Annotated in this window: 48 protein-coding genes and 3 tRNA genes (2 of these 51 only partly in view); 23 read left to right on the forward strand and 28 right to left on the reverse strand. The window is 65.0% G+C overall.

Annotated elements, in window-relative coordinates; translation table 11 throughout:
- Positions 1-702 carry the 5' portion of an HD-GYP domain-containing protein gene (locus ACOCMH_RS25010; protein WP_427309628.1) on the reverse strand. 519 nt of this gene lie to the left of the window's left edge, so 702 of the gene's 1221 nt are visible here — the first part of the coding sequence; it begins with the start codon at positions 700-702; the stop codon falls past the left edge of the window.
- A 226-nt stretch (positions 703-928) separates the two neighbouring features.
- On the opposite strand from ACOCMH_RS25010, the gene ACOCMH_RS25015 reads away from it, so the two are divergent.
- Together ACOCMH_RS25015 and ACOCMH_RS25020 are read left to right on the forward strand one after the other, a co-directional pair.
- Positions 929-1222, forward strand: a complete 294-nt coding sequence (locus tag ACOCMH_RS25015; RefSeq protein WP_092318219.1) for a putative quinol monooxygenase — start codon at positions 929-931, stop codon at positions 1220-1222.
- Positions 1223-1384: 162 nt separating this feature from the next.
- Positions 1385-2386, forward strand: a complete 1002-nt coding sequence (locus tag ACOCMH_RS25020) for a cysteine synthase A (protein WP_427309630.1) — start codon at positions 1385-1387, stop codon at positions 2384-2386.
- Positions 2387-2421: 35 nt separating this feature from the next.
- Here the strand turns inward: ACOCMH_RS25020 and prpR are convergent, their stop codons facing one another.
- Positions 2422-4383: a propionate catabolism operon regulatory protein PrpR gene (gene prpR / locus ACOCMH_RS25025; protein WP_427309632.1), complete on the reverse strand. Its 1962-nt coding sequence runs from the start codon at positions 4381-4383 to the stop codon at positions 2422-2424.
- A 281-nt stretch (positions 4384-4664) separates the two neighbouring features.
- Between prpR and prpB the strand changes: the two genes are divergently transcribed.
- The 6 genes from prpB (at position 4665) to ACOCMH_RS25055 (ending at position 13713) form a co-directional block, all read left to right on the forward strand.
- Complete coding sequence (gene prpB, locus ACOCMH_RS25030; RefSeq protein ID WP_427309633.1) at positions 4665-5573, forward strand: methylisocitrate lyase; 909 nt, start codon at positions 4665-4667, stop codon at positions 5571-5573.
- A 98-nt stretch (positions 5574-5671) separates the two neighbouring features.
- The gene (gene prpC / locus ACOCMH_RS25035) at positions 5672-6829 is read left to right on the forward strand and encodes a bifunctional 2-methylcitrate synthase/citrate synthase (RefSeq protein WP_427309635.1); all 1158 of its coding nucleotides are present in this window, start codon (positions 5672-5674) and stop codon (positions 6827-6829) included.
- 120 nt (positions 6830-6949) lie between these two features.
- Complete coding sequence (gene acnD / locus ACOCMH_RS25040) at positions 6950-9562, forward strand: Fe/S-dependent 2-methylisocitrate dehydratase AcnD (protein WP_427309637.1); 2613 nt, start codon at positions 6950-6952, stop codon at positions 9560-9562.
- A 129-nt stretch (positions 9563-9691) separates the two neighbouring features.
- Positions 9692-10882, forward strand: coding sequence for a 2-methylaconitate cis-trans isomerase PrpF (gene prpF / locus ACOCMH_RS25045; RefSeq protein WP_427309639.1), 1191 nt, complete (start codon positions 9692-9694; stop codon positions 10880-10882).
- 26 nt (positions 10883-10908) lie between these two features.
- A complete protein-coding gene (locus tag ACOCMH_RS25050; RefSeq protein ID WP_427309640.1) occupies positions 10909-12363 on the forward strand; it encodes a bifunctional 2-methylcitrate dehydratase/aconitate hydratase in 1455 nt (484 codons plus the stop codon).
- A 225-nt stretch (positions 12364-12588) separates the two neighbouring features.
- Positions 12589-13713 carry an asparaginase gene (locus tag ACOCMH_RS25055; protein WP_427309642.1) on the forward strand — a complete coding sequence of 375 codons (1125 nt, stop codon included), beginning with the start codon at positions 12589-12591 and terminating at the stop codon, positions 13711-13713.
- A 39-nt stretch (positions 13714-13752) separates the two neighbouring features.
- On the opposite strand, the gene ACOCMH_RS25060 is transcribed toward ACOCMH_RS25055, so the two are convergent.
- The gene (locus ACOCMH_RS25060) at positions 13753-14757 is read right to left on the reverse strand and encodes a cation diffusion facilitator family transporter (RefSeq protein ID WP_427309643.1); all 1005 of its coding nucleotides are present in this window, start codon (positions 14755-14757) and stop codon (positions 13753-13755) included.
- A 141-nt stretch (positions 14758-14898) separates the two neighbouring features.
- Positions 14899-15369 (reverse strand): PaaI family thioesterase, encoded by a 471-nt coding sequence (locus ACOCMH_RS25065; protein ID WP_427309645.1) that lies wholly within the window; start codon positions 15367-15369, stop codon positions 14899-14901.
- A 313-nt stretch (positions 15370-15682) separates the two neighbouring features.
- Here ACOCMH_RS25065 and ACOCMH_RS25070 point away from each other — a divergent pair, with 313 nt between their 5' ends.
- A complete protein-coding gene (locus tag ACOCMH_RS25070) occupies positions 15683-15934 on the forward strand; it encodes a DUF1289 domain-containing protein (RefSeq protein WP_427309647.1) in 252 nt (83 codons plus the stop codon).
- A gap of 17 nt (positions 15935-15951) precedes the next feature.
- Here ACOCMH_RS25070 and ACOCMH_RS25075 read toward each other — a convergent pair whose 3' ends face one another.
- The 4 genes from ACOCMH_RS25075 to ACOCMH_RS25090 all read right to left on the reverse strand — a co-directional run bounded on the left by ACOCMH_RS25075 (position 15952) and on the right by ACOCMH_RS25090 (position 21513).
- The gene (locus tag ACOCMH_RS25075) at positions 15952-16671 is read right to left on the reverse strand and encodes an MOSC domain-containing protein (RefSeq protein WP_427309649.1); all 720 of its coding nucleotides are present in this window, start codon (positions 16669-16671) and stop codon (positions 15952-15954) included.
- The gene (locus ACOCMH_RS25080; protein WP_427309650.1) at positions 16668-17375 is read right to left on the reverse strand and encodes a glutamine amidotransferase; all 708 of its coding nucleotides are present in this window, start codon (positions 17373-17375) and stop codon (positions 16668-16670) included. The genes ACOCMH_RS25075 and ACOCMH_RS25080 overlap by 4 nt, the downstream gene beginning before the upstream one ends.
- Positions 17376-17502: 127 nt before the next feature.
- Positions 17503-19962: a penicillin acylase family protein gene (locus ACOCMH_RS25085; RefSeq protein WP_427309651.1), complete on the reverse strand. Its 2460-nt coding sequence runs from the start codon at positions 19960-19962 to the stop codon at positions 17503-17505.
- Between the two features lie 117 nt (positions 19963-20079).
- Positions 20080-21513 carry an aldehyde dehydrogenase family protein gene (locus tag ACOCMH_RS25090; protein ID WP_427309652.1) on the reverse strand — a complete coding sequence of 478 codons (1434 nt, stop codon included), beginning with the start codon at positions 21511-21513 and terminating at the stop codon, positions 20080-20082.
- A 227-nt stretch (positions 21514-21740) separates the two neighbouring features.
- Here ACOCMH_RS25090 and ACOCMH_RS25095 point away from each other — a divergent pair, with 227 nt between their 5' ends.
- A complete protein-coding gene (locus ACOCMH_RS25095) occupies positions 21741-22349 on the forward strand; it encodes a hypothetical protein (RefSeq protein WP_427309654.1) in 609 nt (202 codons plus the stop codon).
- 65 nt (positions 22350-22414) lie between these two features.
- On the opposite strand, the gene ACOCMH_RS25100 is transcribed toward ACOCMH_RS25095, so the two are convergent.
- From ACOCMH_RS25100 to ACOCMH_RS25125, 6 genes are all read right to left on the reverse strand, one after another.
- Entirely contained in the window at positions 22415-24037 is a 1623-nt protein-coding gene (locus tag ACOCMH_RS25100; protein WP_427309656.1) for an ABC-F family ATPase, read from the reverse strand.
- A gap of 193 nt (positions 24038-24230) precedes the next feature.
- The gene (gene ldcA / locus ACOCMH_RS25105) at positions 24231-25187 is read right to left on the reverse strand and encodes a muramoyltetrapeptide carboxypeptidase (RefSeq protein WP_427309657.1); all 957 of its coding nucleotides are present in this window, start codon (positions 25185-25187) and stop codon (positions 24231-24233) included.
- On the reverse strand, positions 25184-25747 hold the full coding sequence (gene tadA / locus ACOCMH_RS25110; RefSeq protein WP_427309659.1) for a tRNA adenosine(34) deaminase TadA: 564 nt from the start codon (positions 25745-25747) through the stop codon (positions 25184-25186). Before tadA ends, ldcA begins: the two co-directional genes overlap by 4 nt.
- Positions 25748-25757: 10 nt before the next feature.
- Positions 25758-26234 (reverse strand): 6-pyruvoyl trahydropterin synthase family protein, encoded by a 477-nt coding sequence (locus ACOCMH_RS25115; protein WP_012352882.1) that lies wholly within the window; start codon positions 26232-26234, stop codon positions 25758-25760.
- A 134-nt stretch (positions 26235-26368) separates the two neighbouring features.
- The gene (queE, locus tag ACOCMH_RS25120; RefSeq protein WP_427309661.1) at positions 26369-27004 is read right to left on the reverse strand and encodes a 7-carboxy-7-deazaguanine synthase; all 636 of its coding nucleotides are present in this window, start codon (positions 27002-27004) and stop codon (positions 26369-26371) included.
- Between the two features lie 392 nt (positions 27005-27396).
- A complete protein-coding gene (locus tag ACOCMH_RS25125; RefSeq protein WP_427309663.1) occupies positions 27397-27903 on the reverse strand; it encodes a DUF1993 domain-containing protein in 507 nt (168 codons plus the stop codon).
- A gap of 187 nt (positions 27904-28090) precedes the next feature.
- Between ACOCMH_RS25125 and ACOCMH_RS25130 the strand changes: the two genes are divergently transcribed.
- Positions 28091-28492 carry a hypothetical protein gene (locus tag ACOCMH_RS25130; protein WP_427309665.1) on the forward strand — a complete coding sequence of 134 codons (402 nt, stop codon included), beginning with the start codon at positions 28091-28093 and terminating at the stop codon, positions 28490-28492.
- 9 nt (positions 28493-28501) lie between these two features.
- Here the strand turns inward: ACOCMH_RS25130 and ACOCMH_RS25135 are convergent, their stop codons facing one another.
- Complete coding sequence (locus ACOCMH_RS25135) at positions 28502-29122, reverse strand: DUF2239 family protein (RefSeq protein ID WP_427309667.1); 621 nt, start codon at positions 29120-29122, stop codon at positions 28502-28504.
- Between the two features lie 182 nt (positions 29123-29304).
- Here ACOCMH_RS25135 and ACOCMH_RS25140 point away from each other — a divergent pair, with 182 nt between their 5' ends.
- On the forward strand, positions 29305-30834 hold the full coding sequence (locus ACOCMH_RS25140) for an FAD-dependent oxidoreductase (RefSeq protein ID WP_427309669.1): 1530 nt from the start codon (positions 29305-29307) through the stop codon (positions 30832-30834).
- Between the two features lie 105 nt (positions 30835-30939).
- Positions 30940-31380, forward strand: a complete 441-nt coding sequence (locus tag ACOCMH_RS25145; RefSeq protein WP_427309671.1) for a DUF2231 domain-containing protein — start codon at positions 30940-30942, stop codon at positions 31378-31380.
- A gap of 12 nt (positions 31381-31392) precedes the next feature.
- On the opposite strand, the gene ACOCMH_RS25150 is transcribed toward ACOCMH_RS25145, so the two are convergent.
- Together ACOCMH_RS25150 and ACOCMH_RS25155 are read right to left on the reverse strand one after the other, a co-directional pair.
- Positions 31393-32703, reverse strand: coding sequence for an NAD(P)/FAD-dependent oxidoreductase (locus ACOCMH_RS25150; RefSeq protein WP_427309673.1), 1311 nt, complete (start codon positions 32701-32703; stop codon positions 31393-31395).
- Between the two features lie 32 nt (positions 32704-32735).
- A complete protein-coding gene (locus tag ACOCMH_RS25155; RefSeq protein ID WP_427309674.1) occupies positions 32736-34163 on the reverse strand; it encodes a homospermidine synthase in 1428 nt (475 codons plus the stop codon).
- Between the two features lie 251 nt (positions 34164-34414).
- Here ACOCMH_RS25155 and ACOCMH_RS25160 point away from each other — a divergent pair, with 251 nt between their 5' ends.
- The 3 genes from ACOCMH_RS25160 (at position 34415) to ACOCMH_RS25170 (ending at position 36826) form a co-directional block, all read left to right on the forward strand.
- Complete coding sequence (locus ACOCMH_RS25160) at positions 34415-34885, forward strand: hypothetical protein (RefSeq protein ID WP_427309676.1); 471 nt, start codon at positions 34415-34417, stop codon at positions 34883-34885.
- 244 nt (positions 34886-35129) lie between these two features.
- The gene (locus ACOCMH_RS25165; RefSeq protein ID WP_427309678.1) at positions 35130-35462 is read left to right on the forward strand and encodes a helix-turn-helix domain-containing protein; all 333 of its coding nucleotides are present in this window, start codon (positions 35130-35132) and stop codon (positions 35460-35462) included.
- A 2-nt stretch (positions 35463-35464) separates the two neighbouring features.
- Positions 35465-36826 carry a type II toxin-antitoxin system HipA family toxin gene (locus ACOCMH_RS25170; protein WP_427313358.1) on the forward strand — a complete coding sequence of 454 codons (1362 nt, stop codon included), beginning with the start codon at positions 35465-35467 and terminating at the stop codon, positions 36824-36826.
- A gap of 46 nt (positions 36827-36872) precedes the next feature.
- Here ACOCMH_RS25170 and ACOCMH_RS25175 read toward each other — a convergent pair.
- The 8 genes from ACOCMH_RS25175 to ACOCMH_RS25210 form a co-directional block, all read right to left on the reverse strand.
- A tRNA-Thr gene (locus ACOCMH_RS25175) sits at positions 36873-36947 on the reverse strand.
- Positions 36948-36978: 31 nt separating this feature from the next.
- A tRNA-Gly gene (locus tag ACOCMH_RS25180) sits at positions 36979-37054 on the reverse strand.
- 4 nt (positions 37055-37058) lie between these two features.
- A tRNA-Asn gene (locus ACOCMH_RS25185) sits at positions 37059-37134 on the reverse strand.
- A 107-nt stretch (positions 37135-37241) separates the two neighbouring features.
- The gene (locus ACOCMH_RS25190) at positions 37242-38324 is read right to left on the reverse strand and encodes an alpha/beta fold hydrolase (RefSeq protein ID WP_427309680.1); all 1083 of its coding nucleotides are present in this window, start codon (positions 38322-38324) and stop codon (positions 37242-37244) included.
- Between the two features lie 151 nt (positions 38325-38475).
- The gene (locus tag ACOCMH_RS25195) at positions 38476-39399 is read right to left on the reverse strand and encodes a transcriptional regulator (protein WP_427309682.1); all 924 of its coding nucleotides are present in this window, start codon (positions 39397-39399) and stop codon (positions 38476-38478) included.
- A gap of 666 nt (positions 39400-40065) precedes the next feature.
- Positions 40066-41187 (reverse strand): hypothetical protein, encoded by a 1122-nt coding sequence (locus ACOCMH_RS25200; RefSeq protein WP_427309684.1) that lies wholly within the window; start codon positions 41185-41187, stop codon positions 40066-40068.
- 168 nt (positions 41188-41355) lie between these two features.
- Positions 41356-43059, reverse strand: a complete 1704-nt coding sequence (locus ACOCMH_RS25205; protein WP_427309686.1) for a hypothetical protein — start codon at positions 43057-43059, stop codon at positions 41356-41358.
- A 288-nt stretch (positions 43060-43347) separates the two neighbouring features.
- Entirely contained in the window at positions 43348-44169 is an 822-nt protein-coding gene (locus ACOCMH_RS25210) for a transcriptional regulator (RefSeq protein WP_427313359.1), read from the reverse strand.
- A 622-nt stretch (positions 44170-44791) separates the two neighbouring features.
- On the opposite strand from ACOCMH_RS25210, the gene ACOCMH_RS25215 reads away from it, so the two are divergent.
- The 6 genes from ACOCMH_RS25215 (at position 44792) to ACOCMH_RS25240 (ending at position 52041) form a co-directional block, all read left to right on the forward strand.
- Positions 44792-46171, forward strand: a complete 1380-nt coding sequence (locus ACOCMH_RS25215; protein ID WP_427313360.1) for an undecaprenyl-phosphate glucose phosphotransferase — start codon at positions 44792-44794, stop codon at positions 46169-46171.
- A gap of 114 nt (positions 46172-46285) precedes the next feature.
- The gene (locus tag ACOCMH_RS25220) at positions 46286-46999 is read left to right on the forward strand and encodes a WecB/TagA/CpsF family glycosyltransferase (RefSeq protein WP_427309688.1); all 714 of its coding nucleotides are present in this window, start codon (positions 46286-46288) and stop codon (positions 46997-46999) included.
- 122 nt (positions 47000-47121) lie between these two features.
- The gene (locus ACOCMH_RS25225; protein WP_427313361.1) at positions 47122-48105 is read left to right on the forward strand and encodes an endo-1,4-beta-xylanase; all 984 of its coding nucleotides are present in this window, start codon (positions 47122-47124) and stop codon (positions 48103-48105) included.
- 15 nt (positions 48106-48120) lie between these two features.
- Positions 48121-49635, forward strand: a complete 1515-nt coding sequence (locus ACOCMH_RS25230; RefSeq protein ID WP_427309689.1) for a hypothetical protein — start codon at positions 48121-48123, stop codon at positions 49633-49635.
- A complete protein-coding gene (locus tag ACOCMH_RS25235; RefSeq protein WP_427309691.1) occupies positions 49632-50537 on the forward strand; it encodes a polysaccharide pyruvyl transferase family protein in 906 nt (301 codons plus the stop codon). The genes ACOCMH_RS25230 and ACOCMH_RS25235 overlap by 4 nt, the downstream gene beginning before the upstream one ends.
- Before the next feature lie 40 nt (positions 50538-50577).
- Positions 50578-52041: an oligosaccharide flippase family protein gene (locus ACOCMH_RS25240; protein WP_427309693.1), complete on the forward strand. Its 1464-nt coding sequence runs from the start codon at positions 50578-50580 to the stop codon at positions 52039-52041.
- A gap of 604 nt (positions 52042-52645) precedes the next feature.
- Here the strand turns inward: ACOCMH_RS25240 and ACOCMH_RS25245 are convergent.
- Genes ACOCMH_RS25245 through ACOCMH_RS25255 form a run of 3 tightly spaced genes read right to left on the reverse strand, consistent with a single transcriptional unit; the run spans position 52646 to position 56495 of the window.
- Entirely contained in the window at positions 52646-54889 is a 2244-nt protein-coding gene (locus tag ACOCMH_RS25245; RefSeq protein WP_427309695.1) for a polysaccharide biosynthesis tyrosine autokinase, read from the reverse strand.
- A 17-nt stretch (positions 54890-54906) separates the two neighbouring features.
- Positions 54907-55359: a low molecular weight protein-tyrosine-phosphatase gene (locus tag ACOCMH_RS25250; protein WP_427309697.1), complete on the reverse strand. Its 453-nt coding sequence runs from the start codon at positions 55357-55359 to the stop codon at positions 54907-54909.
- Positions 55356-56495, reverse strand: a complete 1140-nt coding sequence (locus ACOCMH_RS25255) for a polysaccharide biosynthesis/export family protein (RefSeq protein WP_427309699.1) — start codon at positions 56493-56495, stop codon at positions 55356-55358. The genes ACOCMH_RS25250 and ACOCMH_RS25255 overlap by 4 nt, the downstream gene beginning before the upstream one ends.
- A 512-nt stretch (positions 56496-57007) precedes the next feature.
- On the opposite strand from ACOCMH_RS25255, the gene galU reads away from it, so the two are divergent.
- On the forward strand, positions 57008-57671 hold the 5' portion of the coding sequence (gene galU / locus ACOCMH_RS25260; RefSeq protein WP_171517145.1) for a UTP--glucose-1-phosphate uridylyltransferase GalU. The gene runs 233 nt beyond the window's last position; only the first 664 of its 897 coding nucleotides appear in the window; the start codon lies at positions 57008-57010; the stop codon falls past the right edge of the window.

The following is a 57671-nucleotide window of genomic DNA, read 5'->3' on the forward strand; positions in this document are numbered from 1 at the left end:
GAGGAGGCGGTAGCCCGCGGAGGGATGGCGGCGGTAGGCCTCGTCCTGCTCGGGGGTGCGCTCGCTGGACCGGTATGCGGCGTCAGGGACGGTCAGCTTGCCGATGTCATGCACCAGGCCGGCCAGGCCCAGCTCGCGCACCTCGTCGTCGGGCAGGCCCAGCGTGCGGCCGACCGCGATCATCAGCGCGCAGACCGCGAAGGCATGCAGGTAGTTGTCGTCGCCACGCGCCTTGAGCCGCGCCAGCGCCAGCAGCGCCTGCCCGTGGCGCGACAGCGAGCGCGAAGCCGAGTCGACCAGCAGCAGCGCGCCGCTGAGCTCCAGCGCCCGCCCCATGCGCACGTCGGCAAACATCGAGCCGATCACGGCCTTGCCGGACTTGAGCAGTTCGCGCGCATGCACGATCTCGGCTTCGAGCGTAACGGGTGACGGCGCATCAGCCGACCCGTCGGCTCCGGGCGCAGGTGGGGATGGGAGGAGGGCCGAAGCTGCGGCGTCTCCCCCTTCCGGCGCCGGCACATTGCGGCCCTTCAGGAGATCGATCCAGACTTCGCGCACGCCCGCTGACTGGATCTGCCGTATCTGCTCCGCGCTGGCGACCAGGAACCGCGCGCGCCAGAAGGGATGGCTGATCCAGGGCCCGCCCAGCCTGGCCACGAACATCCCGACCTGCAATTGCTCCGACCCGATGCGTCTCAGCATGCGCCACCCTCCCGGATGATGGTTTTCTTGTTTTCGTTCCGGATATCGGTACTGACGGGCATAACTTTAGCCCCGCCCCCCGCAGCAGGAACCGTGCCGCGCACCCTTGTCAAGCGCCGCCCGAATGCCCGGACGGCGCCGTCGGGCATTGCCGGCGCCGCCATGGCCACCGCTACAATGGCTGGCCCAGTGCTCACAGACGCCAGCCAGTCGCCCCCGTTCACCCATGTCCGGAACGTACACGCTAGTCGGCATCGCCCGTGCCAAGACCCACCGCCGCGACGCGCTGGTCTCCCAGCTCACTGCGCTGCGCTCGCGCGGGCTGACCGAGCCCGGCTGCCTGGACTACCACGTCGGCCAGGACGCCGAGGACGCGCGGGTGTTCGTGATCTACATGGTGTGGGACTCCAAGCGCGCGCTCGAATCGCACCTGAACCGGCCTTATATGCGCGATTTCCACGCTGCGCGGGCGGACTTCGTCGAAGGCGATTTCAGCTTCCGCTGGCTCAACGCCGCCTGAGCGCAAGGCGCCATCCCGGTCACTTCCCGCTTTCCCGGCTTCCTCGGGCTTCCCCCGCGCCGTTCCCGCGCGCCTGCCGCCGCCCCGCCCCCGCTTGTCATTCCCGCCGCACCGATCTATCACTCAAGGTGACGCCCGCCACGGGCGCGGCAGGAGTGCACCATGGAGATCAGGGATGGATTTGCCGGCACCATCGGCCACACGCCGCTGATCCGGCTGGCCGGCCTGAGCGCCGAAACCGGTTGCGACATCTACGGCAAGGCGGAATTCCTCAATCCCGGCGGCTCGGTCAAGGACCGCGCGGCGCTCTACATCATCCGCGACGCCGAGCGGCGCGGGCTGCTGAAGCCGGGCGGGACAGTCATCGAAGGCACCGCGGGCAATACCGGCATCGGCCTGGCGCACCTGTGCGCGGCGCGCGGCTACCGCTGCATCGTGGTGATTCCCGACACGCAATCGCCGGAAAAGATGGAACGGCTGCGCATGCTAGGCGCCGAGGTGCGCGCGGTACCCGCCAAGCCCTACGCCGATCCCGACAACTACCAGAAGATTGCCGGCCGGCTGGCCGACGAAACCGATAACGCGATCTGGGCCAACCAGTTCGACAACCTCGCCAACCGCCAGGCCCACTACGAGACCACCGGCCCCGAGATCTGGCACGCCACCGGCGGACATATCGACGCCTTCACCTGCGCCACCGGCACCGGCGGCTCGCTGGCGGGCATCGCGCGCTGCCTGAAGGAACACAAGCCGGGCGTGCGCATCGTGCTGGCCGACCCGCACGGCAGCGGCCTGTACCACTTCGTCAAGCATCGCGAGATCAAGTCCGAAGGCAGCTCGATCACCGAAGGCATCGGCTCCAGCCGCGTCACCGCCAACCTGCAGGACACGCCCATCGACGACGCCGTGCGCATCGACGACCAGACCTGCGTCGACATGGTCTACCGGCTGCTGCGCGAGGAAGGATTGTTCGTGGGCGGGTCATCCGGCATCAACGTCGGCGCCGCGGTGGCGCTGGCGCGCGAGATGGGTCCCGGCCACACCATCGTCACGCTGCTGTGCGACCGCGGCGACCTGTATCTGGCGCGGCTGTTCAATGCCGCGTGGCTGCAGGGCAAGGGACTGGAGCCGATCCCGTTCCGCCGGGCCGGCCCGGCCGGGTAACCGACGCGCAACTGCCGGCGCCGCGACCGAATTGGCTAGGCCGCCTTCAGCCGCCGCCACAGCGTGGTCGGGCTGATGCCCAGGACATGGCAGGCGGCGGTCCGGTCGCCGCCGCACTCCTCCAGCACGCGCCGGATATGGTCGACTTCGCTGGATTGCTTGACGCGCGCCAGCGAGCGGCGGGCCCGCGCGGCCGGCGCCGCGGGCGCGGCTTCGGGCCCGGGGGCTGGCGCCGCATCGCCGAACAGCTCCGGCGCCGCGGCCTGCAGTTCGCGCTGCAAGGCCTCGCCATCCAGCCGGCGTCCGGCCACCAGCACCGCGATGCGCTCGGTCACGTTTTCCAGTTCACGGATATTGCCAGGCCAGCGGTAGCGCGCCAGCCGCGCGCGCGCCGCCGCCGGCAGGCGCTGCGGGCGCTCCAGGCCCAGCCGCTCCTGCGCGCGGCGGTACAGCAGCTCGGCCAGCTCGGGCAGGTCTTCGGCGCGTTCGCGCAGCGGCGGCATCGCGATGCGCAGGATGTTGAGGCGGTAGTACAGATCCTGCCGGAAGGTGCCGTCGCTCACCAATGCCGGCAGGTCGCGATGGGTGGCGGCGATCACGCGCACGTTCACCGGCACCGCGTCGAGCCCGCCGATCGGCAGCACCTGCTTTTCCTGCAGCACGCGCAGCAGGCGCGTCTGCAGCGCTGGAGGCATGTCGCCGACCTCGTCGAGAAACAGCGTGCCGTTGTGGGCCGATTCGAACAGGCCGGCCTTGCCGCCGCGGCGCGCGCCGGTGAAGGCGCCCTCTTCATAGCCGAACAGCTCGCTTTCGAGCAGCGCCTCGGGGAATGCGGCGCAGTTGACCGCCACGAACGGGAACGCGCGGCGCGGGCTGGCATCGTGCATGCCTTGCGCCAGCACCTCCTTGCCGGTGCCGCTCTCGCCGCCGATCAGCACGGTGGAATCGACCGCGGCGTAGCGCCGCGCCAGCTCGCGCAAGGCGGTCATGACCGCCGAGGTGCCGGCCAGGTCGTCAAGGCTGTAGCGCACCCCCGCCGGGCGCGCGCGGCTGCGCGAGCGCAGGTTGCGGTCCACGCGCTGGATCGCGCTGGCGTCCTGGATGGTCAGCACCGCGCCGGTGGTGCCGGCCTCGCCGAGGATGGGGATGCGGTTGACCACCACCATCTTGTCGCCCAGCTTGTGGATCGCCTCGAGTTCCTTGTCGCCGCTCTGCATCACCCCTTCCAGCGCCAGGTTGGGCGCGAGCGTCTGCAGCTTGCGCCCCACCGCGGCCGCGGCAGAGGTGCCGAGGAAGCGCTCCATCGCCGGATTGAACGACTGGATGCGCCCCTGCGCGTCAACCGCCGCCACGCCCTCGTTCAGGTGCGCCAGGATGGTGTTGACATAGTCGCGCCGGGTGGCCTCGATGCGGCGCAGGCGCGCGGCCTCGATCGCGTCTTCCAGCGCCATGCGCACCGAGTTGCCGGAATACAGGAACACGCCGGTCAGCCCATAGCGGTCGGCCAGGTCGGTCACCAGGCCAGGCCCCACCACCACCTGGATGCCCTCCTGCTTCAGCGCCTTGACGCGCGCCACGGCATCATCCTCGGTCAGGTAGGTGTAGGCCGGCACCGACAGCGAAAACGCGCGCACGAACTCATCCACCTCGGCGTAGGTGGCGGCATGCGTGACCAGCGCCACCCGCGGCGAAATGCGCCGCGCCGTGGCCAGTGCGCTCATCACGTCGAAGCCGGTGACCTTGACCAGCACCACCGGCACATCGACGTGCTGGCGCAGGTAGGCGCCATTGGACCCGCCCGCGACCACCACATCGAGCCGGCCCTCGCGCACCTCGCGCGCCACCGCGCTGGCGGCCGCTTCGAAACCCTTGCCGACGATGCGGAATTCGGCGCGGTCGGCATACGCCGGGATCAGGTCGGCAAAGGCGCGTGCGAGGCGGCTGATGCCGATCGCCCAGATGCGCGGGCGGCTTTGCGGGGAAACGGGAGGAGCCATGATGCAATGCAGAAGGAAAGCGTGATGAAACGCGCGATGAACAGGCGTACAGTGCTGGCACATTGTCCGCCACCGCGCACCGGATTTCAACTTTGAATTCCAAATGAAGACTTTTGGAATTCAATTGTGCTGAAAACTTGGCATGAAATACCCAGCGGTCCTCGCCGCCTTCCCGCCAGGCCAGTCCCGGCAAGGGATAGCAGGATTTTCGGGCGCGCCCGCGATGCCTGGCACATCCCTTGCAGTATCTGGCTTGTCCTGTTCACCCAAACGCAAACGCCATGACCTACTCCGCTTCCGACCTCGCGCGCTCCGCTGGCGCCCGTTTCCGCCAGGCGCTTGCCGACGAGCATCCGCTGCAGGTGGTCGGCACCATCAACGCCAATCACGCCCTGCTGGCCAAGCGCGCCGGCTACCGGGCCATCTACCTGTCCGGTGGCGGTGTCGCGGCCGGTTCGCTGGGCCTGCCCGACCTGGGCATCTCCAACCTGGACGACGTGCTGACCGATATCCGCCGCATTACCGACGTGTGCGACACGCCGCTGCTGGTCGACGTCGACACCGGTTTTGGCGCCTCGGCCTTCAACGTGGCCCGCACCACCAAGTCGCTGATCAAGTTCGGCGCGGCGGCCATGCATATCGAAGACCAGGTCGGCGCCAAGCGCTGCGGCCATCGTCCCAACAAGGAAATCGTCACCCAGGGTGAAATGGTCGACCGTATCAAGGCCGCCGTCGATGCCCGCACCGATGAGAACTTTGTCATCATGGCCCGCACCGACGCGCTGGCCGTGGAAGGCCTGGACAAGGCCATCGAGCGCGCGGTGGCGTGCGTGGAAGCCGGCGCCGACGCCATCTTCCCGGAAGCCATGACCGACCTGGCCATGTACCGCAAGTTTGTCGATGCGGTGAAGGTGCCGGTGCTGGCCAACATCACCGAGTTCGGCGCCACGCCGCTGTTCACCACCGAAGAACTGGGCAGCGCCGGCGTGTCGATGGTGCTGTACCCGCTGTCGGCCTTCCGCGCCATGAACAAGGCTGCGGAAAACGTCTACGCGGCGATCCGCCGCGACGGCACGCAGAAGAACGTGGTCGATACCATGCAGACCCGTGCGGAGCTCTACGAGAGCATCGGCTACCATGACTTCGAGCAGAAGCTCGACGCGCTCTTCGCACAAGGCAAGGGCAAGTAAGCAAGACTCAGGCGCGGCCGGGCTATGTCCCGGCCGCTTGCACGATCTCGTGCACGATACAGACAGGCAATACCAGGCATCACACAAAGGAGACCCAGATGTCCGAAGCGCAACCGCTCGTCACTCCCAAGCCCAAGAAATCCGTCGCCTTGTCGGGCGTGACCGCCGGCAATACCGCGCTGTGCACCGTCGGCCGCACCGGCAATGACCTGCACTACCGCGGCTACGACATCCTCGATATCGCCGAGACCTGCGAGTTCGAGGAAATCGCCCACCTGCTGGTGCACGGCAAGCTGCCGACCAAATCCGAACTGGCCGCCTACAAGGCCAAGCTGAAGAGCCTGCGCGGCCTGCCCGCCAACGTCAAGGCCGCGCTCGAATGGGTGCCCGCCAGCGCCCACCCGATGGACGTGATGCGCACCGGCGTGTCGGTGCTGGGCACCGTGCTGCCGGAGAAGGAAGATCACAACACCCCGGGGGCGCGCGATATCGCCGACCGCCTGATGGCCAGCCTCGGCTCGATGCTGCTGTACTGGTACCACTACAGCCACAATGGCAAGCGCATCGAAGTCGAGACCGACGATGAATCGATCGGCGGCCACTTCCTGCACCTGCTGCACGGCGAGAAGCCGTCCGCGCTGTGGGAGCGCGCCATGAACACCTCGCTCAACCTGTACGCCGAGCACGAGTTCAACGCCAGCACCTTCACCGCGCGCGTGATCGCCGGCACGGGCTCGGACATGTACTCGTCGATCGCCGGCGCGATCGGCGCGCTGCGTGGCCCCAAGCACGGCGGCGCCAACGAAGTCGCGTTCGAGATCCAGAAGCGCTACGACACCCCCGATGAGGCCCAGGCCGACATCACCCGCCGCGTCGAGAACAAGGAAGTCGTGATCGGCTTCGGCCACCCGGTGTACACCACCGGCGATCCGCGCAACCAGGTGATCAAGGAAGTGGCGAAGAAGCTGTCGAAGGACGCCGGCTCGATGAAGATGTTCGACATCGCCGAGCGGCTGGAAACGGTGATGTGGGACATCAAGAAGATGTTCCCCAACCTGGACTGGTTCAGCGCGGTCAGCTACCACATGATGGGCGTGCCCACCGCGATGTTCACGCCGCTGTTCGTGATCGCGCGCACCTCGGGCTGGGCCGCGCACATCATCGAGCAGCGCATCGACAACAAGATCATCCGCCCGAGCGCCAACTACACCGGGCCGGAGAACCTGAAGTTCGTGCCGATCAAGGATCGCAAGTAAGACCGGCTGCCGGTTTGCCCCGGGTCGGGATGGAAGATCCGGGCCGGGGGCAAAGGGGTAGCGGGTCGCTGATACGGGGCCGCTACCCCTTTTTCATACCTATATCGATTTCCCTACACCATGAATTCTGCAAACCGCAAACCGCTACCGGGCACCAAGCTGGATTACTTCGACGCGCGCGGCGCGGTCGAGGCGATCCAGCCGGGTGCCTACGACAAGCTGCCGTACACGTCGCGCGTGCTGGCAGAAAACCTGGTGCGCCGCTGCGACCCCGCCACGCTGACGGCTTCGCTGAAGCAGCTGATCGAGCGCAAGCGCGACCTCGATTTCCCGTGGTTCCCCGCGCGCGTGGTGTGCCACGACATCCTGGGCCAGACCGCGCTGGTGGACCTGGCCGGCCTGCGCGACGCCATTGCCGACCAGGGCGGCGATCCCGCCAAGGTCAACCCGGTGGTGCCGGTGCAGCTGATCGTCGACCACTCGCTGGCGGTGGAATGCGGCGGCTTCGACCCGCAGGCGTTCGAGAAGAACCGCGCCATCGAGGACCGCCGCAACGAAGACCGTTTCCATTTCATCGACTGGACCAAGAAGGCGTTCAAGAACGTCGACGTGATCCCGCCGGGCAACGGCATCATGCACCAGATCAACCTGGAGAAGATGTCGCCGGTGATCCACGCTGACCATGGCGTGGCCTACCCCGATACCTGCGTCGGCACCGACAGCCACACCCCGCACGTCGATGCGCTGGGCGTGATCGCCATCGGCGTGGGCGGCCTGGAAGCCGAGAACGTGATGCTCGGCCGCGCCTCGTGGATGCGCCTGCCGGATATCGTCGGCGTCGAGCTGACCGGTAAGCGCCAGCCCGGCATCACCGCCACCGACATCGTGCTGGCCCTGACCGAGTTCCTGCGCAAGGAGAAGGTCGTTGGCGCCTACCTGGAGTTCCGCGGCGAAGGCGCCTCGAGCCTGACGCTGGGCGACCGCGCCACCATCTCCAACATGGCGCCGGAATACGGCGCCACCGCGGCGATGTTCTTCATCGACGAGCAGACCATCGAATACCTGCGCCTGACCGGCCGCACCGAGGAACAACTCAAGCTGGTCGAGACCTACGCCAAGACCGCCGGCCTGTGGGCAGATGCGCTGCACAACGCCGAATACGAACGCGTGCTGCACTTCGACCTGTCGACCGTGGTGCGCAACATGGCCGGCCCGTCCAACCCGCACAAGCGCCTGCCGACCTCCGCGCTGGCCGAGCGCGGCATCGCCGTCGACCTCGACAAGGCCCGCGCGCAGGAGGCCGAGGGCCTGATGCCCGATGGCGCCGTGATCATCGCCGCCATCACCAGCTGCACCAATACCAGCAACCCGCGCAACGTGATCGCCGCCGCGCTGCTGGCGCGCAACGCCAACGCGCGTGGGCTGGCGCGCAAGCCGTGGGTCAAGTCATCGCTGGCGCCTGGTTCCAAGGCGGTCGAGCTGTACCTGGAAGAAGCCAACCTGCTGCCTGACCTGGAAAAGCTCGGCTTCGGCATCGTCGCATTCGCCTGCACCACCTGCAACGGCATGTCCGGCGCCCTCGACCCGAAGATCCAGCAGGAAATCATCGACCGCGACCTGTACGCCACCGCGGTCCTGTCCGGCAACCGCAATTTCGACGGCCGCATCCACCCGTACGCCAAGCAGGCCTTCCTGGCCTCGCCGCCGCTGGTGGTTGCCTACGCCATTGCCGGCACCATCCGCTTCGATATCGAAAAGGATGTGCTGGGCACCGACCAGGACGGCAAGCCGGTCTACCTGAAGGACATCTGGCCGAGCGACGAAGAGATCGACGCCATCGTCAGGCAGAGCGTCAAGCCCGAGCAGTTCCGCAAGGTCTACGAGCCGATGTTCGCGCTGACCGCGGACACCGGCGAGAGCGCCGCGCCGCTGTACGACTGGCGCCCGCAGAGCACCTATATCCGCCGTCCGCCCTACTGGGAAGGCGCGCTGGCCGGCGAGCGCACGCTGCAGGGCCTGCGTCCGCTGGCGGTGCTGGGCGACAACATCACCACCGACCACCTGTCGCCGTCCAACGCGATCATGCTCAACAGCGCCGCCGGGGAATACCTGGCCAGGATGGGCCTGCCGGAAGAGGACTTCAACTCGTACGCCACCCACCGCGGCGACCACCTGACCGCGCAGCGCGCCACCTTTGCCAACCCGACGCTGATCAATGAAATGGCAGTGGTCGACGGCCAGGTCAAGAAGGGATCGCTGGCGCGCATCGAGCCCGAAGGCAAGGTCGTGCGCATGTGGGAAGCGATCGAGACCTATATGGACCGCAAGCAGCCGCTGATCATCATCGCCGGCGCGGACTACGGCCAGGGCTCGTCGCGCGACTGGGCCGCCAAGGGCGTGCGCCTGGCTGGCGTGGAAGCCATCGTCGCCGAAGGCTTCGAGCGCATCCACCGCACCAACCTGATCGGCATGGGTGTGCTGCCGCTGGAGTTCAAGCCGGGCGTGAACCGCCTGACGCTGGGGCTGGATGGCACCGAGACCTATGACGTGATCGGCGAACGCCAGCCGCGCGCGACGCTGACGCTGGTGGTGCATCGCAAGAACGGCGAGCGCGTGGAAGTGCCGGTGACGTGCCGTCTCGACAGCGATGAAGAGGTTTCGATCTACGAGGCTGGCGGCGTGCTGCAGCGGTTTGCACAGGACTTCCTGGAGTCGAGCAAGGCGGCGGCATAAGCAGAGGCCGCCGGTTTGTTCCCCTCTCCCAGAGGGAGAGGGGAGCAACCAAGCGCCGTGCTTTGCTTCCCTGCGATTGATTCCTAAGCTGTGACAAGGCTCCCAGCCTAACCAGGACTAAAGATTCCCATGGCCCACGTACCCCAGATCAAGATCCCCGCCACCTACATCCGTGGCGGCACCAGCAAGGGCGTGTTCTTCCGCCTGCAAGACCTGCCGGAAACCGCGCAGGTCCCCGGCCCCGCGCGCGATGCGCTGCTGCTGCGCGTGATCGGCAGCCCCGATCCGTACGGCAAGCAGATCGACGGCATGGGTGCGGCCACGTCCAGCACCAGCAAGACCGTGATCCTGTCGAAGAGCACGCGCCCGGACCACGATGTCGACTACCTGTTCGGCCAGGTCTCGATCGACCAGCCGTTCGTCGACTGGAGCGGCAACTGCGGCAACCTGTCGGCCGCGGTGGGCCCGTTCGCCATCAGCGCCGGTCTGGTCGACCCGAGCCGCATCCCGCAGAACGGGGTGGCCGTAGTCCGCATCTGGCAGGCCAATATCGGCAAGACCATCATCGGCCATGTGCCCATCACCAACGGCGAAGTGCAGGAAACCGGCGACTTCGAGCTGGACGGCGTGACCTTCCCGGCCGCCGAAGTGCAGCTGGAATTCATGGACCCGGCCGCCGAGGAAGAAGGCGCCGGCGGCGCGATGTTCCCGACCGGCAATGTCGTCGACGACCTCGAAGTGCCGGGCGTCGGCACGCTCAAGGCCACCATGATCAACGCCGGCATCCCGACCATCTTCGTCAATGCCGAGAGCATCGGCTACACCGGCACCGAGCTGCAGGACGCCATCAACAGCGACACCAAGGCGCTGGCGATGTTCGAGACCATCCGCGCCTACGGCGCGCTGCGCATGGGCCTGATCAAGAATGTCGATGAGGCCGCCAAGCGCCAGCACACACCCAAGGTCGCCTTTGTCGCCAAGCCAGTCGACTACGTCGCTTCGAGCGGCAAGAAGGTTTCGGCCGCCGACGTCGACCTGCTGGTGCGCGCATTGTCCATGGGCAAGCTGCACCACGCCATGATGGGCACGGCGGCGGTGGCGATCGGCACGGCAGCCGCCATCCCCGGCACGCTGGTCAACCTGGCGGCTGGCGGCGGCGCGCGCAATGCGGTCCGTTTCGGGCATCCGTCCGGCACGCTGCGCGTCGGCGCCGAAGCACAGCAGGTCGACGGCGAATGGGTGGTCAAAAAGGCCATCATGAGCCGCAGCGCGCGCGTGCTGATGGAAGGCTGGGTGCGCGTGCCCGGCGACGCGTTCTGACCTGAGCCGCATCCGCGAGGCCGATCATGTCCACCGGCACGCCGTCCGCGCAACGCCCCGCTCCGGACCAGGTGCTGGTCGACATCGTCGACTACGTCACCGGCTACGAGACCGAGGGCGGCCTCGCCTATGACACCGCCCGCAACTGCCTGATCGACACGCTCGGTTGCGGGCTCGAAGCCCTGTCCTACCCGGCCTGCACCAAGCTGCTGGGTCCCATCGTCCCGGGCACGGTCGTGCCCAACGGCGCGCGCGTGCCGGGCACCCAGTTCCAGCTCGACCCGGTCCAGGCCGCGTTCAATATCGGCGCGATGATCCGCTGGCTGGACTTCAACGACACCTGGCTCGCGGCCGAATGGGGCCATCCGTCGGACAATCTGGGCGGCATCCTGGCCACCGCCGACTGGATCTCGCGCAACCATGTCGCCGCCGGGCGCAAGCCGCTGACGATGAAAACAGTGCTGGCGGCGATGATCAAGGCGCACGAGATCCAGGGCTGCATCGCGCTGGAGAATTCGTTCAACCAGGTCGGCCTGGACCACGTAGTGCTGGTCAAGGTGGCCTCCACTGCCGTGGTTGCGCAGATGCTGGGCCTGACGCGCGACGAGATCCTCAATGCCGTGTCGCTGGCCTGGGTCGACGGCCAGAGCCTGCGCACCTACCGCCACGCCCCCAACACCGGCAGCCGCAAGAGCTGGGCCGCCGGCGACGCCACCAGCCGCGCGGTGCGGCTGGCGCTGATGGCCCGCACCGGCGAGATGGGCTATCCGTCGGTGCTGACGGCAAGAACCTGGGGTTTCTACGACGTGCTGTTCAAGGGGCAGCCGTTCCGCTTCCAGCGGCCGTACGGGTCGTACGTGATGGAGAACATCCTGTTCAAGATCTCGTTTCCGGCTGAATTCCATGCACAGACCGCGGTGGAGGCTGCCTTGCAGCTGCACGGCGCGCTGGCGCTCGCGGGGCGCAGCGCCGCGGATATCGCCGCCATCACCATCCGCACACACGCAGCATGCCTGCGCATCATCGACAAGCAGGGACCGCTGAACAATCCCGCCGACCGCGATCACTGCATCCAGTACATGGTGGCCGTGCCGCTGCTGTTCGGCCGCCTGACCGCCGCCGATTACGAAGACAATGTTGCCGCCGACCCGCGTATCGACGCGCTGCGCAACAAGATCACCTGCGTCGAAGATCCCGCGCTGACGCGCGACTACCACGACCCCGGCAAGCGCTCGATCGCCAATGCACTGACCGTGACACTGGCCGACGGCACCGTGCTGGACGAGGTGCTGGTCGAATACCCGCTCGGCCACCAGCGCCGCCGTGCCGAGGGCATCCCGCGGCTGGTGGAGAAATTCCGCACCAACCTCGCCCGCCGCTTTCCGCCGAAACAGCAGCAGGCCATCCTGGCCGCGTCGCTGGACCAGGCGCGGCTGGAGGCCATCCCGGTCAATGAGTACCTCGATATGTATGCGATCTGAGTTATCGCCCCGGCACTTTTATGCCGAATCGGCATAACCTTGCGCGCATCTCCCGGACAAATTCCTCCTGACGTATAGTCTCTGCCGCTGCCTGAACCGGGCCCTGCAACACAGGCCCCGTTGCCGCAGCCACTGACTGAACACGGACGGCACCATTCCACCCATAAGGTATGTCGGGCCGAATCCAGTACGGGCCACACGTTCGTATAAATACCGAGGAGAACCATGAAGCAAATCACGCGCATCACCACGCTGGCCGCCGCCCTGCTGTCGGCCAGCCTGATCACCGGCGCTGCCCACGCGCAACTCGCCCCCTCCGCACAACCTGCCTCCGCCCCCGCCACGGCCCCGGCCGAAGCCCGCAAGGCCAATATCGTCATCATTGGCACCGGCGGTACCATCGCCGGCGCGGGCGCATCGGCGACCAACACCGCGGCCTACCAGTCCGCCGTGGTGCCGGTCGACAAGATCATCGCCTCGGTGCCGGAGATCTCGAAGGTCGCCAACGTCAAGGGCGAGCAGATCTTCCAGATCGGTTCGGAGAGCTTCAACAACGAGCGCCTGCTCAAGCTGGCCAAGCGCGTGTCGGAACTGCTCAAGCAGCCTGACGTCGACGGCATCGTGATCACGCACGGCACCGATACCATCGAGGAAACCGCTTACTTCCTCAACCTGACGCTGAAGAGCGACAAGCCGGTGGTGGTGGTCGGCTCGATGCGCCCGGGCACCGCGCTGGGTGCCGACGGCGCGCTGAACCTCTACGACGCCGTGCTGGTTGCCTCCAACCCGGCCTCGAAGGGCAAGGGCACGCTGGCGGTGCTGAACGACGAGATCCACACCGGCCGCGACGTCACCAAGAGCAACACCTTCAAGACCGAGACCTTCCGCTCGCCGTTCGGCCCGCTGGGCTACGTGGTCGAAGGCCGCACGCTGTTCTACCGCCTGCCGGCGCGTCCGCATACACTGCAGACGCAGTGGGACATCGACAAGATCGACAAGCTGCCTGAAGTGGCCGTGGTCTATGCCTACGGCAACGCCAACCCGGCCGCGGTCGAGGCGGCGGTGAAGAGCGGCGCCAAGGCCATCATCTACGCCGCCACCGGCAACGGCAGCGTCGGTGACTACATGGTCGAACCGCTCAAGGCCGCGCGCGCCAAGGGCGTGCACATCGTGCGCGCGTCGCGCACCGGCAGCGGCGTGGTGGTCCGCAACGCCGAGCAGCCCGACGACAAGTACGACTGGATCGTCACCGACGACCAGCTGCCGCAGAAGGCGCGCATCCTGATGGCGCTGGCGCTGACGCAGACCAACGACACCAAGGCGCTGCAGCAGGTCTTCTGGAAGTACTGATCCCGGCCGCGCCCTGCCTAGCGGGGCGCGGCACAGCGATCAACCCGCGGCGCGCACGCCCGCGGTCATCAGGCGGGCCTCGATGAAGATCCGGCTGACTTGCGGAAACTGCGCGCGGATGCGACGCTCGATCCGGTCGATGGCACCCGCGGCGCCATTGGCCACCGTTTCCGGATGGAATTGCACGTCGAGCGTCACCAGCACCTCGGCGGGCCCGAGGTGCATGGTCAGCGGCATGCCCGCCGACAGCACCGCGGGGTCGTCCAGCACGATCCGGCGCATCGCCAGCGCCATGGCCTTGTCGATCCCCTCGCCCACCAGCAGGCTGCGGCTCTGCACGATCAGCAGCGTGGCCACGCCCGCTAGCAACAAACCGATCAGCAGCGACGCCGCGCCATCGAGTATCGGCATGTCGAGCCGGTGGCTGGCATAAACGCCAAGCGCGGCGATCACCAGGCCGGCGAGCGCGGTGGCGTCTTCAGCCAGCACCGTCACGGTGGTCGGATCCTTGCTGTTTCGCAGCGCCTGCCAGAATGACTGCACCCTCTTCTCCCGCGCGAACGCCCGCAGCGCAATGCCCAAGCTGATGCTCTCGAACACCATCGCGAAGCCCAGCACGATGTAGTTCCAGTGCGGATCGGTCAGCGGCGCCGGCTCCAGCATATGCAGCACGCCCTCATAGGCCGAGATGCCGCCACCAACGCTGAACAGCAGCACCGCCACCATCAGGCTCCAGAAGTACAGTTCCTTGCCGTAGCCGAACGGATGCAGGGCGTCGGCCGGCCGGCGGCTGCGCGCCATGCCGACCAGCAGCAGCAGTTCATTGCCGGTGTCCACCGTCGAATGGATGGCCTCGGACAGCATCGCCGAGCTGCCGGTCACGCCGGCGACCACGAACTTGGTGATGGCGATCGCCACGTTGGCGGCAATCGCACCGTAGACCGCGATGCGCGACCCGGACGGCGCCGGGCTTGCAGGCAGCGTCTGGGGCGCGGCAGGCGTTGCCGGGCCGCCCCGCCGCGCCGTTTCAGGCCGATGCTCCATCGCATTTCTCCCCGGTCGTGCCCCGCTTGTTGCAGGCAGATCGCGCCAGTGTACTGGCGCGCAGGGGTGTGGCAGGACTTGGCTGGCGGTTAATTGCTTAATTAGGGAAGAAGCCAGCGGCACACGAGGTGCCGCACGCCCTCAGAACATGGCGCTGCTCATCAAGGCCTTGGCGACCAGTACGCCTCCATCGGGCGCTTCGGCGTACACCGAGACATCCATGACCACCTGCTTGCGGCCACGCCGGACCACCACCGCCACCGCCCTGAGCGCGGCGCCGCGTGCCGGTGCCAGGTACTGGATCGACAGGGAGCTGGTCGCCCCGCCCTTCACCTCATCGGCGCTGGCGCCCGACGCCGCCGCGGCCGCGCCGGCGATATCAATCAGGGTTGCAATCACGCCGCCATGCACGACGCTGCCGTGGGTCACGTTGGTTGGCAGGAACGGCATTTCCAGTTCGACATGATCGGGAGCCAGGCTCTCCAGGCGCACACCGAGCGCGCGCGCCACGGGAGAGCCGAGCAGGACGTTGTCAACCATGGCGCGCATGCGCGGGTCGACGCAGGCGTGGCGGTCGTGGTGCAGAGGGACGGCGGAGATGGGCTGGGACATTTTGCAACTCGGCTCGGCAGGGTTCGGAGTCAAGCGTATTGGGATGCCGCAGCATGTTCAATTACCTCTCGCATAGTTGTGAGCGCCCCATTAAGAGAACTGCTATTCACACGGAAGGGGACTGCCGCACCGATATCTACGTCGAAAGGCGCCATGAGACGCGGAGCGGCTTCCTGGCGCGCGCGGCACTGGCAGCACTGGCCCAGGAACGTTAGGCACGCGTGCGGACTTGTCGGCGGCAGGCCCGGGCCGGGTACCCCTCGCTGCCACCCGTATAATGTCCCCCCGTTTCACCCTCCGCCTTCCCGCCACCATGCCGTCACCTTTCGAATCCGCCCCGCTGCGCCCCCAACCGGACCACGGCGCCACGGATTCCACGCTGTCCGAGCGCCCCGATAGCCCCTGCATCGGCATCTGCTCGACCTTGTTCGACGAGGTGTGCCAGGGCTGCGGCCGCACCGCGGCCGAGGTCAGCAACTGGGTGTTCTTCAGCGACGAGGAAAAGCAGCGGATCTGGGAGCGCATCACGCGCGAAGGCACCGGCAAGCGTTTCCGCCAGGGCTGACACACCCGCCCCCGCCTTTACTCGCCCGACAGGCGCCGCTCCATCGCTTCGACTTCGCGCCGGTCCAGGCGCTGCCGTGCCAGCTTGCGCCAGCTCTCGGCCAGCGGTGCCAGCGCGGCCATGTCCTCCAGCGCGGCATAGTCCAGCCGGTCGACATACAACACCTTCAACAGACGGTGCAGCGACCATCCGGGACAGGGCCGCGCCACCAGTTGCAGCACATCGCCCGCCGCCACCTCGCCGGTTTCCAGCACGCGGTAATACCAGCCCGTGCGCAGGCTCTGCTGCACGGCGCGCGACATGCCCGCATAGCCGAAGCGGTGATTGAGCTTCCAGCATGGCTGGCGCGCCTGCGACACCTCGACCAGCGCCGTGCCCAGCCGGAAGCGGTCGCCGATGCAGACGTCGGCTTCGGTCAGGCCCGTGGTGCTCAGGTTCTCGCCGAAGGCACCGGGCGTGTCGAGCACGCCGTCAGCGGTCGCGCCCTGCGCTGCCAGCGCCAGGCGCCACGCCGGGTAGTGGTCGAACGCATAGTGGTGCAACGCCTTTTCCGGACCGCCATGATGCCGCGGATCGCCCTGCCCGTCGCCCTCTAGCCCGGTCGCGCTGACGCGGATCCGCGCACGCGTTGCGGTCTTGGCAATGCCGCTGGGTACGCCCTGCGGTCCGAACGGACGCACGGCGCCGGTCAGAACCGCGCCGATCGACACGCGCACGGCGGATGCCGGCTGGCTCATAGCCCGGCCTCGTCCAGCCAGCGCGCGAACATGCGTTCCCCCGCCGCCGCCACGCTGGCGCCGACTTGCGCGGTCCGCGCACGGATGGTGCGCGGATCGATGCCGGCCTTGCCCAGTTCGACGGTATGGCCGATCAGCCAGGCCTCGATGTCGCGCGGCATGACTTCGGGGTGGAACTGCAGCGCCAGCACCTGGTTGCCGATGGCATAGGCCTGGTTCTGAACCGCCGCGGTCGAGGCCAGCAATTGCGCGCCGGCGGGCAGGTCGAAGGTGTCGCCGTGCCAGTGCAGGACTTCCCAGCCGGCCGCTGCCAATTCGGCAAGCGCGGAATCCTGCCCGGCCGGCGTCGGCGTGACCGGCGCCCAGCCGATCTCGCGCGTGCCGGGGTAGACCCTGGCGCCGGCGGCGCGCGCAATCAGCTGCGCGCCCAGGCACACACCGATGATCTTGCCGCCAGCCGCCAGGCGCTGGCGGATCAGCGCGATTTCAGCTTCGAGCCATGGATAGGCCTCGGTTTCGTAGACCCCGATGGGACCGCCGAGCACCAGCAGCAGGTCAGCCGGCTCGCTGGCAATCGGCGCGAGGTCATCGACGCCAGCCTGGAATACCCGCAGCGTATGCCCGCGCGCGCGCAAGGCGTTGCCGATCACGCCCGCATGCTCGAAGGCGACGTGCTGGATCACATGGGTGGTACGCGTTGTCATCAAGGGCTCCTGCCGGGAGAAGGGAGAAAGGCCCTCATGTTAGCGTCTATGGCCACCTCCCCGCGCAGACCCCGGCACGATCTCCCCAATTTGCGAGCCTTGTCAGCCAGGCAGGGCACGCGCCGCGCTATTTTGCCGCAGGCACCAGCACCAGGGTGTCCGCCGTGCCATGCAAACCCGAGGCCGCGGCCGGCGGCATGGTGATGTATTCCACCGCGGCCCATTTGCCGGTCCAGTCGCGGTAGCGCGGCAGCAGCGCATTGCCGGACTGCCCGGTGGAGTCCATGAAGCGCGACGCCGCCAGGTCGGACAGGTCATAGAGCGCGCGCACGCTGGCGGCATGGGTATTTTCGAAGGGTGCCTTGTGGTCGCGCAGGTTATGCCGGCCGACGTTGACCGTGTAGGTGTCGCCACCGGTCGGCACGCGCAGGTTGAACAGCGGCGCCAGGTACGCGACCTTGCCGAACGGCTTGTGCTCGGAGCGCGCCGCGTGCGCCTCGCCCCAGCGCCAGCGCGCGGGATCGTCGCCATAGCGGCGCGAGAGGTCGGCCATGGCCTGCGTCCAGGCGTCGGCGATGGCGTCGTCGCAGGTCTCGGCCGGGCCCGTATCGGGACGGTCGCACCAGAACGCGCCCAGCTGGCGCGGATCGCGCAGGATGTTGAGCATGGGCTGCTGCACGTTGCGCTGCTCCCACATGCGGGCAAAGATTGCCTCCCCCGTTTTCTCCTCGAACAGCCGGCGCGACAGCTCGCGCAGCCAGGCGGTGACCACCAGCGGCTCGGCGCGGCCGGCGTCCATGGTCCCGTCCCACTGCCGCAACGCATCCAGCAATGCGCGTTCGCGCGCCGGGCGCGCTGCATCGCGGCTGACCGGCGCGGCCAGCAGCAGCGGCAAGGCATCGCGCACCGCCAGTGAGACCACGTCCTTCTGGATCGCGGCGAAGCTGTCGAAGCTATGCTTCGGCGTGGCCGCCAGCAGCGCGCGGATGCGGTCGTAGCGATAGGGCACGGTCCACTCGCTGGTGATGAAGTACGGATAGTCCGGCGCGACGATGCGCTGGTTTGCCGTGACGATCACACCCCCGGCGGGGTTGTACTGGTGCGGCAGCGCCTCGAAGGGGATAAAGCCGGTCCAGTCATAGCGCGCGTCCCAGCCGGGCGCCGGCGCCAGCCCCTTGAGGTCATTGTCGGCCCGGCGCAGCGGCACGCGGCCCGGCGCGTAGAAGCCGATATTGCCGTCGACGTCGGCATAGACGATGTTCTGCTGCGGCGCATGGAAGTCGCGCAGTGCGGCGGTGAAGCCGGCCCAGTCGCGCGCCTGGTTCATGCTCAGCCCGGCCTGGAAGGTGCGGTCGTCCGCGCGCAGCGCGGTCCACTGGAACGCCACCACGTATTGCGCGCCCAGCGGTGCCGCGGCGCTGGCGAGCGGCTCGGCGAAATCGGAAATCACCGGCCCGTGGCGCGTCGTGCGGACCTTCAGCGTCACGTCGGCGGCGCCCTTGACGCGGATGGTCTCGGTGCGGGTTTCGAACGCGGCCCACCCCTGCGGCGTCTGGTACTGGGTGTCGTTGCCCGGGCGCACCCGCTCCAGGTACAGGTCCTGCACATCCGGCGCGGTATTGGTCAGTCCCCACGCGATCCGGTCGTTGTGGCCCAGCACCACCAGCGGCATGCCGGGCAGCGTCGCGCCGGCCACCTCGAGCCCGGGCGCGCTCAGGCGCGCGAAGTACCACAGCGCCGGCGCCTGCAGGCCCAGGTGCGGATCGTTGGCCAGCATCGGCTTGCCCGATTGCGTGTGCGCCCCCGACACCACCCAGTTGTTCGAGCCCACGCCCTCGACATAGCCCGGCGGCGCCTTGTCGCCGACGCTGGCCATCGCGCTCGCCAGCGGCGCCAGCTGCCGGTACAGATGGCCGTAATCCATGGTGCGTACCGGCTGCTCGCCCGGATACGGCGCCAGCAGTTCGCTGATGCGGGTCACCGGCAGCACCTGCGCCAGCCGCATGCGCAGCGTCTCCTGGGTCCAGTTGCCGCCCAGGTCCCATGCCATCATGGTCTGCCAGCCCAGCGTGTCGGCCGGTTCCCAGCGCTCGGGCTGCGTGCGCAGCAGCAGGAACTCCGGCGGCAGCGGGCCCTTGCGCTGGTCGATCCAGGCATTGACGCCGTCGGCATAGGCCTGCAGCGCCGCACGCGCTTCGGGCGAGGCCTGCGCGAGGATGGCCTCGGCGTTGCGCCGCACGCCCAGCGTACGCAGGAACTTGTCGTTATCGACGGCTGACGGCCCCAGGATCTCCGCGAGCCGCCCTGCAACGATGCGCTTGTTCATCTGCATCTGCCACAGCCGGTCCTGGGCGTGGACGTAGCCGAGCGCAAACCAGGCATCGGCCTTGCTGGCGGCGCGGATCTGCGGCACACCGTTGCCATCGCGCACGATCGTGACCTGATTGCGCAAGCCCGCCAGCACCGCCTTGCCCGAGGCCGGCGGTTGTGCCGCATGCCGATACCAGACCAACCCGGCCGCGGCGCCGGCCACCGCCAGCCCCAGCAGCACTGCCAGCCACCTGGTCAGCCGCCCTAACCCGCGCATCGTTGCTCCCCCTCTGTCCTTGTCATGTTGTACGTGTTTCCCGCGCATTATCCCCGCATTGTCCGCACGAAAAAATGCCCGGACCAGCCGGGCATTTCCGCGTTGCGTGCCAGCGCGTCAGGCAGCCGGCTTCTTCAGCTGCAGCGACTTGTACTCCAGGAACTCCTCCAGGCCGTACTTGCCGGCTTCGCGCCCGTTGCCAGACTGCTTATAGCCGCCGAACGGCGCCTGCATGTTGAACGGTCCGCCGTTGATATCGACCTGCCCGGTGCGGATGCGGCGCGCCACGCGGATCGCGCGCGCCTCGTCGCCTGACCACACGCCGCCGCCCAGGCCGTAGATGCTGTCGTTGGCAATGCGCACCGCGTCTTCCTCGGTGTCATAGCAGATGATCGACAGCACCGGACCGAAGATCTCTTCCTGGGCCACGGTCGCGCGCGGCTCGACGTTGCCCAGCACGGTCGGCTTGACGAAGAAGCCCCGGTCCAGCCCCTCCGGCGCCTCGGGGCCACCGGCCACCAGTTCGGCGCCCTCTTCCAGGCCGCGGCGGATATAGCCGGTCACGCGGTCCTTCTGCACGGCGGAGATCAGCGGGCCCAGCTTGCTGGTTTCCTGCAGCGGATCGCCCACGGTAAAGCCGGCCACCACCTTCTGCGCAATCGCCTTGACTTCGTCATAGCGGGCGCGCGGCACCAGCATGCGGGTGTGCGCCGAGCAGGTCTGGCCGGAGTTCAGGAAACAGGCATTGAGGGTGCCCTTCACGGCCGCCGGCAGGTCGGCATCGTCCAGGATCACCGAGGCCGACTTGCCGCCCAGTTCCAGCGCCACCCGCTTGACGGTCTGCGCGGCCAGCTCTGACACGCGCTTGCCGGCGCGGGTCGAGCCGGTGAACGACACCATGTCGACTTCCGGATGGCTGGCCAGCACCTCGCCCACCACCGGGCCATAGCCGGTCACCAGGTTGAACACGCCCGGCGGCAGGCCCGCGGCCTCGATCACCTCGGCCAGCACGAAGGCGTTGAGCGGCGCCACCTCGGACGGCTTGAGCACCACCGTGCACCCCGCCGCTAGCGCCGGCGCCACCTTCAGCGTGATCTGGTTGAGCGGGTAGTTCCACGGCGTGATGGCGCCGACCACGCCCACCGGCTCGCGCACCACCAGCGAATTGCCGACTTCTTCCTCGAAGCTGAACCCTTCCACCAGCCTGGCGGCCTGGCCCCAGTTGTAGACCGGGCCGCCCACCTGGATCGCGCGCGCCAGCTTGATCGGCATGCCGACCTCACCGGCGATCAGCTGGGCCAGTTCTTCGCTGCGTGCCTTCAGCCCTTCGGCGATCTTAGCGATATAACCGGCGCGCACGGCCGGCGGCGTTGCCGACCAGCCATCGAAGGCCGCGCGCGCCGCCTGGATGGCGTCTTCCGCGTCGCGGGCCAAGCCTTCCGGGATCGTTCCCATCACCGCTTCGGTGGCGGAATGGATCACATCGATCTTGCCGTTGCCGTGGGGTGCGACCCACTTGCCGTTAATGAAGAGTTTGTCTCGTTGTTGCATGGCCACAGTTCTCGGTTTGGTGAATTGGCGATTGCAATTTTTTGTTACTTTTATGGTGCAGGCACATTGTAGAGCGGTTTCGGGCCCATGTTCTGGCGCCGCAGGAAATGGCGCCGGCTGCCCGCCGCTGCTCGCAAGGAAGATGGCGATAATCGGCCGCACGGCACGGGCGGGATACTCGCCAGGGGCCGCACATAACAAGATACGAAGGACTAAGGGGGCGAGACATGGTCGATCCGATCTACCGCAAGACGGATGCGGGGCAGGACGAGATCCGCAGCCGCGCGCGCAAGCTGGACCACAAGCTGCGCGCGCTGTTGCTGATGGTCAACGGCGAGCGCCGCGAGCAGGCCTTGCTGGCGCAGGCGGCCGGCATGGGGCTCGGCGCCGAAGCCATGGCGGCGCTGCTGGCGCAGGGGCTGGTCGAAGCCGTCGCCGAGCCGGCACAGGCGCCCGTCGCCGCGCCTCAGGAACCGCCGCGCGTCGCACAGCCCGCCGCCGACACCAACCTGTTCTCGGTGTATGCAATGCGCCATGCGCCCGTCGCCGCGGCACCGGCGCCGCCACACACCAATGCGGCCGACCCCCATTCCCCCGCCGACATCCAGGCGTACCAGCGCCTTTACCACTTCTATACCGACGTGATCGGGCAGCACCTGGGCCTGCGCGGCTACCTGCTGCAGGTGAAGGTGGAGAAGGCCGCTGACCTGCCCGCGCTGATGGCGCTGCGCGAACCGCTGCACGCGGCGCTGCTCAAGGCCCGGGGCGAGATCACGGCGCACGCCATCGTCGCGCAGCTGGACCAGCTCCGCGCCGGCAGCGCGGGCGCCGCCTGAGGCACCGGGCCCGACAGCAAAAAGGCCGCCCGGAGGCGGCCTTCAGCATGCAGCGGGCGCGGCGTTCAGCCGTCGATACCCTGCGACTGCAGGTACTCGTCATACGTACCCAGGTAATCGGTCAGCGTACCGTCGGTGCGGATTTCGATCACGCGCGTGGCCAGGCCGCTGACGAACTCGCGGTCGTGCGAGACGAAGATCAGCGTGCCCTGGAACTTGTCCAGCGCGATCTGCATCGACTCGATCGATTCCATGTCCATGTGGTTGGTCGGCTCGTCCAGCGCCAGCACGTTGTGGCGGCCCAGCATCAGCTTGCCCCAGATCATGCGGCCCTTCTCGCCGCCGGACAGCACCTTGACGTTCTTTCTGATGTCGTCGGCGGAGAACAGCAGGCGGCCCAGCGTGCCGCGCAGCGAGGTTTCGTCGTCGCCGGCCTGCGTCCACTGGCTCATCCAGTCCATCACGTCGCGGTCCGTGGGGAATTCCTCGTAGGTGTCCTGCGGCATGTAGCCGACGTTGGCGTTCTCGGCCCACTTGACCGTGCCGCGGTCCACCTCGACGCCGCGCTGCACGCCGGTCTGCACCGCGCCGTTGAGCAGGCTGCGCAGCAGCGTGGTCTTGCCCGCGCCGTTCTCGCCGATGATCGCCACGCGCTCGCCGGCCTGGATCGCCAGCGACAGGTTGTCGATGATCTTGCGGTCGTAGGTCTTGGTGATGCCTTCCACCTCGACCGCGAGGTTATGCAGCTTCTTCTCGAACTCGAAGCGGATGAACGGGTTCTGGCGCGACGATGGCTTGATGTCCTCGACCTTGATCTTCTCGATCTGCTTGGCGCGCGAGGTCGCCTGGCGCGCCTTGGACTTGTTGGCCGAGAAGCGGCGCACGAAGTCCTGCAGTTCGCTGATGCGCTCCTTGGCGCGCGCGTTGGCGGCCATCTGGCGTTCGCGGGCCTGCATCGACGCTTCCATGTAGTCGTCGTAGTTGCCCGGGTAGACCTTGAGCGTGCCGTAGTCCATGTCGGCCATGTGGGTGCAGACCGAGTTCAGGAAGTGGCGATCGTGGGAGATGATGATCATGGTGGAGTTGCGCTCGTTGAGCACGGTCTCCAGCCAGCGGATCGTGTTGATGTCCAGGTTGTTGGTCGGCTCGTCCAGCAGCAGCACGTCCGGATTCGAGAACAGTGCCTGCGCCAGCAGCACGCGCAGCTTCCAGCCCGGCGCCACGTCGCTCATCGGGCCTTGGTGCTGCGCGGTGGGAATGCCCACGCCCAGCAGCAGTTCGCCGGCGCGGGACTCGGCGGTGTAGCCGTCGTATTCGGCGTACTTGGCCTCGAGCTCGGCGGCCTTCATGTAGTCTTCGTCGGTCGCTTCCGGGTTGGCGTAGATGGCGTCGCGCTCCTGCGCGGCGCCCCACATCTCGGTGTGGCCCATCATCACCACGTCGAGCACGCGCATGTCTTCATAGGCGAACTGATCCTGGCGCAGCTTGCCCAGGCGAATGCCCGGCTCCAGCATGACGTTGCCCGACGACGGCTCGAGGTCGCCGCCGAGAATCTTCATGAAGGTGGACTTGCCGCAGCCGTTCGCGCCGATCAGGCCGTAGCGGTTGCCCTCGCCGAACTTGACCGAGATATTCTCGAACAACGGCTTGGGGCCGAACTGCATGGTGATGTTTGCGGTAGAAAGCACGTCTGGAACCTTGTCTGGAGAGTGTGGCGCCGCGGCGCGGGCCGGAAGGATTCCGGCGGCCATGGCTGGCGCTGCGGCACGGGCCACGCCCGGTTCATGCGAGAACCCGGCAGGAAATCAGGAAATAACCGCGTATTCTATCATCCGGCCGCATTCCTTGCGACCGGCGCGCGCGGTGGCGACGTGACGGCGCTCAGGCCAGCGGCGGCAGCACCGGGTAGCCCGAGAACGCCATGCCGAAGCCATCGGCGCGTGCCGACAGCCGCACCTGTGCACCGACCGGCAGTGTCAGCTTGCGGGCGCAATGCCCGAACGGCAGCCCGGTCAGCACCGGCACCGGCAGCTGCTCGCGCAGGTAGGCCACCACGGCGTCCATGTCGTAGCCGTTGTCGTAGTCGGTGACGCGGTAATTGGAAAAATCGCCCAGCACGATGGCGCGCTGCGCGCCCAGCACGCCGGCCTGCTGCAGCTGGATAAGCATGCGCTCGACGCGGTACGGCGGCTCGTTGATATCTTCCAGGAACAGCACCCCGCCCTGCACTCGCGGCATGAATGGCGTGCCCAGCAGGCTGCACAGCATCGCCAGGTTACCGCCCCACAGCGTGCCTTCGACAGTGCCGGAGAATGGCTGTCCGCCGGACTGCGGCGCGGCGATGTCGACGCGGTAGGCGGGGTTGCGCAGGATGCCCTCGAAATGCTGCCACATGTACGCGTCGACGCCTTCCGCACCAAAGTCGGCCAGCAGCATCGGCCCGGCAAAGGTGACGCCACCGGTGGCCGCCAGGTACGCCAGCTGGAAGGCGGTGAAGTCGCTGTGCCCGACGATGGGCGTGCCGCTGGCACGCGCCTGTTCGGCAATGCGGGCAAAGTCGACCTGCGCCAGCAGGCGCGCGATGCCATAGCCGCCGCGCACCGCAAGCGTCAGTTCATGCGGCACGCCGGTGCCGATCGCGTGCAGGTCGGCCAGCCGCTCCGCGTCGGTGCCGCCGAAGCGCAGGTAGCGCCGCGCCAGCACGTCCGGGTTGGCCATGTGGTAGCCATGGTGCTTGAGCCAGGCACAGCCGCGCGCGGCGACGGCGACATCGTGCGGATACCCGGACGAGGCGATCAGTCGGACTTCGGTATGCGGCCTGTTGTTCGGCGTGCTCATGCTTCAGTGTCGTGATTCTGGTCGGGATTGGCGGCGGGCTGGCGTGCCGCCTTCTGCGCCCGGCGCCGGGCGCCGAAGAATTCCTTCAGCATCTGGCCGCAGGGGTCGGCCAGCACGCCGCCGGTGATGGTGGTCTGGTGGTTGAGCTGCGCCTGTTCGAACAGGTTGACCACGCTGCCGGCCGCGCCGGTCTTGGGATCGCTTGCGCCGAACACCACGTGGCGCAGCCGCGCGTGCAGGATCGCGCCGCTGCACATGGCGCACGGCTCCAGCGTCACGTACAGCTCGCACTCGGGCATGCGGTAATTGCCGATGACCTGGGCGGCGGCGCGCAGGGCCTGCATTTCGGCGTGCGCGGACGGATCGACCGAGCGGATCGGTAGGTTGTGGCCGCGGGCGATGATGGTGTCGTTCCAGACCACCACGGCGCCCACCGGCACTTCACCCGCGGCTTCGGCCAGGCGGGCTTCCTCGAGCGCGGCGCGCATATAGCGCGCGTCGCGCTCGGCGGCTTGCGCCGGATCGTCCGGCAAGGCGCGCGGCAGCGGCGGCTGGGTCATCGCGGCCCGCTCAGTCCTGCGCGGGCAGCACCGCCGGTGCGCTGACCTCGGCCCAGCAGTTGGGGGTTTCGAACAGCACCAGCCGGGTCAGTTGCAGGTGGTGGCCGAAACAGTCCTTGAACACCGGCGCCAGGATGTCGAAGGCCACCTGCGCCAGGTTCTCCACGGTCGGGATCGCGTCCAGCACCACGGTCTTGTGCCCTTCCATCGATTGCAGGAAGTTCAGCAGCGCGGTGTCGCCGCGGTAGATCAGGAAGGCGTGGTCCCACTTGCTGACCAGGTGCTCGTTGGCCAGCGCCTTGATGTCGCCGAAATCCAGGATCATGCCGTCATCGGAGGCGCCCTCGCGGTGCAGCACCTCGCCCGACAGCGTCAGGTCGAGCCGGTAGCGGTGGCCGTGGATATTGCGGCACTGCCCGCAGTGGTTGGGGATGCGGTGGCCGGAGTCGAACTCCAGCCGGCGGGTGATGGAAACTTGTTTGCTCATGTGGTCCGGCGCCGCTGCCGGCCGCCTGCGTTGAAGCGGACGCCGCGCGTGCGTCCGAAGCCTGTATTGTGGACTGAATTGCGTCCCTTATGCGACCCGCGTGCCGCCCCGCGGCGCGGCACCGGCACCGCCGCTCAGCGGATGCCCAGCAGCTTGTGCGTCTGCAGCGACAGCCGCCAGCGCGGGTGGCGCTGGCAGAAGGCCACCGCCGCGGCGGTATTTTCCCTTGCCAGCGGACCATCCATGGCCTGCACCAGGAAATGGCGGAAATCAAGCTTCTCGTATGCGGCAAAGTCCTGCCCGTCTTGCGGGATTACCACCTTCAGCTCATCACCGCGCGTGACCACCAGCTCCGAGCCCATCTTGGGGCTGACGCAGACCCAGTCGATGCCCGGCGGCACGGCGATGGTGCCGTTGGTCTCGATCGCGATCTCGAAGCCCTGCGCATGCAGCGCATCGATCAGCGGCGCGTCGAGCTGCAGCAGCGGCTCACCGCCGGTGCAGACCACCAGCGGCTTGCCGCCGGCGCCCTGCGGCCACTCCGACGCGACCACCGCGGCCAGTTCCTCGGCAGAGCGGTACTTGCCGCCGCGCGTGCCATCGGTGCCGACGAAATCCGTATCGCAGAACTGGCACACCGCGCTGGCGCGGTCTTCCTCGCGGCCGCTCCACAGGTTGCAGCCGGCAAAGCGGCAGAACACCGCGGCGCGGCCGGCGTTGGCGCCTTCGCCTTGCAGCGTATAGAAGATTTCCTTGACGGCGTAAGTCATGCGTGAGGTCTCTCTCGGACCGTAAATAGCGTATGGGCAGCGCTGGGCTGGCCGGGGTTCAGTAAAGGATGGGCAGGGCCGGTGCCGGACCTCGCGCGTTGCCGCGTGGTCGCGCCCTCGATGTGGAGTGGAACATATCGATCGGGGCGGCAGTGCTGGCAGCGTGGGGGCTGCCGGGAGGGGCTGTCCTGGCCTGTCGCAGGCTGCGTCCGGCACAGGCCGGACGTGCCGCAAGTATACCAGAGGGCTCAGGGTTTTCGCTTAGCCGGCGCTGGTGGCGCTGCCACGATGCGGCGGCCGGAAAGCCGGCACCGGACCGGCATCACGCTCCGTAGCCGTGCGCGAGGAAGTGCGGTGCCGTGCCCGCCACCCCCTTCCCTGGCCCGCACCGGCTACTTCAGCCCAAGATAGTCGCGCTTGCCGATCTGCACCCCCTTGTGGCGCAGGACGTCGTAGGCAGTGGTCACGTGGAAATAGAAATTGGGCAGGGCAAAGCCCAGCAGGTAAGACTTGCCGTCGAAGCGCAGGGGGCCCTGGCGCAGCTTCAGTTCGATCACGCGCTGTTCGCTGCCTTCCAGCTGCGCCGGCGTGATCTGCTCCAGGAATACGATGGTGCGGCCGACCCGGTCCTGCAGCTCCGCGAAGGTCGCTTCGGTGTCGGCAAAGGACGGCACCTCGATCCCGGCCAGCCGCGCGGCGCAGCCCTTGGCGGCATCGCTGGCGCGCTGCACCTGCGCCGGCAGGGGGTCCATATCGGCAATCAGGCGGGTTTGGATCAGGTCGGCCGGGTCCATCCCCTGCGCCTGCGCGTGCGCCGCGCCCTTGGCGAAGATCGCGTCGAGGTTGCCCAGCGCGCGGATAAACGGAGGGATCGAAACGTCGTACATCGAGAGGGCCATGGGGGCGTCTCCTGTGCAGGGGGTTGGTGTTGTCGTCTTGGCGGCCGCGCCATGCGGGCCCGGCCGCAGCCGCGAGCATAGACCGGATTGGCCTTCGCTGCCCGGCGATGCCCAGGCGACCGGCAACCTGATTTACCATATCCGGCCATCGTCCCCGCAATCCGGCGGCCCAGCGGCCGCGCCCTACATGAACGCGCCGTTCCCCCTTCGCACGGAATGTCCGCCCGGCGCCTGCATCTGCGGGCGCGAGGCGCTGCTGAGCGACCCGGATGCCGACCTGCGGGTGCTGCGCCTGACGCGCGCCGAGGAAAAACGGCTGGTGGAACGCCTCGAAAGCCTGACCAGCCTGCCAGAGCTGCAACGGATGGAGGCCCTGATGCAAGCCCAGCTCGGCATCGTGCTGAGCATCACGCCCAGCGCGCGCGGCGTGCGCACCGTGCGCGGCATCAGCATCCAGGTGCTGGAGCAGCCCGGCCTGTGCCGCAAGATCCGCCAATCGATCCCGGCCGCGATCCGGCGCAGCATGGAGGCGCATCCCGAGATCGCCTACGCGATCGTCGATGCGAACGACCTGCTGGGCGGGACCTGACGTCACCGCTCAGGCGTCGCTGTGCGCCAGCCGCAGCGCGTGTTCGCGCACATCCGCCGGCCATGTCGAGATCTGCCTTGCAAAGCCCTCCAGATCGTTGGCGAACAGGGCCCGGCTGGCTTCCTCGAAGCCGGCAAGATCACCGGCAATGGCGACCATGAAGTGATAGGCGCGCTCGCTCGCCGCACGGCTGCGGTCCTTGCCGGCGTGATCGCGGCGCGCCTGCTCGACCAGCTTGCGCAGCGCCACCGACGCGCCGCCCGGCTGCGCAGCCAGCCATTCCCAATGGCGCGGCAGCAGCGTGACCTCGCGCGACACCACACCCAGCCTGGGCCGGCCGCGGCCGCGCGGTTCCGCAGCGTCGGGAGCGGCATCGCCCTCGCCAGCCGCCGGCTGCGGCGAGGCCAGCTGCGCCGCGCGCACTGCCGCCCGTGCGCGGACCTCGGCTTCGGTGCCGCTGGTATCGAGGTCGATCGAGCGGCCGGTGCTGTCGTCGAACACCAGGACCGGCCCGGCCGCGCCCGCCTCCAGCGCCCGCCTGAGCGCGAGGGCATTGTCCGGCAGCGGGCCGCTGGCAATGCGGCGGTGGCCGTCGAAGGAGGTGAAGTGGTGAGGCGCTGGCTGGGTCATGGCGAATCGGCGAAAGATAAAGAGGAACATCGCCAAATATTACCCGGATAAAATAGGAAGTCAATATCATCCGGGTAAATATTGGAGCACAGCCGGCCTGCTGTAGGACCGCGCCCGATACCTGCGCCGGCACCCCTGACCTATCACTGAGACATAGGCAGAACAAGCGGAGGTCGGGCGGCATGACGATTTCATACTGGGCAGCCGGAACCACACTGACCAGCCCGCCCCTGGAGGGCGACGCGGTGTGCGACGCGTGCGTGATCGGCGCGGGCATCGCCGGCCTGTCGGTCGCCTATGAATTGGCCGCGGCCGGACTGGCCGTGATCGTGATCGATGCGGACGGCCCTGGCGCCGGCGAGACCGGCAGGACCACCGCGCACCTGATGACGGCTTTCGACGATTATTTTTTCTACATCGAACGCCACCTGGGGCCTCAGGCCGCGCGCCAGGTAGCCCGCAGCCACGCGGCAGCGGTGTCAAGGATGGAGTCGATCTGCGCCGCCGAGTCTATCGATTGCGACTTTCGGCGTGTGGACGGCTACCTCTTCGCCGAATCGTCCGAGGGGGACGAACTGCTTTCCAGGGAACTGGACGCCGCGCACCGCGCCGGCCTCGAGGAGGTCGAGCGGGCCAGCGACGTGCCGACCGGCAAGGTGGCGCTGCGCTCGGCGCTGCGGTTTCCGCGGCAAGGGCAACTTCATCCGCTGAAGTACCTGGGCGGCCTGGTTGACGCGATCCAGCGCAGGGGCGGCAAGGTGTACGGCAAGACCCGTGCAATCGAAGTCAGCGACGGCCACCCCGCTACCGTGCGCACGGCCAGCGGCGCGCGCATCGAGGCCGGCCACGTCGTCGTCGCCACCAATACCCCGTTTATCGACCGCTTTGCCATTCATACCAAGCAGGCCGCGTACCGGACCTTTGTGGTGGGCCTGAAAGTGCCGCGCGACAGCATGCCGATGTGCCAGTTCTGGGACACGCTCGATCCCTACCACTACGTGCGCATTGCCGGCGATCTCGATGCCGGATACCAGTTGCTGATCAGCGGCGGCGAAGACCACAAGGTGGGCCAGGCGGACGATGGGCAACAGCGCTTCGCCAGGCTGGTCGACTGGACCCGCCAGCGCTTCCCGGTGGTCGACGAACCCGTGTTCGCATGGTCGGGCCAGGTGATGGAGCCAGTCGATGGCGTCGCCTTTATCGGCCGCAACCCGGGCGACACCTATGTCTATGTGGTGACCGGCGATTCCGGCAATGGCATAACCCACGGTGCGATCGCCGGCATGCTGATCCGCGACCAGATCACGGACCGCACCAATGACTGGGCCGAGCTTTACGATCCGTCGCGCAAGTCGGTGACGGCCGTGGTCGAGTACGCGCGCGAGAACGCCAATGTGGTGGCCCAGTATGCCGACTGGCTCGGCAAGGACGACGGCATGGCGCTCGACGCCATCCCCGCCGGCGCGGGGCATGTGGTCAAGGCCGGCGGCCGTCACGTGGCCGCGTTTCGCGATGTTGATGGCGTCTTGCACACCTTCGACGCCACCTGCCCGCACCTGAAGTGCCTGGTGCAGTGGAACAGCCTGGAGGCATCCTTCGATTGCCCATGCCATGGCTCGCGCTTCGGCGTCGACGGCTCGGTGCTGCATGGTCCGGCGAAAAGTGGACTGGAACCGGTCGTCCTGACACGGGATGAGCAGCGCCGTCATTGAACGGGGAAGCACGCCGTGCCGGTCTTGCGGTGGCATTGCCATGGCATAGCGATAGCGCGGCGCACGCAAGCGCCCTTGTGCGCCCGGAACGTAAAGGAGTCCGCCATGCTCACTCCGGCCAGCATTGCCAAGCATCCGATCCACCCGATGCTGATCACCATCCCCATCGGCTTGTGGATCTTTTCCTTCGCCTGCGACCTGATCCGCTATTTCGGCGGCACCAGTCCCAACTGGCCGGTAGTGGCCCTGTATGCCATGGTCGGCGGCATCATTGGCGCATTGGTCGCGGCCCTGCCCGGGTTGATCGACCTGCTTTCGCTGCCCAGCGGCATCCGCCGCATTGCGCTGCTGCACATGGGCATCAACCTGACCGTGGTCGCGCTCTATGTCGTCAATGCCTGGTGGCGCATGCGCGGGGCCGGTGCCGGCGCCATCGTGCTGTCGGCGCTCGCCATCGGCCTGCTGGTGGTGTCCGGTTGGCTGGGCGGGAAGATGGTGCACGTCCATGGCGTGGGCGTGCAGACGCCGCCGGCACCTTCGCGGTAACTAGCCGGGCGCTTACAGCAGGTCGCGCAGCTTGTAGTACCACATCCCCAGCACCAGCGCTGGGGTCCGGAACAGCGCGCCGCCCGGAAAGCGGTGATGCCGGATGCGGGTAAAGACGTCGAATCTCGAGGCGTCGCCGCTCATCGCCTCGGCAATCAGTTTGCCGGCCATGCCGGCAAACGACAGCCCGTGACCGGAGAACCCCTGCGCATAGTAGAGGTTGGTGCCGATGCGGCCCAGGTCGGGCGCGCGGTTCATGGTGATATCGACGAAGCCGCCCCAGGAATAATCGATATTCAGGTCCGCCGTCTGCGGAAAGACCTGCAGCATGCGCGCGCGGATCCGCTGCACCAGATTCCCCGGCGGGCGGGCGCTGAAGGTCTCGCCGGCCCCGAACAGCAAGCGGTTGTCGGCACTGAGGCGGAAATAGTCGACGATCAGGTTGTTGTCGGAGACCGCGACCCGGCTTGGCATCAGCGCGCGGGCCCGCTGCGCGTCCATCGGCTCGGTGGCGATCATGTACGTCCCCACCGGCATGATGCGCGCCGCGATCTCCGGCGCGAGATGGTCGCCGAACTCGCCCAGGTAGACGTTGCCCGCCAGCACGACCTGCCGGCACCGCACTTCGCCCTCGGCCGTCCTCACCACCGGCACGTGGTCGCGCTCGACGCGATAGGCGGCCGAATTCTCGAAGACCTGGACACCCTGCCGGCGCGCCGCAGCGCCCAGCCCCAGGCAGTACTTCAGCGGATGCAGGTGGCCCGAGTGCGGGTCATACGCCCCGGCGACAAAGCGGTCGCTGGCGACATGCCGGCCAAGCTGCGAGCGCTCGACCCATTCGAGCGGATAGTCATAGCGCTCGTGCATATGGTCCACCCATCGGCGCAAACCCTCCACCTTGTGCGGCTTTGGCGCCAGCGTCATGTAGCCGCGCACGTGGTCGCAGGCGATGCCGTAGGTGGCGATGCGGTGCTCCAGCAGCCGCATGCCCTCGACCGAGGCCTTCCAGGCCGCGTGTGCCACCGCGGCCGGGCACTGGCGCTCGATCGCGCCCTCCCCCTCCGCGCCGAAGCCGACGATGGCCTGGCCGCCATTGCGCCCGGAAGCGCCCCAGCCGATCCGCTGCGCCTCGAGCAGCGCGACGTGAAAACCGCGCGCGGCCAGTTCCAGCGCACACGACAGTCCGGCATAGCCGCCGCCCACCACGCACACCTCAGCATCCGTGCGCCCCAGCAGTGGCTGGCTTGGGGCTGGCCGGTCGACGCTCGCCTCGTAATACGAGTTCTCGATGACGCCCAGTTCCTTTTGCAGCAGCCCCGACATCGTCTTCGGCTCCGATTGCGCCAGGCCGGCGCCTACGGCACGCGCACGTTGACGAACTGCCAGGGATCTTCATCGCCCGCTTCCGGATACAGCGGCGAGTGTTGCGCCAGCGGCGTCCAGTCGCCATAGACACCGACCAGTTCGCCGAGGTAGGGCCGAGCGATGCGCAGCACGGCTTCGTAATCCAGGTCATCGGGCTCGACCACACCCGCGCGCGGATGCTCCAGCGCCCAGACCACGCCGCCCAGGATGCCGGCGGCCACCTGCAGGCTGGTGGCGGTGTTGTGTTCCACGAGTTGCCTGGCCTGTTCCGTCCTCAGCCGGGATCCGTACCAGTAAACGCCGCGCGCATTGCCCATCAGCAACACCCCGAGCTCATCCATGCCGCCGACGATGTCGTCGCGCAGGATGCGCTGGTTGTCCTGCTTGCGGCCGCCGTTCCCCATCAGTTCGTCGATCGACAACAGCGCGTCGTCGCACGGGCGGTAGGCATAGTGCACCGTCGGCCGGTAAACGACTTCGCCGTTGTCGCGCAGGGTGAGGTGATCGGCGATCGAAATCGACTCGCCGTGCGTGATCAGGAAGCCGTGGTAAGGGCCGCCCAGCGGCGTCCAGCTGCGCACGCGCGTGCCGAATCCCGGACGCGTCAGGTACACCGCCGCATCCGAGCCGAATCCGTGCCGCCGCGCATCCGCCGGCCAGTGCCGCTCGTGCGTGCCCCAGCCGAGCTCCGCCGGTTGCATCCCTTCCTCGATAAAGGCGTCGACCGACCACGTGTTGATGAACTCGTTGGCGAGCTTGCGCCTGGCGCCGACCTGCGTGTCTTGCTCGGCCACGTGGATGGCGCGGATATCGAGCTGCCGCGCCAGTGCCGCCCAGTCCTCGAAGCTTGCCGGCGGTTCATGGTCGAGGTCGTTGTCCGCCGCGATATTGACCAGCGCCTGCTTGACCAGCGCCGACACCAGGCCCGGGTTGGCGCCTTGCGTCAGGATCGCGGTGGGCCCGTCGCGCTTGTCGAGGCGGAACGCCAGCACGCCTTCGCGCAAGGCATAGTTGCTGCGGCGTGACAGCGGCGCGGCCGGATCCGTGGCCGCGCCCGCCCACGGCTCGATCGAGGTATCCAGGTACAGCACGCCGTGCTCCCAGCAATAGCGCACCAGCGCCTCGCTGGAGACGTTGACCGACAGGTTCAGCAGGAAGTCTCCTTCGCCGACGAGGTCTTGCAGGACCTGCTTGTGGTTCTCCTCGGTCAGCGCCTTGGGCACGACGCGGATCCCATACGCCTGCGCGATGGAAGTATCGTTGGCGGCCGGACAGACCACGGTGATCTGCGCGGGAGTGATGTCGAGATGGCGCAGCAGGACCGGCAACACGGAGCGCGCGATGCTGCCGAAACCGACGATGAGCATGCGGCCGCGCAGTCCGCCGAATTTCTTGTAAGTGGTTGCCGGGGCGTCCATCGCTGGCTCCATAGATACCGCCGACGCGGAGATGACTTCTATCGCTCTTAAGCAATCCGTATGCCTGTTGCCGGGGCTCGCGCGATGCACAGCGATATACCGCGGGCCGCAGCCGCCAACTTTGGCCGATGTGGCCTCCGGTAACTATTGCCCGCCGGCACCGGCAAACCTTGCAACGGTGTGCGCGGCAGCACGCGCGTGGGGTGGAACGCCCCTTGCGGCTACGGTGCTTCCAACGCAAGGAGACGATGATGAAAGCACGGACATGGATGATGGCCTGGCTTGCCTGCACGGCGCTGGCCAGCGGTGCGGTACTGGCACAGGGCGCCGGGGGCGGCGGTGGCGCGGGTGGCGGTGCCGGCGGCAGTTCGGGCGGCGGCAGCGCCGGCACGGGTCCGTCGGGTACGACTGGCACGCCGGGCAGCCCGGGTACGCCCGGGACCGGCACCAGCATGACCGACGGCGGCGGCAAGGCCAGCAGCAGCGACAAGCAAGGCAGCTCGCGCACGTCATCCGGCAAGCGGCATGGCACCGATGCCGGCGCCGGCCATGCAGCCGGGGCATCGGGCGTGACTGCGCCATCCGGTTCGACCGGTTCGCCGTCGGTCAGCGGCTCGGGGACCACGCGTGGCGGCGGAACGGATGCGCCGAGCACGGGCACGGGCGGTACCGGCACGACGGGGCCGTCGGGCGGCGCGCCCGGAACCGGCATGGGGCGCTGAACGAGGCAGGCAGTGCGGGGGCGGCGCCACCGCGCCTGGCAACCGGTGACACCCTGCACCGCCGCGCTTCAGTGGCCGCCGGCACACGGACCACCGCGCGGTCCGGAATCCCCACAGGCTTTGGCCGAGTCAAGGAATACAGGCAATAGCCTGTTTCCCTGAATAACAGGCCAAAGCTTGTAAATGCGCGTAACAGGTAATATCCTGTATCCGTCCGGCGCTCGGCCGGCTGGAACAACGCGCCATGCACTACGCCATCAAGACCATCCACCAGTTGCGTCCGATTCTGCAGGGATTCCGCAAGTCCCGCGGCATGACCCAGGCCATGATGGCAGAGCATCTCGGGGTCAAGCAGCAAACCTATGCCGAACTGGAAGCCAACCCGGCCGCCGCCAGCGTCGAGCGCCTGCTGCGGGTGCTGCGCGTGCTCGGCGTCGAACTGGTGCTGTCGCTGGCGGAGGCCGGCGATACCGTACCGGCCGCGCCAGCCCGGCCCCGGGCCAAAGCCCAGGCCCCGGCAAGCCAGCCTGAAAAAGCCCGCGCCGGGAGCGGCCGGCGCCGGCGGGAGGACTGGTGACCATGGCGCGCGCGCGGCACGGCAGCCGGCTGGACCTGTGGATGAACGGCATCCCGGTCGGCCATTGGGAAACCGGGGCCGGCGGCGACCGGCTGGTCTATCGCGAAGACTGGATCGCCGACCCGCAGGGACGCCCGTTGTCCTTGTCGCTGCCCTTCACACCGGGCAATCAGCCGCATCGCGGCCCCGCCGTGGCCAACTATTTCGACAACCTGCTGCCGGACAGCGATGTCATCCGGCGCCGGATCGCGGCGCGCTATCGGGCCGGCGCCACCGATGCCTTCGCGCTGCTGGCCAAGGTGGGACGCGACTGCGTCGGCGCCATCCAGATGCTGCCGCCCGGCGAAGCGCCCGAGGCGCTGCAGACAGTCAGCGGCCGCGCGCTCAACGAAGACGAGATCGCAACCCTGCTTCACGAAACCACGTCGGCCCCCGTGCTGGGCCATCGCGAACCCATTGACGACCTGCGCCTGTCGATCGCGGGCGCGCAAGAGAAAACCGCGCTGCTGCGCTGGCACGGACAATGGCAGCTGCCCCAGGGCAGCACGCCGACCACGCATATCTTCAAGCTGCCGCTCGGGCTGGTCGGCAACATGCGCGCCGACATGCGCACCTCGGTGGAAAACGAATGGCTCTGCGCGCGGATCGTGGCGGCCTATGGCCTGCCGGTGGCGCAGTGCGAGATCGCCCGTTTTGCCGACACCAAGGCGCTGGTGGTGGAACGCTTCGACCGCAGGCCGTCGAGCCGCGGCACCTGGCTGCTGCGCCTGCCGCAGGAAGACATGTGCCAGGCCACCGGCACCTCGGCCTTGCAGAAATATGAGTCCGACGGCGGACCGGGGATCCGGCAGATTGCCGAGATCCTGTCCGGATCGCGCGCGGCGCCCGCTGACCGCAGCCACTTCTTCATGGCGCAGGTGGTGTTCTGGCTGCTGGCGGCAACCGACGGCCATGCCAAGAACTTCAGCATCAGCCACCTGCCCGGCAGCCAGTATGAGGCGACGCCGCTGTACGACGTCCTGTCGGCGCATCCGGTCATCGGCCGCGGCCGCAACCAGCTGGCGCCGCAGAAGGCCCGGCTGGCGATGGCGCTGCATGGCAGGAACCGCCACTACGCCATCCATGAAATCCGCCGGCGCCACTGGCTGGCACAGGGGCAGCGCATTGGCTTCTCGCCCGCCGACGTGGAGTCCATGTTGGACCAGGTGACGGGGCGGACCGCGCAGGTCATCGATACCGTCGCGTCGGCATTGCCGGCAGATTTTCCGCTGGATCTGGCCGACGCGATTTTTGACGGCATGCGCCGGCACAACCGCAGGCTGGCAACGCGGGCCGAGGCCGATTTGCAAACGGCGGATCTTTAAACACCGGCGTTCGCCAGCGCAACGATCGACAAACCGGACGGGAGAATGGTGCCCATGGGCAGGATCGAACTGCCGACCTCTCCCTTACCAAGGGAGTGCTCTGCCACTGAGCCACATGGGCGTGTTCCGGCGTGGGACCACGCGGAATGATCTGGAGCGGGAGACGAGTCTCGAACTCGCGACCTCAACCTTGGCAAGGTTGCGCTCTACCAACTGAGCTACTCCCGCATGCTGGCTCCCCGACCTGGGCTCGAACCAGGGACCTGCGGATTAACAGTCCGTCGCTCTACCGACTGAGCTATCAGGGAACATATCGCCGTTCAGCGAAGCGCGAATTCTACAACATCATCGCGCCGTTTTGAAAGCCCCGTTTTAAAAGCGCATTCGCCGCTGAATGGCGATGCGGTGCTGGCAGTCATGCCGCGCCGCGCACGGCGCGCCCTGGCGCATGCCGGTCGACGTCGACCACGGCCTGCGCAAAGGCCGTGGGCGCTTCCTGCGGCGGGTTGTGGCCCACCCCGCCGCTCAGGGTCCGGTGCTCGTACCAGCCGGTGAACTTGCTGGCATAGGCGCTCGGCTGCGGATGCGGCGCGCCGTTGGCATCGCCCTCGATGGTGATGGTGGGCACGCCGATGGCCGGCGCGGTGGCAAGCCGCTGCTCGATCGCGTCGAAGCGGGCTTCGCCGGCGGCGAGGCCCTGTCGCCAGCGGTAGTTGTGGATGGTGATGGCAACGTGGTCGGGATTGTCGAGCGCCGCGGCGCTGCGCGCGAACGTGGCATCGTCGAAGTTCCACTGCGGCGAGGCCAGTTTCCAGATCAGCCGGGCGAACTGGTGCGTGTATTGCTGATAGCCGGCGCGGCCGCGGTCGGTGGCGAAATAGAACTGGTACCACCACTGCAGTTCGGCCTCCGGCGCCAGCGGCTGCGTGCCCGCGGCCTGGCTGCCGATCAGGTAGCCACTGACCGAAACCAGCGCCCGCACACGCTCCGGCCACAGCGCCGCCATGATGTCGGCGGTACGCGCGCCCCAGTCGAAACCCGCCGCCACGGCGTTGCGGATCCCGAGCGCGTCCATCAACGCGATCATGTCGGTGGCGATGGCCGAAGGCTGGCCGTTGCGCAGCGTATCGGCCGACAGGAAGGTCGTCGAACCATAGCCGCGCAGGTAAGGCACGATCACCCGATAGCCGCGCGCCGCCAGCAGCGGCGCCACCTCCGCGAAGCTGTGGATGTCATAGGGCCAGCCGTGCAGCAGCAAGGCAACCGGCCCGTCGGCCGGGCCGGCCTCGGCGTAGCCGACGTTGAGCACGCCTGCGTCGATCTGCCGGATCGACGCAAAGCGCGTATGCGTGCCCGGCGCGATGGCGGGCAGCGCGTCCGCCGGCACTGCCCCGGCTTGCGCGCGCGCCGCGCGCGGCAGGCCCAGCGAACCGGCCGCCAGCGTCACCGCGGCAGCTCCCAGAAAGCCCCGACGGGGCAGATTGATGGTGCTCGACATGTGGTTCTCCTGTATGCGTGGTGTGAATCCGAACGCAAGTCTAGGAGGCTGGCGCAAGCGGCATGTGTCTGGAACCGGGCCTTATGTATCGCCGTGTATCCGAACGACGATCGGCTTATACGGCGATACAAAAATGCCGCTGCTGCGCGCCCTACGCGAAGGATTCGCAAGCCGCCGTCCGGGCCGGTTCGCCCCGGGCAAAACCAGAGGGCATGCGAGGCACCGCATCGCGATCCGCAGTCTCGACCAAGGCCACGCTCGCCGGGTACGGCTGCGGCAAGCGCTCCGGCCGCGCCGGTGGTTCGTGCGCGTCCAGTTCGACGCAGTGCGCGAAGTCGCTCGCAGCCAGGCGCATGCCGATGAACTTGCCAAACGCATCGAGCTGAACCTGTGACGTCATGCCAGCACTGCCGCCGATTGCCGGACAGATGATCCACGTCGTTCCGTCCCGGGTGAACAGGTGCAAGCGCCTGGCCTGGTCCGCCGGCCGCAGCGCATGCTCTTCGCCCGCGATGCCGTCCAGCGCAAAGGCTTCGATGTATTCCTCGGTATGGCGGTGGCTCAGGCAGATCACCACCTTCGGACGACAGCGCTCGCGCGTCTTCGCAATGAAGCGGAAGCGTTCGCCCTGCCGGCATAACGCGACATAGCGCTTCTGCGGAATCAGTTCGGGCTGGCCCCGGAACGCCTTGGACCACGTGGTCCTGCCGTCGACATGCGCGGGCAGCGGAAACAGGCTCAGCCTGAATTCTGCGCCGCCCGGCGAGTAGAGATGGCCCCAGTAGTAGTGTTCCCAGTCATTGTCGCCGAGCCGCACCCCAAGCGCCTCGGCGCGCGCGGCCGCCATGATGCGCGCCACGCACTGGTGGCCGAACCACTTGGCCATGTCCGCTCGATGCTGTTGGCGGAACCCGGCATCCCAGGCCGGCGGCGCCAGCTGTGGATTAAGCGGTGCGACCAGAGGCTCCGACCACGCGGGGCTTCTGTCGCATATCCAGACGGCAGCCCTGGGATTGCCTCCTTCCATCCCGACGTAGGAGGCAAAATATCGGTCCAGTTCCTGACGCGTGAACATCCGTGAATGCTGCATTTTATCCCTTGCTGCTTAGTGGGGACCCCCAATATTCAATGCCGAGGCATGCCGCCGCCGCGATGGGCGTACGTACTGCCGTGGTCATATGCAAATGCTTTGTTATGCGGGACAGGAGCTGGACGGAGGCGGAATGCCGCCTCCCGAGCGGCATGCTTCCATCGGTTTTTATAATGCCCTGAGCTGCCTGCGTGAATGAATGGAACCGGCGTGCGCCGGCATGCGGCGCCACCTGCCAGGCCATTCGGTCGCGAAAATGTGGAAAGCCGTTGCTGGCCCCGATAAGACGCTTTGCGTCGGCGCTTATCTAAACAGGTCGAATCTTGTTCATTATTTTACTTCCCCCGGAGAAACAAAAAATTACATATATTTCGAGCCGGAAAGAATGAGCGCGCGCAGGACAAAATAGGACGCCTCTCATCAACGCACCATGCCGGTGCCGGCTCGACTGATATAGAGCTCTATAGCCCTTTCTTGATTGAGATGATTTTATCCAAAGCTTTCGGATATAGGAATTTCAATCTTCTAAGGTCTGAAATAAGCGATCTGCTGCGCCGCAATATATTTAGGGTGCGATTTTCCATCCCCTCGCCCGAGGGGATAAAAAACGGCTGACGGATTACCGAAATTGGCGGCGTCGCAGCCTGCGGCTCAAAAGCCGGAAAATCGGATGCCGATCGAGCCGTAGCCGTAGTAGCGATCCAGCTTGCCGGCGGTGGTCGCGTTGTAAAGGAACGGAATGGTGCCGACGAAGTTGTACAGGGAGGCCTGGCCGCGCAAGAACACCTCCACGTTCTTCGCCACCCCATACGACAGCTCCAGCCCCAGCGTATGGTTGGACCGGATCGGCGCGTTGCCGTAGGTCTCGGCGCGGCTGTCGACATTGCTGCGCAGCAGGTACTGGAACTGGTAGCCGAGGCGCGCCGCGAAGCGCTCGTATTTCCAGCGCCACGATCCGCCCAGGTTCAGGTATCCGGCGGTGTAGCTGAAATCGTCGTTGAAATCCAGGCCGAACTGGCTGGCGTTGACGGAAAACGAGGCCGACTGCAGCGTGACGTTGCCCACGTTGCAGGGTGCCGCCAGCTGGCCGTTAGCCAGGTTGTCCGAGCCGATGGCAACATTGAAATTGCAGTTGCCCCGCTGCAGCCGGGTATTGAGGCTGCCGACCGAGACACGGCTGATGCCGAGCCCGACAAAGCCGGTGAGCTGGTTGCGCTCGCTCAGCTCGCCGGAAAAGATCACGTCGGCCTGGGCCTGGACATCGTTGGCGTTGTTCACGGTAAGGCTGTTGAACGTCGTGTTGCGGACCATCACCGGCGACGAACGGTTCAGGCTGCCGGCATGGTCGCCCCACAGCGAGAAACGCAGCATGATGCGGTCGCGCGCGCCGGCCTCGGCGAGCGGGTCATAGTGCATCGCCAGCATCCATGTATCGATATGGTTGCGGTCCGCGCCGTACTCGATGCCGCGGCGCCAGTAGGTCGCCGATCCCGACCAGTGCGGCGAGAACTTGTAGCCCAGCATCAGCTTGCCGCCGCTGTAGTCGCCGGCGTTGTCCGATACCGGCCCCTGGCGCCCGCGCAGGTTGAAGACGTCGACGCTGCGGTTGACCATGTCGTAGCTGGCCTCCACCCGCACCGAGCTGAACTCTCCGGTGGCGGGCTCGGCTTGCAGGAACACATCGTCGGGGGCGGCGCTGGCTGTGCCCACGCACGACAGGCCCAGCATCAGGGCGCAGGCGTGGTCTAGCCCGCGCTTGCGAATCAGCTGCATAGGAAACTCCGAGGCCGCTGGGCAAGCCTCATGCGTAGCGCGCTCCGGGAGGCGCTCGACGCAGACAAGAGAAGACCCGGTCAACCTCGCAACTGGCTTGAGACTCGCGTTCGGATGACCGGGCGGCCTGGCCTTCCCCATCCTGGCGGAAGGACCATTACGCGCCCATCAAGGGTTCAGCGTCACCGTAGTCTTGAGGCCGTCGCCGACCACCATCTCGGTGTCAGTCTTCACCGATGCCGTCTTGGCGAACTCCAAGTCGCCGTTGACCAGCATGCCCACCTTCACATCCCGGCCGCGGACACCGGTGGTTGTGGCAAACGTCACCGGGAAAGTGCTTGTGGCCCTTGGCGTGAGCGCGTCAACCTGCGCCTGGCTCAGCGCGCCGGAAGACCTGAGCTTGCCGAGGAACACCGTGAACGGCAGGTTCAGCGAGCCGCCGTTGGCCGTGGAGAACAGGCTGTCGGCGACGCTGTTGGTCAGGCTTGCCGCGGCAGACAGGTTGCCACTGATCCGGAACGAATAGGCGGTATTGGCAGGCACCACGGCATCCACCAGTTGCGATCCGTTGAACGTCAGCGTCACGTTCTCGATGATGACATCGACCTGGTTGCCACCGTAGGTATAGCTCAACCCGGCGCGCACTTGCGACGGCCCGCCGTTAAAGGCGTTGCCATTCTGCGTCAGCGCAACCTGGATTGAGCTCAGCGTGCCGCCCGTGGCCGAGATCGTGTCGGTGATCGGGTAGTTAGCGCCGTTGATCGTCAGGTTCGACAGCAGCAGGTAGTCTTTCAGCCCGACAGCGTTTGCCACGTTGTTGATGGCGCCGGCATCCACGGCGCTGCCCAGATCCGCAGCGGCCTGCTGGATCTCGGCAGTGTTACCGGTCGACACCGCAGCGCCCAGTTCAGCCAGCGTGTTCGTGATCGATGCATCCGTCAGCCCGTCGGTCGTCAGCGCCTGTACCAGCGCCGTGGTCGTGGTGGACTGCGCGCTCTCGGTCACGACGTTGAGCGAGCCGCTTTCCGTCAGCGCCGCCAATGTTTCGGCGGGGCTGCTACCCAGATCGACGGCCTCCAGTGCGGTGCTTACGCTTGCCACCTGGGTCGTGATTACCGGCGCTGCCAGTGCGGCCACATTGGCGGCCACGACGCCGATGTCCGAGCGCAGTTCGGCGGGCAGGCCGCCCTGCGCGTTCTGTACAGCGCTGGACACCACGTTCGTGACCAGCGCAACGCTGGTCAGGTCTGCAGTGCCCGGCGCGCTGGCCACGGTGTTTGCGACTGCCTTGGAGGCTGCTGCGGCCGTATCCGCGGGAGTCAGCGTGCCGCCCTCACCGAGGCCCGTCAGCGTCTTGGCGACGTGATCGACCAACTGCTGTACCACGACTGCCGCCCGCAGCGCTGCCGCGTCCTGCATCGGATCGAGCGTGGTCAAGTCCTTGCCTCCGAGGCCAAGGCCGGTTGCCAGGGGCGCCAACTGGCCCGAGCCGAGCTGCACCGCCAGCGTGGTCAGCGGCGAAGCCACCGGAATCACGCCCTCCTTGTAATCCAGCGCTGGTGCCTGCAGCACTCCGGTGAACGGCTGGTTGGTACCGATATCGGTGCCGCTGGTCACTCTCAGCGCACTCTTGGTGCAACCGGCCGGGAAGGTAAAGTCCCCGGTTGCATTCGTGGTCGCAGTCTTGTTGTCGCAGTCAAGAAAGGTGACGGTCGAGCCGGACAGGTAGAAGTCCACTGCCTTGCCGCTCACGCTGGCGGAAGGTTGCGAAGGCGATGGCGAATCGTCGCCGCCGCCACCGCAAGCCACCAGCGTTGCTGCGGCGCTGGCCATGATGCCAAGCATGAAGATGTTCCGGGTTTTGGTTTGCACGCTGCTCTCCTCAGGTCGATACTTCGATACAACGAAAGATGGTGGGGAAGACTGCGACAGGGACACTGCCGCGCACGGTGGCCAGCGCCCTGCTGCCTCGGGTGCCTCGGGTGCTATGCACCAAATTGCGCGCGGAACCCGCGGCAGCAGCTTTCAGATCGCGCCGGCACGCAGATAAACGCATCCACCAGCCCGTGTCACCCCTACGTGGCGGGGGAAACTCGATCCATCGCCGTCGCCGGTGCCGAGGGCAGGCCAGCGGCATCAACGACCCTCGCGCGCCATGACTCATGACGGCCTCGCACCCGGTTCGTCCGCACCAGTGGGGTGCCCGGGAAAATCGTCCGGCCGCAGCCAGCGCGTGATGTACCGCCCCAACGCGTCAAGCAATACATCCGACATCAGTCCGGCTGCACCAGCCAGTGGCGGACAGATAATCCACGTGGTGCCATCTCGCTCCAGTACGCGCAAGGTCTTGGGCTGATCGGCTGGCTGCAAGATATGTTTGGTCGCGCGCGCCTGCGCGAGTGCGAACGCATGCACGAAGTCGTCGGCGTGTCGCTCGCCCAGGCAAATCACCACTCTCGGCTTCCAGCGCCGGCGAATCCCGTCGATGAAGGCAAAGCGCCGGCCTTCGCGGCAAAGGTCGAGATAGCGCTGCCTGGGCAAGAGTTCCGGCTGGCCTTTGAACGCCTTCGACCACGGCGTCTGATTGATCAGGCGCGCCGGCAGCGGGAACAGGCTCAACTTGAACTCCGCGCCCTGCGGCGCGTACAGATGATGGTCGAAGTAGTGCTTCCAGTCATGCTCGCCGATGGCCGTCCCGAAGACCTGCGCGCGCGCAGCCGACATGATCCGCGCGATCTTCTGGTGCGATTGCCAGCGCTCCATGTGATGGCGATGCTTGCAGCGGTAGGCAACATCCCATGCGCCCGGTTGTGCATGCGGAACCAGCGGGGCCAATAGCGATACCGCGCCTGGATGCGGGGAGCTGTCGCAGAACCACACTGCAGCCTCTGGATTTCCCCCTTCCATCCCTACGTAAGACGCGAAGTACAAATCCAGCTGCTCCCGCGTGAATACCGTATGTGGCGCTGTCTTTTTTCTCATTCCTTTACCGCGTTGAATGAAGGATGCCCAGATGCTGAGCCGCATCAGCGTTTCATGTGCATCACGCACGGCGGTCCCGAATCCGCTCGCCAATGTTTTTATTCTCACCCCCGGCGCGAGGGGAGCGCTGCCATCTCGCTTCCCTACTTGAGCGGGGTAACGCTGACCTCGATTGCACGGCATCTTCGCGCGCGAAAAATGCGACGAAACCCATTGCGAACAGCACCTCGCCCAAGGCCCGGCTTTCCCTTCTGATGAAGGGTACCGAGGCTTTTCGCTGCATCGCACTATTCGCTCCAGAAAACACGGAGCACACCGGCGCCAACGGCGCGCCGGCAGCAATAGAGCGTTGCGGTTCCATGGACGGCCCTCGAGGAGGCGGCCGTGGCAAGTCATCAGCCGACCGCTGCCACACCATGGAACCAGCTGCTGCGAAGCAGTCCGGCACGACTCTGCTCTGTCCAGACCATGAGCATGCAAATCCACGATGCATGCCATGCGACGAGCGTGGCCGCCACTGCGCGGACTGCAAGTTCGGAGGAGACAACAAGGGCATGGGCACCCGCTTGGGCGCTCATTACTCGAACGCTTCTGGGAGAAGCAATTGGGTATCTATCGCGATATGTTTGCCAGGCACCACGATCAGCTCGCGCTGATGGCTCGCCTGCTCGACGCCGGTGCCATCTGGCTTGCGGCTATCCTGGCCAGTGAAGTGCGGTTCGCCACTGCGCACGCGCCAATCCACCAGTTCATCCAGTATTTTGGTTGTGCCATTGCCTTTATCGTGCTGCCCGGGTTCGATGTCTACACATCGTGGCGCGGCCGCAGCCTGGTCTCCCTCGCTGCGCGCCTGCTGTCCGCGTGGAGCCTGGTCTGGCTGGTCAGCCTGCTGCTGACCTACCTGCTTAACCAGGCCGACTCGCTTTCCCGCTTGTGGATGGTGTACTGGTACGCCTTCTCGCTGGCCGGCCTGGTGGGTCTGCGCGTCGTCACCCGTGCCGCGCTCAACCTCCTGCGCGTTGCCGGTGCCAACAACAAGCGCGTGGTCATCGTCGGCTTCGGCCGTACCGGTCAGGAGATGTACCGCCGCGCGACCGCCAGCCACACCACCGGATTCAAGATCAGCGGCATCTATGCCCCTGAAGGCGAGTCCACGCCAGAAGGACGGCGCCGCATCACCAACAGCGCCCACATCGCCGATTTCGCGCGCGATCACGGGATTGCCGAGATCTGGCTAACTCTGCCGATGAGCGAATATCGCCTGATGCAGGAGATTGCGTTCTCGCTGCGCAACGACTTCATCGATATCAAGTGGATGCCGAGCGTGCTCGACTTTGATCTGCTCAACCACAACGTCGGCAACTTCCTGGGCATGCCCGCAGTGGAAATGAACAAGCCGCCGTCGCTCGGCGTACGCGGCACCATCAAGGCCATCTTCGATCGCACCTTTTCCGCGCTTGTGCTCCTCGCCCTGTCGCCGCTGTTCCTGCTAATCGCCTTTCTGATCAAGCGCGATTCGCCGGGGCCAGTGTTCTTCAAGCAGGAACGCCTCGGCATGGATGGCCGCGTCATCCACGTGTACAAGTTCCGCAGCATGAAGGTTCACAGCGAGCACGGCGTCGTCACGCAGGCCACCAAGGGCGACAGCCGCGTGACGCCGATCGGCGCGTTCCTACGCCGTACCAGCCTGGACGAACTGCCCCAGTTCATCAATGTGCTCAAGGGCGAGATGAGCGTGGTGGGGCCGCGCCCGCACGCCATGGCGCATAACAATATGTACAAGGACCAGCTGGACTTCTACATGTTGCGCCACCGCGTCAAGCCCGGTATCACGGGCTGGGCGCAGATCAACGGCTATCGCGGCGAGACCGATACGCTCGACAAGATGGCCAAGCGGGTGGAGCACGATATCTTCTATATACGGAACTGGTCGTTCTGGATGGATTTGAGGATTATTTTCTGGACCGCTTTCAAGGGTTGGAAAGGCCAGAATGCGTACTAGCCTGCTGGCAGCGACGCAATTCCGCTCGTTTACAGCGCACGCACCGCCATTCCGCAATGAACACTCTGTTAGCCGCCACCGAGCCATCCAAACAGCAACCGATGCAGAAATCTCATGAAATTTCTTCTGAACAGGCTATCCGCATCCTCGGAACTGCCCACTCGAAATGGCGTATATACCTTCCTGAACCCCTACTCCTATCTGATTGCCAGAAGGAACCCGGAAATATTCGAGAGATTCGACGGAATCTATATCGACGGCCAACTTCTCGCAAAGATGCTCAGCGCCGTCTTGCGCGATCGAGTGACCAGGACAAGTTTCGACATGACCTCTCTCGCTCCCAAGCTTATGGAAAGCGCGGAGAATAATGACAAGACCGTCTACCTGATTGGAGCCAAATCGAATCAGATCGATATCGCCGCTGCCCACTTTCAGGAAAAGTACCCGAAACTTAAAATATGCGGGCTGCGTCATGGTTACTTCAATTCGACCAAGGAAAGAAGCGAGGTAATTCGCAACATTGTTCGGCTGGCGCCCGACTATGTCATCGTGGGAATGGGCACACCGATTCAAGAGGAATTCCTTCTCGAACTGGCCGCGGGCGGATGGCGCGGACAAGCTTTCACATGCGGGGGCTTCCTGCATCAATCGTCCGAGCGGCTTACCTACTATCCGGCCTGGGTGAACAAGCTTCATCTGCGCGCGCCATTCCGTGCCTTCAAGGAACCGCGCTTGCTGCGACGCTATCTGATAAGTTATCCCTATTTCATCGCTGTCTTCGCAATGGATTGGCTCACATCGAGCCATAGAGTCCACAGAAAGACATAAATCCTGCACTGCGCCCGATGCGAAGAAGGACATTTCTCGCCAGCGCCTCGCTCCTGGCCTTCCATGGTGCCAAGAGCGAGGCGAAAACGAATGCGCAAGCCCCGGATGGCCGGGCTTCTGGCATGAGCCGGACTCAAGGTTGCTCCAACCCTGTCGGCGTCGAATTTGGATGCGCCGTGACAGCCGAAGCCCTCAGTACAAGCATTTTGTTGCGGCAGGCACTCGTGCGGGAATGCCGCATTCTGTCCTTCGAGCGCGAGTTGAAATGGCGTTTGCTTGAATCCCAGCGCGGACAATGGGACTACGGACGCGCAGATACGATCGCGGAGTTTTGTCGGCATAACCAGATGAAGGCCCGCGGACACGCGCCCCTCTGGCATGCGGGATTGCCGCCTTGGATTGACGGAACCATGCGCCGCAAGGATCTGTGGCAGAAGATCGAAACCTATTTCAATAATGTGATCGACCGCTACGGCGACATCATCGAATCGTGGGATGTGGTTAATGAAGCGCTCGAACAGAATGGAAATCGACCGGGCGTGCTAAGAGAAGGATTGCTCCCGCATATCCTGGGGGATGACTACATAGCATCGGCATTCATTCTGGCCAAACAATTGGCCCCGGCAATTCCACTCGTCTACAATGATTTCGGCCCGGAATATTCCTTTACCAAAACACGCTCGGTTCTCAGACTACTGGAAACGCTAAAGCGGAAAGGCGTCCCGGTTGCAGGATTCGGGCTGCAGGCGCACCTGAGCACGACGATGAAGATCGACCAACTGAGTCTCAGGACTCTCACCAGAGAGCTGCGCGCTATGAATATCGATCTATTAATTACCGAACTCGATGTTCGCAATCGAAGCGGATTACTTGATGATGCTGCGCTGAACCAGGTGTGCGCCGACAAAGTTCGCGAACTGCTAGAACCAATCTTCAGCATTGCACCACCGCGACAGATTGTTACCTGGGGATTGCTGGACGGCTACAGCTGGTTGACCAGCAAAGGCTACAAGGCCAACAGCTTTCCTCAACGCCCATTGCCGCTGGATGAAAGCGGCAGACGCAAGCCGATGTGGAGTGTGCTTCGTCAGTTCCTGTGCAGCTGAGTATCGAGAAAACCTATGCAACCTATCGCTATACCCAGGAGCGACCGAGCCTCGGCAGGGAATCCCGCGCTTTCAAATATCGCGGTTTATTACGTTATTTCCATGTTGATTCTGCTCATGACGGTCATGGCGGTAGCCGTTGTCGGCGCCCCGGCAATCATAGCGCTCGGAATGCTGGCACTGCTTATATCCGCATTCATCCCTGGGTTAGGGCTGGTGTTGTTGCTCTCATCCATCACACTGCAAAACCTCGTTCTGGCGCTCGGACTGGACATCATTGAAAGCCCCGACACTTTCAAGACATTCCAGTCAGCAAGCTTTATTATCACCGCCGCAATATTTTCGCATGCCCTGGTGTATCTATTCCTGCGCAAGCGAACCCTTTCGAAGCCGCTGAGATCCGCATTGTTCGCCGCAGCAGTATTCGGTGCTGTCGTCGGAGTCTACACCATTATAGGAATTCGGGCATCGACCCTGCTTAGCGCTGGATCATACGCCAGGCTATACTTTCTCGGCGGCATGAGCCTGGTTATCGGCGTAGTCGCATGCCGCCGCACCAGCACACAGTTCAGATCAGCACTGTTTTTCATCACCACTGTTTTACTTTGCAGCTACGGCGTAATCGAGTTTCTTTTTCCTGAGTATCTCTACAACCTGGTCTCGGCAGATGCGTTTCAACGAATGAAATTCGCCGATACCGCGACGGCCGGTCAGTTCTCCTCGATTCAGGATCTGGTGAGGAACTCGACGCGAAGCTACCTGAATCTCTCCGGACAGTATGGGCTGGATTTGGCATTCTTGCGAATCATGGGGCCGAATTTTCATGCAATCAGTTATGCGTACGCCTTATCGTTCCTGGCCTTGATTGAGTACGCAGAAAGGCGATTCATAACGTTTCTCATTGCCGCCGCCCTGGTTTTGCTGATCGGGGCCAAGGGGCCACTGATTATTATTACGCTGTCTATCGCTACACTTTTCATCGCCAGGCGAGGTCGGCGGTCTCGTCTATCTCGATTCACCCTGATGGCAACGCTCCTAATTTACGCAGTGGTCGGGGTCAGTTATGGGGTGAAGTCGGCTGACTACCATATCCTCGGCTTTCTTGCAGGGGTGCAGGGGTTCAAGGAGAAACCATTGGGGCGAGGTGTCGGGGTTGGAGGAAATCTCTCGGAACTGGGAAAATCCAATGAAAAGGACTTTACCGAGTTCCAGCATCAGGGTGTCGCTTCCTTTGCGCTGGAAAGTGGCCTGGGAGTACTTCTATATCAAATCGGTATTTTTACGATTCTACTATTCTGGTTTCTCTTCAAAGTCATCAAGTTATTGCGAAAGCAAGCTGATCCATCGAACCTCAGGATTCGCACGATCACTGCGAGCGCCGTTGCCACCTTGCTGATAACCGGAATCTTTCAGGAAGAAGTATTCTCGCCGGCCGCATGGGGCCTATGGATGCTGTTGTCCGGAATACTGGTAGGTAATTTGTCGCCTGGATTGTCGAATAAACAAACGAAATGGGAGTACTCACGGTGAGTCATAACGTTGCCGAGATGGATCGGCTCAAGCAGAAACTCGGCGAGATTTCTGACTATATTCCCGCCGATCAACCGATCGCCTACCTTGATCTCCCCATACACCTTAATGTAGGTGACTTGCTGATCAATGCGGGAACTGAACAATTCCTGCATGACTACCGCCTGCCCGTCGACATCCGGTTGTCGGTAAAGAACTACAAAAGGTTTCTCCATCGGATCACGCCGCAGCACACTATCCTGCTGCACGGGGGCGGGAACTTTGGCGACATATGGCCCGCCCACGAAGGTATGCGTGAACATTTGCTCAAGAAATTCAGGACCAATCGAATAGTCATGCTGCCCCAAACGGTCCACTTCAGGGACGAGAAGAATATTGATCGCTCACTTGAGAAGTACCGCGGGCTGGAGAACTGCACCATCTTCGTAAGGGATGATGTGTCACGCCAGTTCCTCACGAGGCATCTGGGCCGTCCGGTGCTGCTCTCCCCCGACATGGCACATCAGCTATGGAAGTGTAATTCGGCCTGGTCAATGAGAAGTCTCGGTACGAGCGAAATGCGATTCCTGAGGCGTGACAGGGAATCTACCGGAGCTGCGCTCGCTGGAAGTGTCGACTGGGACGACCTCATTTCTCCCAGGCGCCGCCTTTCGGCGGCCCCGGCTTATGCACTGATCAAATACTCGATCGATTTCAAGTTGCAACAGGCGGCGCTAGCCTTATGGTACAAGCAGCGCGACGCGATCATCGGCTTCGCGAGAAGTCGCTTTTTGGAGTATGAAACCATAACCACCAACCGGCTGCATGCCATGATCCTGGCAAAACTTCTGGGCAAGCGTGTCAGCATGCTGGACAACAGCTATGGCAAGCTTTCGTCCTATGCCGGCGCTTGGTTTAACTAGTCAAAGTAGTCACCCTTGTCCAACTTCTTTCTGATCCCAATTGCCTCAATCCTCAACTGACATCAAAACGCAGCTTTTCGCGCGAAGGACCTCCTGGGTTTTTCTCGAGAAGGCGAGCCAGCAGATCCTGATGTTTGCCGTATTTGCCATCGTAGCAAGGGATATTGGACCGGCGGAATTCGGCATCATCAGCGTCTGCTTCATCTTTATTGCGCTTGCTCAGTTGCAGAATTTGGGACTAAGCGACGGCATCGTTGCATTACGAATCGAGGAACGATCGACATTATCGGGAATATTTCTCGTGATATCGCTTGTCAACCTCGTGCTGGCGGCCGCTCTCTTTTTGGCTGCCTCGCAGATCGCCGGCCTGCTGGGTATGCCAGAAGCGGCACCCTACCTTCGATGGCTGGCGCCGCTTCCCATTCTGTCTGCGCTTCAGGCTGTACCAAATGCGATCTTGCAAAGTGCAATGGATTTCAGGAAGCTCAGTTTAAGGACGAGTATCGCCACATTTGCCGGAGCTGTCGTCGGTATTGGCTGCAGCAGGCAGGGCTTGGGCGCGTACAGCTTGATTGCCCAGCAGATTGTTCAATTTTCGGTTGCCAACGTGATCGTCTGGAAATCGATCTCGTGGCGGCCCGTTTTTGGTATTGCAAACTGCGAGCTGTGGTCCAATCTTAAACCCGGACTTCGGCTTACTGCTGTTTATCTCATTGAGTTCTGTGAGACCCAGATTCCCAGATTGCTGGTAGCGCTGGTGCTTGGTCCGGTCAGTGCCGGGTATTATGCGTTCGGGGGTAGAATTTGGCAGGCGGTGAAAGAGATCGTGATTCTTCCGATTGCTGCGGTTCTCTTTCCTACGCTGGTTAGAGAACAGCACAATCCCGTCGGATTTTCCACAACTTTCAATCAAGCCTTGATATGCACCACCGGATTCTTGATGCTCTCGGTGGCTATGTTTGCCGGCATATCCTCGCTTCTCGTTGGCTTTCTCTTTGGTGAAAAATGGCTGCCAGCCACGCAATTCGTTTCGCTTTTCATGGTGGCGAACATACTAACCCCCATTGGCCTGGTCTATCGAAACACTTTTAGAGCTTTAAATCGCCTCGGCGACTATCTGAAAATTCAATGTCTTATCGTAGCGAGCAACTTGATCGGGGTTTATGTCGGTTCGCACTATGGTCTTGAGGCCACTTTGGGCGTCGCCGCTATTTCCTATGCGGTATCGATTCCACTGCTGCACAAGCGTCTGGAACAATCTATTGCGCTGCCTTCACAAACCGTATGGCGCGCAGCACTTGTCTTCGTGGTGGCAGGATTGATTACCTTCCTCACCGGGCAACTCGCGACGCATTTTCTCATGCCCCTGATGGGAAGCGTGGCTACCTTGGCCTTGGCACTGCCTTGCGGTCTGATCGCATATCTACTCGCCTGCCGGCTTTTGGGACGGGATATCCTGGGCATGCTCTCCGGTATCGTCAAATTCAAGAATCGAATGCCTTAGTGCGGGCATGTCGTTGGGAACGGGTATAGCGTTACCTTGTTCAGTCTGGGTGTAGCGCTACCCTCGCTATTGCTGCGCTGTCGGGGAGAATCTCTTCTCCGCCACTCGATGGCAGAAACCTGCATCGGCAATAGCACCGCTTCGCCCAAAGTCGGATGCAGCGAGAAGCCCGCCACGCGCCTCATAGCGCGTGCGGCAGCGCTCATGAGCGACTAATTACAGTGGGGAGCGAAGGCCCGCGGTGGCCTAACGCCGACGTGCTATCGCTGGCCCGACCAGGTCACAGGTGCGAGATCAGGTCGATCACGCCCCGGACGATCAACCGCCGCGGGCTCATTTGACACCTTCCGCCACTGCTTTTGAAATCCTTCCTGGCACACAACGCTGGCTGTGGACCAAGGTCGAGGCGCTCACCCGCCTCACCCTGTGCTTCAAAACGATGTTGTTTCCCTTGCTCGTCTTGATGACGGCAACGACGGGCTGGTCAGGAGTCGGCGGCGCTCGCCGGCGACATCATCATAAGACGAGTCAATACGCTGGCAGGCAGTTGAAGCCCTGCTCCGCCTGGAGAGCCGTCGGACGACGGCCCCCTGCGACGCTTCTTTTACTTTTGAGAGTGAGCGCCCTGCGCAGCGTATCCATAATAGGCGTATCGGTAGCGCCCGTACTTGGAACCATATCCATAGCGGAATGCACGCGGATCCAGACCATTGAAGATGACCCCGCTTACCCCCACGTTTGCATGACTCAGCTGTTTTGCACTTTCTGCGACTTCGCCGATCGTGCTCTTTTCGAAACGCGTGACGAGGAAAACTGTGCCACAGCGCGCAGCCAGGATCGCCGTATCTGCAACGGCCAGCACCGGTGGAGTGTCAATCATGACAAGGTCATACCGTTCTTCCAGGCCATCCAGCAATTCGACGAGTCGCGTGTTCAACAGGAGTTCGGCCGGATTGGGAGGGAGAGTACCAGTACTGATGAAGTCGAGTCCATCTATCAAGTCCCGATGGACGACGTCTTCCATGCTCGCCTTCCCGGCAAGAACATCGGACAAGCCAGGCGCGCGTTCCTTCCCGAAGTACTGATTCAGGTATCCCTTCCGCATATCGGCGTCCAATAGCAAGACGCGCTTGCCACCGGCAGCCATGATCGCGGCAAGATTCGCGGAGACAAATGACTTGCCAACGCCCGGCGTCGGCCCGGTGAGCAGCACACGCTTGTTGCCTGCGTCCAGCATGGCGAACTGAAGTGCAGTACGAAGGCTGCGCAGGCTTTCGATGGACGGCTCATTAGGGGAGAGGCTGGCAAGAAGATGCGTGCCTCTTTTCCGCGAACGAATCTCTTCGGAGAGTACGAGCTGCTGTGACGAGTGTGGCACGGTACCGTAGACGGTCAACCCGGCATGCTGCTCGATGTCCTGAGGGTCGGTAATCCCGCCATATAGTGCGTCCCGGATGAATGCAACAATAATGCCCAGCATGAGGCCGAGGATTGCGGCAAGGGCGATCACCAAAGGCTTCCTTGGCTTGACCGGTTCTTCTGGTACGCGAGCATTGTCTACAAGCCGCACAGTACCAACCTTCCCTGCTTTCACCAGCTTCAGCTGCTGCATATTGTTCAGCAGTCCAACGTACAGATCGTTGTTTACCTGAACATCGCGCATGAGCCGCAGCGCGTCCTGCTCGAGGTTGGGTAGCGACTTCATCTGATTGGCAAGACCACCCACCTTGCCGCTCAACGCCGCAATCTGCGCATCAACTGCCTGCACGGAGGGATGTTGGGGGCGGAATCGGGTCAACAATTCCGCCTTCTTCTGCTTCAGCTCGAGCAGAGTGGTTTCCGCAGCCACACTCTCTTGCAGGTATGCCCGGCCTTCCTCGCTCAGGTTAAAGGTGCCGCGCTTGTTGCGCAGCGTGTTATAGCGAACTTCAGCCTGCTCGAGTTCGCTCTTCAACTGGGGCAATAGATCGCCCAGGAATATCAAGGATTTCTCGGCCTCGGCAGCTTTGCGCTTGATATTCTGAGCGACATACTCTTCGCCGATCTCGTTCAACGTGGCAGCTGTCAGCTTGGGGTCCTTCCCCCGCAGGGCCGCGCCTATCACTCCGCTCTGCTTGCCCTTCTCGTCAATCTGCAGAGCAACCTGCAGGTCCTCCAGCGTCTGCAACTTCGAACTGCGGACAAGCTTGAATACGGTGCCGGGCTTTCCCTTCAGTTCGGTAACAAGCAGGCGAATGCTGCCGACTTCCTGCTGTGAATCCAGCGCCTGGCCGACATGACCTTCAATTGGCCCATCCAGATCGCCCTGCTCAAGCCGGAACCGCCCATCCCCCAATGCGGTCAGCTTGAACTTCTGTTCCTCGAGGTCAACCGGCACATCGAACGTAGCAACCTTGATGCTCTCCGTTCCCCAGGCAAAACCGCCAAGGCCAAACAAGCCGGGTTCTGACAGGCGCTTGGCCCGACTTGCTATCCACTCGCCGACTATGGGGAAATAGCGTGGCTTCGCCTCGATATACAACCGTAGGGACTCGACCGCCTTGTCAACCACCATGCGCGAGCGCAGAATTTCCATTTCTGCGGCGGCATCGGTTTTCACATCGAACAGGTTTGACACATCGCCAAGCAAGCTCTTTGCGTCGGCGGGACTGTCTTCCACCTGAACCAGGATATCAGCCTCGTATTCCGGCCGCGCCAGGAAGGCGTACGCTACACCAAGTGCCAAAACCACCGCCGCTATGCTGATGATCATCCAGCGGCTGGCCAGCAACACGTCCAGATATTTGACAAGATCGATTTCGTCTTCCGCCGGCGCGGCAGGAGATGGGTACGTAGGGTTCTGGTTCATAGGCTGCGGATTTTGTTTTATTCCCGATCTGCTCCAGCCAGCGCCAGAATTCTCGGCACCCAGGCTTGCACACCGTGCTGGATCTGCTGAAAAGCGCGTTCGAAGGACTCCCGAGGCTGCCGGTATGGGTCAGGAATATCGAACTTGGCTGGCTCCCCCAGTCGGAAAACCTTCCCCGACACGACAGGATGCCGACGCTGAATTTCGTGCTTTTGCTCGTTCTCCATGACCAGTATCAAGTCGGTCTGGGTGGCCAGCGTCCCGGAAAGTTGTTGAGCACGGTGCTGCGAGATATCCAGGCCGAATTCGCCCATCAGTTCGATGGCGATTGGGTCGGGCGGACTGCCGACCACGGCACCCAGCCCTGCGGAGGTCACCGCCAGGTTTGGCAACGCCTGCCGCAGCAACCCTTCCGCCATCGGGCTGCGGCAGATATTGCCGATGCAGACTACCAGTACGGTCCTGATCATTTGACTGCGTTCGCCGTGGAGGTGAAGAAGTTTCCGCTCGGCAGCAGCTGGTTGATCACGCGACTCCAGCGCACCACGCCCGCGGCATCGACATAGACCACGTCCCTTGGCTTCAGCTCGAACGCTTCGGCCAGGGCAAAGGCGACAGGCGACTTGCCGTCCAGGTGGAACACCTCGGCTTGCCCATCGTCGGCCTTGCGGATCACGTAGAGTTCCTTGGCGTTGGCGGAGCTGGGATTCATGCCGCCGGCCTCGCCAATGGCTTCACTGAGCGTGAGCCGGCCGTTGCGCGGCATCACCGGAGTCGGCCTCACGACTTCGCCGGTCACGAAGACCTTGCTGTCCTCGCGTTGCTCCACCCGCACGATATCCCCGTTGCGCAACAGGATGCGCGCCGGATCGATGCCTTGCTGCAGCAGCGCCGGCAGGCTCACGTGATAGGTCTTTCCCTCCCGCGAGATGCGGATGCGGCTGTTGTCGCCGGTCAGCACGTTGATGCCGCCAGCACGGTTGAGCGCCTCGACCAGCGTCATCGGCACGTCGTCGATATTCTGCGGACCCGGCGTCTTGACTTCGCCGTCGAGGTAAACCCGCTTGCTGCGAAAGGCCAGCACGCGCACGGTGACCTGCGGCATCGTGACCACGGGCTTGAGCTGGGTGCTCAGCTGCCCGCGGATCTGGTCCGGGGTCTGGCCGAGAACCTTGAGCACGCCGGCATACGGAAACTGGATGGTCCCCGCCGGACTGACCACGTAGCCCGGAATGTTGGCCGCACCACTGTAGCTGGGGATCTCGTAGGCGGCGCCAATCGAGTAGGTCTGCGTGGGGAATACCAGTTCCGGGTGGTCCCACACCACGATCGAGAGAATGTCGCCGACCCCCACGGTATAGGGCCCGGGCTCGCCGAACAACGCTTCGACGCCGGCGTTCGCTGGCGGCGTGGCGGCCTTCAGCGTACGCACCAGTGCGGGCGTGATCTGCGTGACTTTCGGCACCGACTCCGGGTCTTCCGGATCCAGCGGACGCTGCGGGTCAAAGCGCATGCCCGGCGCCAGTGCGCAGGATGCCAGCAACGGAACGATCCCCAGGCACATGACGGCCCTGCCAAACCTCAAGCTGCTTGAAAGCTTTAGCACTCTCGACGATTCCCTTGTTTGCAAGAAGACCCGCATGGCCCGCCGCCACCCTGGCGCGACGCGCAGCGGTGACTCCGCTGGTTCGACATGGCACCCGTAGTGCCTGTCCGCTTGTTGGCACGGCCGCGGAACTGAACCTGGCGGTGTTGACTGGTTGTGCCCGGCACGCTGAGCGCGCTCTTTTCTGCACTGCGTCATCCGCAAATGACCGGCGAAGTTTATGGCTCGCGGGACTACATCTTCAAGGCGCAGCCGGCGTTTTTACCAAGTTTCCGATCCCCCCATCAGAGTGGAAACGAATTCCGTCCCAACCCCCGAGGGGTACCGCGGGTGGTGCGACGCAGCACAATCGCGGGTGGCACCCCGTGCCGCCTTAAGGGTGTAGGCGATTGATTCCCTGTTGCGCCTACACCCTCTTTCTTTGCCGGCGGATGAAGGCTGACGTCGGCACACTCGCCACAGTCGCCGCAATCGCCACGAGCTTTGCCGAACCTTTGAAGGGAACCACTGAAATGACAAGTCGCGTTAGCAAGGCCGTCTTCCCGGTCGCAGGCCTGGGCACCCGCTTCCTGCCCGCCACCAAGGCCAGCCCCAAGGAAATGCTGCCGGTGGTGGACAAGCCGCTGATCCAGTACGCCGTGGAAGAAGCCATGGCCGCCGGCATCACCGAGATGATCTTCGTCACCGGCCGCTCCAAGCGCGCGATCGAGGACCATTTCGACAAGGCCTTCGAGCTGGAGGTGGAGCTCGAAGCCAAGAACAAGCGCGCCCTGCTGGATGTGGTGCGCTCGATCAAGCCGGCCAACGTCGAATGCTTCTACGTGCGCCAATCCGAAGCGCTGGGCCTGGGCCACGCGGTGCTGTGCGCTGCCAAGCTGGTGGGCGACAGCCCGTTCGCGGTGATGCTGGCGGACGACCTGATCGACGGCAACCCGCCGGTGATGAAGCAGATGGTCGACGCCTACGACCACTACAACTGCTCGGTGCTGGGCGTCGAAGAAATCCTGCCCGAGCAGAGCCGGTCCTACGGCGTGGTCGACGGCCGCGAGTGGGCCGAGGGCGTGATCAAGGTCTCGGGCATCGTCGAAAAGCCGGCGCCGGAAGAGGCCCCGTCCAACCTGGGCGTGGTCGGGCGCTACATCCTGACGCCGCGCATCTTTGACCACCTGCGCGCAC

Source organism: Cupriavidus sp. H39 (assembly GCF_050271075.1).
Lineage (GTDB): Bacteria > Pseudomonadota > Gammaproteobacteria > Burkholderiales > Burkholderiaceae > Cupriavidus > Cupriavidus necator_B.

Coding starts and splice junctions, on each gene's coding strand:
- ACOCMH_RS25150 (WP_427309673.1), bottom strand. CDS start 32,703: ATGTCGGGGCTGCTGCAAAAGGAACTGGGCGTCATCGAGAACTCGTAT.
- ACOCMH_RS25055 (WP_427309642.1), top strand. CDS start 12,589: ATGAAGCAAATCACGCGCATCACCACGCTGGCCGCCGCCCTGCTGTCG.
- ACOCMH_RS25070 (WP_427309647.1), top strand. CDS start 15,683: ATGCCGTCACCTTTCGAATCCGCCCCGCTGCGCCCCCAACCGGACCAC.
- ACOCMH_RS25140 (WP_427309669.1), top strand. CDS start 29,305: ATGACGATTTCATACTGGGCAGCCGGAACCACACTGACCAGCCCGCCC.
- ACOCMH_RS25210 (WP_427313359.1), bottom strand. CDS start 44,169: ATGAGAAAAAAGACAGCGCCACATACGGTATTCACGCGGGAGCAGCTG.
- ACOCMH_RS25195 (WP_427309682.1), bottom strand. CDS start 39,399: ATGTTCACGCGTCAGGAACTGGACCGATATTTTGCCTCCTACGTCGGG.
- prpR (WP_427309632.1), bottom strand. CDS start 4,383: ATGGCTCCTCCCGTTTCCCCGCAAAGCCGCCCGCGCATCTGGGCGATC.
- ACOCMH_RS25050 (WP_427309640.1), top strand. CDS start 10,909: ATGTCCACCGGCACGCCGTCCGCGCAACGCCCCGCTCCGGACCAGGTG.
- ACOCMH_RS25145 (WP_427309671.1), top strand. CDS start 30,940: ATGCTCACTCCGGCCAGCATTGCCAAGCATCCGATCCACCCGATGCTG.
- ACOCMH_RS25080 (WP_427309650.1), bottom strand. CDS start 17,375: ATGACAACGCGTACCACCCATGTGATCCAGCACGTCGCCTTCGAGCAT.
- ACOCMH_RS25160 (WP_427309676.1), top strand. CDS start 34,415: ATGAAAGCACGGACATGGATGATGGCCTGGCTTGCCTGCACGGCGCTG.
- ACOCMH_RS25220 (WP_427309688.1), top strand. CDS start 46,286: ATGAAATTTCTTCTGAACAGGCTATCCGCATCCTCGGAACTGCCCACT.
- ACOCMH_RS25225 (WP_427313361.1), top strand. CDS start 47,122: ATGAGCCGGACTCAAGGTTGCTCCAACCCTGTCGGCGTCGAATTTGGA.
- ACOCMH_RS25130 (WP_427309665.1), top strand. CDS start 28,091: ATGAACGCGCCGTTCCCCCTTCGCACGGAATGTCCGCCCGGCGCCTGC.
- prpB (WP_427309633.1), top strand. CDS start 4,665: ATGACCTACTCCGCTTCCGACCTCGCGCGCTCCGCTGGCGCCCGTTTC.
- prpF (WP_427309639.1), top strand. CDS start 9,692: ATGGCCCACGTACCCCAGATCAAGATCCCCGCCACCTACATCCGTGGC.
- ACOCMH_RS25095 (WP_427309654.1), top strand. CDS start 21,741: ATGGTCGATCCGATCTACCGCAAGACGGATGCGGGGCAGGACGAGATC.
- queE (WP_427309661.1), bottom strand. CDS start 27,004: ATGACTTACGCCGTCAAGGAAATCTTCTATACGCTGCAAGGCGAAGGC.
- ACOCMH_RS25085 (WP_427309651.1), bottom strand. CDS start 19,962: ATGCGCGGGTTAGGGCGGCTGACCAGGTGGCTGGCAGTGCTGCTGGGG.
- ACOCMH_RS25165 (WP_427309678.1), top strand. CDS start 35,130: ATGCACTACGCCATCAAGACCATCCACCAGTTGCGTCCGATTCTGCAG.
- ACOCMH_RS25215 (WP_427313360.1), top strand. CDS start 44,792: ATGTTTGCCAGGCACCACGATCAGCTCGCGCTGATGGCTCGCCTGCTC.
- ACOCMH_RS25190 (WP_427309680.1), bottom strand. CDS start 38,324: ATGTCGAGCACCATCAATCTGCCCCGTCGGGGCTTTCTGGGAGCTGCC.
- ldcA (WP_427309657.1), bottom strand. CDS start 25,187: ATGAGCACGCCGAACAACAGGCCGCATACCGAAGTCCGACTGATCGCC.
- ACOCMH_RS25170 (WP_427313358.1), top strand. CDS start 35,465: ATGGCGCGCGCGCGGCACGGCAGCCGGCTGGACCTGTGGATGAACGGC.
- ACOCMH_RS25245 (WP_427309695.1), bottom strand. CDS start 54,889: ATGAACCAGAACCCTACGTACCCATCTCCTGCCGCGCCGGCGGAAGAC.
- acnD (WP_427309637.1), top strand. CDS start 6,950: ATGAATTCTGCAAACCGCAAACCGCTACCGGGCACCAAGCTGGATTAC.
- ACOCMH_RS25015 (WP_092318219.1), top strand. CDS start 929: ATGTCCGGAACGTACACGCTAGTCGGCATCGCCCGTGCCAAGACCCAC.
- tadA (WP_427309659.1), bottom strand. CDS start 25,747: ATGACCCAGCCGCCGCTGCCGCGCGCCTTGCCGGACGATCCGGCGCAA.
- ACOCMH_RS25090 (WP_427309652.1), bottom strand. CDS start 21,513: ATGCAACAACGAGACAAACTCTTCATTAACGGCAAGTGGGTCGCACCC.
- ACOCMH_RS25250 (WP_427309697.1), bottom strand. CDS start 55,359: ATGATCAGGACCGTACTGGTAGTCTGCATCGGCAATATCTGCCGCAGC.
- ACOCMH_RS25155 (WP_427309674.1), bottom strand. CDS start 34,163: ATGGACGCCCCGGCAACCACTTACAAGAAATTCGGCGGACTGCGCGGC.
- ACOCMH_RS25135 (WP_427309667.1), bottom strand. CDS start 29,122: ATGACCCAGCCAGCGCCTCACCACTTCACCTCCTTCGACGGCCACCGC.
- ACOCMH_RS25020 (WP_427309630.1), top strand. CDS start 1,385: ATGGAGATCAGGGATGGATTTGCCGGCACCATCGGCCACACGCCGCTG.
- ACOCMH_RS25115 (WP_012352882.1), bottom strand. CDS start 26,234: ATGAGCAAACAAGTTTCCATCACCCGCCGGCTGGAGTTCGACTCCGGC.
- ACOCMH_RS25065 (WP_427309645.1), bottom strand. CDS start 15,369: ATGTCCCAGCCCATCTCCGCCGTCCCTCTGCACCACGACCGCCACGCC.
- ACOCMH_RS25060 (WP_427309643.1), bottom strand. CDS start 14,757: ATGGAGCATCGGCCTGAAACGGCGCGGCGGGGCGGCCCGGCAACGCCT.
- ACOCMH_RS25200 (WP_427309684.1), bottom strand. CDS start 41,187: ATGCAGCTGATTCGCAAGCGCGGGCTAGACCACGCCTGCGCCCTGATG.
- prpC (WP_427309635.1), top strand. CDS start 5,672: ATGTCCGAAGCGCAACCGCTCGTCACTCCCAAGCCCAAGAAATCCGTC.
- ACOCMH_RS25075 (WP_427309649.1), bottom strand. CDS start 16,671: ATGAGCCAGCCGGCATCCGCCGTGCGCGTGTCGATCGGCGCGGTTCTG.
- ACOCMH_RS25230 (WP_427309689.1), top strand. CDS start 48,121: ATGCAACCTATCGCTATACCCAGGAGCGACCGAGCCTCGGCAGGGAAT.
- ACOCMH_RS25125 (WP_427309663.1), bottom strand. CDS start 27,903: ATGGCCCTCTCGATGTACGACGTTTCGATCCCTCCGTTTATCCGCGCG.